Source organism: Asaia platycodi JCM 25414, assembly GCF_000614545.1.
Classification (GTDB): domain Bacteria; phylum Pseudomonadota; class Alphaproteobacteria; order Acetobacterales; family Acetobacteraceae; genus Asaia; species Asaia platycodi.
On sequence record NZ_BAKW01000004.1, the window covers coordinates 173,014 to 229,716 of the forward strand.

Genomic DNA, 56,703 nt, shown 5'->3' on the forward strand with positions numbered 1-56,703 from the left:
GCTGCTGCTGACCGCCGGACATGCCCCCTGCTGGCTCTTTCAGACGGTCACGCACTTCTTTCCACAGCGCCACGCGGGTCAGCACGTCTTCGACACGCGCATCCATCTCGGAGCGTGAAAGCTTTTCGTGCAGACGAACACCGAATGCGATGTTGTCATAGATCGACATCGGGAACGGCGTCGGCTTCTGGAAAACCATGCCGATGCGTGACCGCAGCCTGTTGAGATCCAGCGCAGGGTCGAGAATATTTGCGCCATCGAAAAGAACCGATCCCGTTGCCTTCTGGCCCGGATAGAGATCGTACATGCGGTTGAAAATGCGCAGAAGCGTGGATTTGCCACAGCCTGACGGGCCGATCATGGCGGTGACGTTCTGCTTGCGGAAATCCATGGTAATGGATTTGAGCGCCTGTTTCTCACCGTAATAGAAATCCAGCTCACGCACGGCGAGAGCGGCCTCTGGCGAGGCGGCGTTCTTCGACGAGAGAGAGATATCCTGCAGGGCTTCGCTCATGAGCGTAACGTCCTCTTGCTTATGACTGTTTGCTGCGGAAGCCGAACCGCACGATGATGTTGATGCTGAGAACGCCCATCGTGACCAGCAGCGCGCCGGTCCAGGCGAGGCGTACCCAGTCGTCATAGGACGCGCCAGCATATTGGTAGATGGCAATCGGTAGGCTCGCCATGGGTTTGTTGAGGCTGAAAGACCAGTTCTGATTGCCCAGAGAGGTGAACAGAAGCGGCGCGGTCTCGCCGCTGACGCGCGCCAGCGCCAGAAGGATGCCGGTCAGTACGCCCGGCAGGGCCGAACGCAGACAGAGAAACAGCACCACACGCCAATGCGGCGCGCCGAGTGCCGAACCCGCCTCGCGCATCGCAACAGGCACGAGGCGTAGCATGTCTTCGGTCGTGCGCACGATGATGGGCACGGCCAGAATGGCAAGCGCCACAGACCCGGCGAGACCGGAGAAATGACCAAATGGCGCGACGAGCACGAGATAGACGAACAGACCGATCAGGATTGACGGTGCCGAAAGCAGCACGTCGGAGACGAACCGGACCGACGTCGCAAATTTCGAGCCATTGCCGAATTCAGAGAGATAGATACCGCAGCCCAGACCGATGGGGGTCGCGATAATGAGTGCCACAGCCGTCTGGATGAGACTGCCAAGAATGGCATTGGCGAGACCGCCATTGCTGCCGGGCGGGCCCATCGGGTGGATCAGTGCCGCGATAGACAGACCGGCGAGGCCGTTCCAGAGTAGTGTCCACAGGATCGAGGCCAGAGCGAGCACGAGAAGACCCGTGGCTGCAAAGCTCATGGCCGTTGCCAGACGATCCATCACCAAACGTTGCGTGGCGCGCGGATCCTTGCGCCAGCCCTCTCCCATGGTCTTGCTCATGCTTTTTTCTCCCGCAGCAGCCAGCGTGCAATCGCAAGGTCGTGAAGGAAAGCAGCATCAGAATGAAGCCGAGCGCCAACAGGGAGGACAGTTTGAGGCTGCCTGCGGCGCTCTCTGGAAATTCGAGCGCGACCAACGAGGCTACCGTGTTGCGCGGGGCAAAGAGCGACCAGCCGATCGTATTGGCGTTGCCGATCACGAAGGTAACGGCCATGGTTTCACCAAGGGCACGGCCCATACCCAGCACCACGCCACCGATCATGCCGGCCCGCGACCAGGGAACGATGACCCGCCGCATGACCTCCCAGCGCGTGGCACCCAGCCCGTAGGCACTCTCCTTGAGCATGGGGGGCATGACAGCAAACACGTCACGCATGACTGCCGTGACAAAAGGCGTGATCATGACCGCCAGTACGATACCGCCCGTCAGAAGGCCGTAGCCGAACGGTGCACCGTGCACGAGCCAGCGAATGCCCGGCACATGGCCGAAATGATGACGAAAGAAGGGCTGCACATGCTGCGCCATGAAGGGCACGACAATGAAGAAACCCCACATGCCGAAAATGATGGACGGCACGGCAGCAAGAAGCTGCACGGCTGTGCCCACCACACCGGCCACCATCGGTGGCGCGATATTGGTCAGCCAGAAGGCGGCCCCGAAGGCCAGAGGCACACCGATCAGAACGGCGATCAGCGTCGAACCGATCGTACCGAAAACTGGCGCGAGCGCACCGTATTCGTTGGTGACCGGGTTCCAGATATCGCGAATGACGAAAGACGGACCGAAGGTGCTGAAGGCCTTGCTGCCACCGAATGCCATGGTGAGAACGAGCCCGCCAAGCGAAACAAGAACCAGCAGGGCGCAGGCAGCGACAAGCAGCCGAAAGAGGCGATCGCCCTTCCAGAATGGAATTTTACGGGCTTCCTGTATCGGTGCAGGCTGGGTCCGCGGAGCGGCAGCGCTAGTCATTCGGTCGGTACGTCCTGGCTCAGACAAGAAGTAAATCAGGTCAACAAGGCACCATGTGCCAGTCTGTCGTGTAGCTTCCCCGTCACGATGAGACAACAAGCCTCGCCAATCAGGTGACATGAATATTTCATGACACGATCAAAACTGTCGGCCTTCCGCCCAGCCGTGCAGGAAAAAATGCATCAACGGCCCAAGGGGCCAGCCTTTCACGTCCTGATGGAACTTCCGATAGGCGCTGCCGGACCAGGGCTTCGCGATCTGCCTGTCTCGCAACAGGGCGGGAGCGTTATCAAGATGCACAGGTAACGCGGACGCTGCTTTGGCCCAAGGCAGATAGAGATGAAGCATGCCGTCATAGCGCGACAGGTAATGCGTCTCGTCTTCGAGCAGGATATCGACGAGGTGGCGCCCCGGAAGATTGGGCGTGGCAGCGTAGCGCATGAGGGCAGCGCGATCATTCGGGTCGAGCAGGGAATTGGAGAGCTTCGCCCGTGCTCGGCGCTGCATCTCCTCAAACTCATGATTATGCCAGTGCAGATAGGAAAAACGTGTCAGGGCATAACCGGGGGCGAGGCGGGAGGACGGGTTGTGCTGGCCATTATCGACGACAGCAATGCTGCGCGCAGGCAGCAGGCCCTTGATGAACGCGGTGTCGAGTGCAAACCACCCAGGCTGCGAGGGGATATTGAAGAGCGAGCTGCCGATGCGCAACGCCCGTTTTTCGCCAAGATGAGACGCGAACTCCTCCAGGATACGGTCCCGGCTTGTCGAGAGTCCCTCATCGCCGATGACGACGAGGAACTCGTCGCAATCGACCGGCAGGGCAAAATCATAGACCTCGGTGTCGTCCCACAACCTGATCTGCTCGGCAAAATGCAGCCCCTTGCCGTGAAAATCAGACGGATCATCCCGGTCACGCCTTACCGTAGCGCCACACCGCTCTGCCTGTACCAGGAGATGCAGCGTAAGGGGGTCATGCGAACCGTTATCGAAAATTGTCAGGTTTTCAAAACCGAAAATTCGGCCGTAATACGAAAGCCACGCCATGAGCATAGGGCCTTCATCGCGCTGCATCATGACGATGCGTATTGTGGTCAGGGGCGTCATGAATGAAGCCTATGAGAGCAAGGTCGGGGCATTAATCTAGCCATAAAGACGGAACTGCTGCATTTCAGCATGCAACGACATAAAACGGTTTTCGATCCGATCGGCACGAAAGACAGAATATGCACGCTGCCCCAACCAACAGCCCGTTCATCGGTTATAGCGATGGTCTTCAAAAAGAAATCCTGATCGGATGGGCCGTGAACCGGCTTGATCCAAACACGCCAGCGCGCCTACATATTCTAATCGATGGACAGGAAATTGCTCAAATCCTGGCAGATCAATCGCGCAGTGACGTACAAACAGCTCTGAAAATGCCCCATGACAAGGTGGGGTTCACGTTTCCCATCCCCTCCAAATTCATGGATGGAAAAGAACATGACATTTCAATACGTCTGCCGGATCGTACCGCCTTACCTATAGCCGATGAAACTGTACCATCAGGAAAAACACTGGTTCACAAATTTACTATAGAATCCAGACCCGAATACACAAGTTGCGTTGATGGAATCAAGCAGGGCGCTCTCAAGGGCTGGATCCTGCAGAAAATGCCGGGCGAGAAAGAATGGCGTGGCGACTGCGTGGTTTCGGTCTCGGCCAATGGCGTTCTCGTGGCGCAGGTCAAAGCCGATCGTTATCGCGGCGACGTGGCGGCAGCCGTCGGTTGTAATCCGAATTGTGGCTTCGATATCCCTATCCCGCAACGCTTTCGTGGCTCGTCGCCCCGCAGCTTCTCTGTGAAGGTCCTGCCCGAGGGCGAGGAACTCATGGGGAGCCCGTTCACCAGCTCCATCGCCGATGATGCGCTCGAAACCCGCCTGCTCGATATCGCGGAAACCATCGACAAGCTGCATCGCGAGCTGACGAAGCTTCGCACGGAAATACGCAGCGCCATCCCTCAGGCAGGCTATAATCTCGGCAATTACGACCGCTGGGCGTCGCTCTATTACGCCGCATTGCGCGAGCGAACGGCGATGCTGCGCATCAAGGCGCCGATCGCAGAAGAAGCACTCGTCACCGTTCTCTGCCCGACATACAAACCGCTCAAAGCCGACTACGTGACGGCCATCAACTCGGTCATCAGCCAGACCTGGCGCAACTGGGAGCTCATCCTGATCGACGACGGGATGGTCTGCCCCCAGACCACAGCCTGATGCAGGATTTCGCAGCGAAGGACAGCCGCATCCGAGTTCTGCCGCTCAAGAAGAATCTCGGCATTTCGGGCGCTACCAATGAGGGGATGAAAGCGGCAAAAGGGCAATATACGGTCTTCTTCGACCATGACGACATGATGGTCGATGTCGCGCTCGAAACCATGATGCGCAAGATGCAGGAGACCGGCGCCCTTCTGCTTTATTCGGATGAAGACAAGGTCGATCAGGCCAATAACTGGCAATCACCCAACTTCAAGCCGGATTTCAACTACCGCTATCTGCTGGGCTGCAATTACATCTGTCATCTGACCATGATCCAGACCGCTACCATGCATGAGGTCGGGCTTTTGCGAGCAGAATATGACGGGGCTCAGGATCACGATTTCATTCTACGCGCCTGCGAGATCCTGCCCCATGAGAAGATCGCTCATGTGCCTGAGCTGCTCTATCACTGGCGCATGACTCCCAATTCGACGGCGGTGACGGTTGGCAACAAGAATTATGCCATAGCGGCCGGGGTGAAGGCCGTCTCGGATCATCTCACACGGCGCGGCTACAAGGCGGATGTTTCCTCCATCAACGGGCTGACGCTCTATCGCGTGGACTGGCGCCTGACCGACACCCCGTCTGTCTCGATCATCATCCCGTTCAAGGATCAGATCGACATCACCCAGCGCTGTGTCGAAGCGCTGCTGGAGCATACAGATTACGCCAACTTCGAAATCGTTCTGGTCGATAACTGGTCGGTCACGCCTCAAGCGCGAATCTTCATGGAAGAATTCGGCGCTCGCAAGAGTATCCGCTTTCTGACCATCGAAGAGCCCTTCAACTACTCACGCCTCAACAATATTGCGGCGCAGACCTGTCAGTCGGATTATCTGCTTTTTCTGAACAACGACGTTTTCGTCGAGCAGAAGAACTGGCTGCGCCTGATGATGAACGAAGCGCTTGCGGGCGATCGAGTGGCCGCTATAGGGGCAAGGCTGCTTTACCCCAACAGGACCATCCAGCATGCCGGTGTCGTCGTCGGCCCGACTGGCGTGGGCGCTCATGCCCATCGCGGCTGCGGTCCCGAGGATTATGGCTATATCGGGCGTATTCTTCTCAGCCATGAAGTAACCGCCGTGACAGCCGCCTGCATGCTGGTGCGCCGCGAGATATTCGAAGAAGTCGGGTGCTTCGATGAAGAGGGCCTGAAAATTGCCTATAACGATGTCGATCTTTGCCTCAGAATCCGCTCTGCCGGATACCGCATCATCTATTGCGCCGAAGCCGTAGCCGACCATCATGAGAGCCTGACACGCGGCTCTGACGATGTACCCGAGCAGGAGGCGCGCTTCTTCGAAGAGGGACAGGTCATGCAAAAACGCTGGGCCGGTCAGGCGATTTACGAACGCGACCCGGCCTATCCGCGCTTCTTCACGGTCGACCTGCAGCCGTTCTTCGATCTGGTCGACCCGCGGAGCACATAAAAAAGGGGGCCAAGCCCCCTTTTTTACACGCCTGGCGGCATATTTTTACGTGACTTGAACTCTTCGGCGATGCTGATCAGATAGATCACGAAACCGCCGAGAGAGAGCGCAAGCCCTACCCAGCCGACCGAGGTCCAGCCAAGCCCGGCCGAAATGGCCAGACCGCCCAGCCATGGCCCTACGGCATTCGCAATGTTGAACGCGCTCTGATTGAGGGCAGCTGCCAACCCCTCGGCCCCGACCGCGACGGTCAGCAAACGGGCCGATACGATGGTCGCTAAACCGCCACTTGCGCCGATCATGAAGACATTGATCGCAAGCGGGATGAATTTATGCGAAGCCTCAGGGAAGCCAGCCATCGCTGCAGCACCCATCAGCAATACGCCAGCAAGGGTCGGCATCATCTTGTGATCGGCCAGCCACGCGCAGACGAGCGTACCGATCGTCATGCCGACGCCGAAAACAGCCAGCATGATCGGCACATAGGATTCCGGCACCTTCGTCACATGAATCATGATCGAGGCGAGGTACGTGTAAACACAGAAGACGCTGCCGAAGCGACCGCGCCGATCGCGAGCGTCAACCAGACCTGCTTGATCTTGAGAGCCGTAAATTCGTTCAGGATGCTGGCATCCTTCTTTGGCGCGTCTTTCGGCGCGAAGAGAACGATCAACAGCGACGTGCAAAGCGCGAGAAACGCAATCAGAGCAAAGGCCCAGCGCCAGCCGATAAGCTGCCCGATCCCATTCGCCAGAGGAACGCCCCCGATTGTGGCAATCGTCAGGCCGAGGATGACACGCCCCACGGCCTGCGATCGCTTGTTGGGAGGCACAAGAGATGAGGCCAGAATGCTGGCAATACCGAAATAGGCCCCATGAGGCAGGCCGCTGATGAACCGGCAGGCGAGGAAGACCAAATAATTGGGCGCAATCGCGCTCAAACCGTTACCCAGCATGTAGAAAAGCATCATGCTGATCAGCATGGTACGTCGGCTGATACCGGCGCTGAACAGAGCGATGGTCGGCGCGCCTATGCACACACCTGCGGCATAGAGCACAATCGCATGACCCGCCTCGGGGTCGCTCACTCCGAATGTGTGGGCGATCATGGGCACAAGACTCATCGCGGCAAATTCTGCCGTGCCGATTGCAAAGGCGCCCAAGCCCAGACTAAAAAATATGATACGTATATCACGCACCGACCGAGCCAGATCGCCAGATCTCAAGCCGCTCATGCCAACCTCAGCCATTCTCTAAATTGTCATCTTGAATCAGGCGCGCCCATGGAAATCACCGCCAACCCCGAGACGATTGCTGCCCTTACCCTAGCTTCGGACCAATACGAAGAGGCTTTGGCGCAAAATGACGTCGCAACACTCGACGCCCTGTTCTGCGACGTCCCGAACGTGATCCGCCTCGGCGCTACCGAAAATCTGTTCGGCCCCGAGGAGATCGCCGTTTTCCGCCGCCATCGGACCGGAGGCGCCCCGCCACGCGAGCGCCTGAGACGAGAAATCGTCGCTCTGGGGGCTCATGCGGGCAGCGTCACGATCATCTTCAAAAATCTGCGAACGAACCAGACCGGCCGACAGAGCCAGACCTGGATTCGGCAAAACGACACCTGGCGCGTGTTGATTGCACATGTGTCTTTCCTTGTCTGAGCACGAAACCGACCCATATCATGGACGTTCCATCGTCATCGCTTTCTGCGAATGTCCGATAGCCAAATCGTAAGGGTGAAACCATGACAACGAAACATGCGATGCACACGACACAGAATGCTCTCAAGTCGAATGCAAAGACCGTCTCGATCGAGACACTGAATGCACGCCTCGCCGATCTAATCGATCTGGCACTGATCACCAAGCAGGCCCACTGGAACCTCAAGGGCCCGCAGTTCATCGGTGTTCACGAAATGCTCGATGGCTTCCGTGACAGCGTTGATAATCTGGTTGACGAAGTTGCAGAACGCGCCGTTCAGCTCGGCGGCACGGCCTATGGCACGACGCAGGATGTGACCAAGAAATCAGCCTGTGCGCCCTACCCGACCGATATCTACAAGATCGCCGACCACATCTCGGCGCTGATCGACCGCTATGCGACGGTCGCGAATAACGTGCGCGCTGCAATCGACATTACCGATGAAGCTGGTGACGCCGATACAGCCGATCTGTTTACCGAAGCCTCGCGTGCCCTCGACAAGCATCTCTGGTTCCTTGAGGCTCATACGCAGGAGCCGACCGGTCAGATGCGCGACGGCGACCACAGTGGCGCCCGTTAAACGCGACCTGCTTTGAAATAGCTTACAGGACGTGAAGATCTCTGCTTCCAATTGGAGGCAGAGATTTTTTTTTGACTTTTTATTCAGAAAACCTTTCCGAAAAAACGGAAAATTCTCCTGATTATTTCATTATTTAAAACACAATCCTGATCGTTGATGTATTTTAACGATTGAACGGAACTTTTATCGATAAAACCCAAAAAATGACGTAACTGTAAATTATGAGAGCGGTACTTTAACGACATAACCCTCCTAGCGCCCCAGGGCTGTCAACATGAGGGTGAAACATTATGGCCATTGTCACGATCGTTGGGAGCTCAGGCACTGCAATCCACGTTACTGTCACTGGTGGCAAGGCGCAGGATCTGGCGGAAGTCTATGCCCAGCAGATGTCAGATGCCTATGCGCGCGACAATCTTACGACGGTGCTTCTCTCGCCAGGCGTGCCATCCGAACACGATGCCAATGGTCAGATCTATGGTGGTTTTGTCACGACAGGCGGCAGCTACTCACCTACTGGCACCTATGATTTCCTCGGTGCGGGCGCCCTGAACGCCACACCTGGCATAAACACGACTTTGAGTGACCGCGTTACGATTGACGGATCGGGCGTCACGTCGACAGGCATTCTCTCCGTTCTGGGCGGAAGCACCGCCGGGCTGACCTACGAGGCGGGCGCCAGCAATGGCAGCTTTCTGGCAACAAGCGGCGACAATTTTTTCAATGGTGGCACCCAGAGCGCAAGCTGGACCATTCTCACAGCTGAAGGGAACGATACCGTTCTTGCCACGAATGGCACCAACACGATCAACGCTGGTGCGGGAAACAATGTCATCACGCTGCAGAAGGGCATTAATACCGTAATTTCGGAAGGGCAGGATACGATCACGGGTGTTGAGGGTGGCAGCAACACGATCACACTAGTTGCCGGCAAGTCGGTTGTGTCGCTTGGCAGCGGATCACTGGTGAATGACAATGCAACGATCGGTAGCCTGATAACCGTTGGCGACAACAGCACGGTGCAGGCAGGCCAAGGTTCGACTGTCATCTTCTCGGGCGCCAACGGCACGTTATCGGGCGCTCAGAACGACACGGTCTCCGCGCTGGGAAATCTGTCCGTGCTCTATGGCAGCAACCAGACGATCAGCGTCTCGGGCTCGCTGCAATTCATTGCAGGCACAGGCAATACCCATATTTCAGCCGCTCAGAGCACGCTCTGGGGGGCAAACGACCTCTCGGCGACAGTTACTGCTGGGAACTCCGCTCTATGGACCGGTAATCAGCTGGGTTCGAGCAGTAACGAGCTGATCGATGCGTCGTCGTCGCAAGGTACGTTCGACGCCTGGACCGGTGCTGGCAACCAGACCGTTATCGGCGGGCAGGCCACCAACCATTTTGTTTTCGGCACCGAATATAACGGAAACTCGGATGCCAGCTACGCGACAGTTACAGGCGGCAGCGGAGCAGCCAACACATTCGGTGTTCTCGCTGGCCACACAGCGGGTGATATCACGATCACAGATTTCGCCGCAGCCAGCGGAAACAAGTTCTTCATGTACAATTATAAGCCCGAAGATGCCGGGGCAGCCGTCAAGAGCCTGCTTGCAACCGCAACGGTTCAGGGCGGCAACACGGCGATCATGCTGGATAACAACATGAAAGTTACTTTCCTGGGCGTGACCGATCTGAACTCGTCCAATATCGTCATCAGCTAAAACCGTATCCGACCTGCACCATTGTGACAGGTCGAAGCGGGCTGCTCAGCGATTGACGAGCGCCATATTGCCTTCATTGTAGCGCGGGCCCGCAACATGTTCGGCGGTCAGCGCCTTATCGAGTTCGGCCACGTCATCGTCGCTCAGATGAACATCTAGCGCACCGAGATTCTCATCCAGATATCGCGTTCTCTTTGTGCCCGGTATCGGTACGATATCCGGTCCCTTGGCTAGCAGCCAGGCCAGAGCGATCTGCGCTGGCGTAGCTGGTGGCGCGCTGCCATGTCTCCGACGCAGGCAGCGGCTTCATGTTGGCATCGTAGCACGCCCCCATGAAACGCGGGTCCGTACGGCGAAAATCGGCCGCAGGATAGGATTCCGCGGGCTGCGCCGTCCCTGTCAGAAAGCCGCGGCCCAAAGGACTGAACGGCACAAAGCCGATTCCGAGCTCGCGAAGCACGGGCAGAATATCGGATTCTACATTACGTTCCCAAAGAATATTCGCTCTGGAGTGCCGTGACGGGATGCTCGGCATGAGCCTCTCGTATGGCGGTGACACCGGCCTCGGACAGGCCAAAATGCAAAACCTTGCCCTCTTCGATCAGGCGCCCGACCGTGCCTGCCACTTCAGCCATCGGCACGGCGGGATCGACACGATGCTGATAGAGTAGATCGATCCTGTCGGTTTGCAGACGCTGCAACGATGCCTCGACAACCTCTCGAATATGGGCGGGACGACTATCCACCCCATTCGCCTTGCCGTTTTCGATCCTGAAGCCGAATTTGGTTGCGATCTTGATGCGGCTGCGTCGTGAAGCGAGGGCGTGGCCCAGCAATATCTCATTGGCAAAAGGACCATAGACTTCGGCCGTATCGAACAAGGTGATGCCGCGTTCTATGGCACGGTCGAGCGTCGCAAGGCTCTCATGCTCGTCTGCGGCGCCATAGGACTGGCTCATGCCCATGCAGCCCAGCCCAAGTGCCGAAACCCTGAACCCCGACGATCCGAGAACCCGATAGTCCATCCGCTGCACGCTCCCTGCCTGTTTGATCTTGTAAAAGAGAAAGCCTGTCCGGGTCCTTGGTTGCGTTCAGGCGTGAGTATCGCTGCCAGGTCGGCGCAAGAGTCGCGTGAGATATCCCATCATCATGGTCTCGTCCGCAGAGAGCGCATGGGCGCCTGCCTCGCCTTCAAGCAGAGTCTCTGCCTTGCGTGCGAAAGCTTCGCGCAGACTACCATCGAGATAGCCGGTCAGGATCTGCGGGTGAATGTAGCATTTACGGCAGACCGAGGGCGTATTGCCGAGCTGCGCTGCCACCTGCTCGATCGTCCGCAACACGTTCTTCTTGGCCCGCGCTTGGTGTCGCTCTGCGCCAGGCTCGATAATGTGAGGGCAGCAAGATGGGTGGCGGCCCAGGTTCGAAAATCCTTCGCGGTGATATCTTCGCCGGTGATTTCCTGCAGATAGGCATTCACGTCATGGGAGTGGATGTCATGTCGCTCCCCTTCGTCATCGAGATACTGAAAAAGCTTCTGCCCCGGCAGATCCTGCAATCGTGCGAGCACGCGAACGAGACGCGGATCCTTGACCTCAAGATGCGCTTCGATTCCGTGCTTGCCTTTAAAGTCGAGTGCGATCTGGCCGCCCTTCAGCTTCACATGGCGATGCCTCAACGTCGTCAACCCGAAGCTGCGGTTCTCTCTGGCATAACTTTCATTACCGATGCGCGCCATGGTGCGCTCCATCAGCCGAACCACCGCTGCCAGTACACGCCTGCGGTCGAGCTGGGGATGGCGCAGATCCTGATCCACCCGATGACGGATTTCGGGCAGTTTTTCGCCAAAGACGAGCATACGCGCGAATTTGTCTTCATCACGCACGAGGCGCCAGCGCGGATGGTAGCGATATTGCAGTCGACCGCGCTTGTCCTTGCCAACTGCCTGAAGATGCCCTCGTGGATTGGCGCAGATCCAAACATCGCCATAGGCCGGTGGGATGGCGAGGGATTTGATACGCTTGAGCACCGCTTCATCCGTAATGCGCTCGCCCTGCGTATCGCGATAGAAAAAGCCCCGTCCTGCACGATGGCGCGTAACACCGGGTCTGCTGCGATCTACATAAACGAGCCGCGCCGCCTTCGCATGATCGCGGGCTTCCTGCTCGGCATTACGGGTCGTGTCTTCACTCATGAGGCGCTCTCCCAGTTGGGAGGGGGAGAGCGCGGGAGAGAGCCGTTGGTTGCACCCCCTTCCCCGGCAAGATTCAGTTGCCGGGCAGCCGGATCAGATAATCGAAAGCTGAAAGCGCACTTTTGGCCCCCTCGCTACAGCGATCACGATCTGCTTGTACGGTGTCGTCGTCGCATCGCCCGCAGCAAACACACCCGGCACAGAGGTGGCGCCATGATCATCCACCCTGATCTCACCGAAATCGTTCAATGCCAGCGTGTTGCGCAGCCATTCCGTGTTGGGCAACAGGCCGATCTGAACGAAAACACCTTCGAGGTCGATATGATGATCCTTGCCGTCTCCACCGCGATAGGTCAGGCCGTTCACCTTGGTGCCATCGCCTTCAATCGTCGACGTCAGGGCCTCGGTCAGCACGGTGACGTTGGGCAGCTCAGCAGCTTGTCCTGAAGCACCTTGTCCGCCTTCAGCTTCGAGCTGCGCTGAAGCAACGTGACATGGCCAACAATACCGGCCAGATCTATCGCCGCCTCGACACCGCTATTGCCACCACCGGCAACCGCGACGCGCTTGCCTTATAGAACGGGCCGTCGCAATGCGGGCAATAGGCTACACCCTTTGTGCGATATTGCTCCTCACCCGGCACGCCGAGCTGGCGCCAATGGGCACCCGTCGCAAGAATGACGGTGCGGCTATGCAGGATCGCCCCGCTTTCGAGCGCAACACCATGCAGCCCACCGGGCTTGGGGGTAGGGAATAATTCCTTGGCGCGCTGGCCGGAAATGATCTCGACGTCGTAAGAGCGCACATGCGCCTCGAGCTGGGCTGAGAGCTTCGGCCCTTCAGTCTCCTTGATGGAGATGAAATTCTCGATTCCCGCCGTGTCCATGACCTGTCCGCCGAAACGGTCAGCAACCAAAGCCGTGCGCAGTCCCTTACGCGCTGCATAGATCGCAGCAGAAGCACCCGCTGGACCACTACCGATAATCAACACGTCAAAAGCAGGCATGTCTTTCAGACGCTCGGCAGCACGACGCGGCGCATCGTCATCAAGCTTGGCCAGAATCTGTTCGACATCCATCCGGCCCGAGCCGAAGACCACGCCATTCAGATAAACCTGCGGCACGGTCATGATGTTCTTGGAGGCGACTTCTTCCTGAAAAAGCGCGCCATCGATGGTCGTCACCTGAATCGCCGGGTTGATAACGCTCATGGCGTTCAACGCCTGCACCACGTCAGGACAGTTCTGGCAGGAAAGCGAGACGAAAATCTCGAAGCGGAAATCCCCCGACAGACCCTGGATCTGCGTGGCGATCTCTGGCGATATCTTGGGCGGATGCCCGCCAGCCTGCAGCAAAGCCAGGACGAAGGACGTAAACTCGTGCCCCATGGGAATGGCGGCGAAGCTCACCCCCTGACGCAGATCGGCCCGGCGGATAACGAACGAAGGCCGACGCTCGCTGACGCCTTCGTCCGAGAAGGACAGTTTTTCGGAAAGGGCAGCCACTTCCTCCAAGAGGTCGCGCATTTCGCGCGCCTTGTCACTGCTGTCGAGAGAGGCTTCGAGCACGACCGGATGAGCCAGATTGGCCAGATAGGTCGTGAGCTGTGACTTGATGGCGTCCTGCAACATCAGGTTTATCCTGCTCTTTTCCGAAAAACTGCGCGGCTGAAACACGCTGATGGGTGTGACCCGGCGCTCTGCGCCGGGTCATGGCGACCTCAGATCTTGCCGATCAGGTCGAGCGACGGAGAAAGCGTGGCTTCGCCTTCTTTCCACTTCGCGGGGCAGACTTCGCCCGGATGCGAGGCAACATACTGCGCAGCACGGATCTTCTCGATCAGCTCTGCGGCCGAACGGCCAACGCCACCGGAGGTCACTTCGATGTACTGGATCTTGCCTTCCGGATCGATGAGGAAGGTGCCGCGGTCGGCCATGCCTGCTTCTTCGATCATGACGTCGAAGTTACGGCTGATGGTGCCCGTCGGGTCAGCCAGCATGACATACTTGATCTTGCCGATAGCCGGCGACGTGTCGTGCCATGCTTTGTGCGTGAAATGCTTGTCGGTCGAAACCGAATAGATCTCGACGCCAAGCTTCTTGAAGGTTTCGTAGTTCTCGGCGAGGTCTTCAAGCTCAGTCGGGCAGACGAAGGTAAAGTCCGCCGGATAAAAGAAGAAAACGGACCACTTTCCCTTGACGTCGGCGTCTGACACCTTGACGAACTTGCTTCGTGGTAAGCGTCGGTTTCGAAAGGCTTCACTGACGAATTGATGCGTGGCATGTCATATGCTCCTGGGTTGCACAGTTCTATTTGCTGACGGGGAGACTGTCCCACGGATACGAACGCTTCTGAAATCGTTTCTGTCAATGGCAGTTATCGGTAAAACCTTTTTCCTCTGACATAAGGATTGGTCCTATCTATGGGTATGACCTATATTCCTCTTTCAGGCCTCTCCCTGCGCGATATCGAGTATGTCGTGGCGGTTGACGATCTGCGCAATTTCTCACGCGCTGCCGAACGCTGCGGCGTCAGCCAGGCAGGGTTGTCGGAGCAGGTACGCAAGCTCGAATTGCTGCTTGACGTTACCCTGTTCGAACGGTCGCGCCGTCACGTAGCCCCTACGCCAGACGGCATCCGGCTGATCGCCATGGGTCGGGAGGTGCTCGCCTCGGCCCGCGCCATGATCGAGGCCGCGCGTGCGCGCACCGGCCCGCTCGAAGGCCTGCTGCGCATGGGAGTGATCGCCACTCTGGGCCCCTATTATGTGCCTAGCCTGCTGCCCCTGCTGCGTCGCGCCTATCCGGAACTGCGGTTGCAACTGACGGAGAGCCTGACCCAGAACATGCTGGCAAAGCTGCGCCAGAACGAACTCGATCTTGTTTTCGCCGCCCTGCCCATCTCGGGAGAAAGTTTCGAGACGGCGCCTCTCTTCGAAGAGCCGTTCATGGCCGTCTTTCCGCGCAACCACACTCTCGCCACGCAGACACGCCTGACAATGGAAGATCTGGCGAGCGACCATGATGAAAACGGGTTGCTCTTACTGGAAGACGGGCATTGTCTGCGCGATCAGGCACTGGCCGTCTGCGGCATGATGCCCATGCGCGATCAGCAGCGTCTGGCGACGAGTCTCGAAATGCTCTGGCACATGATCGGCGCTGGGGAAGGCTATTCGCTCATCCCGCAGCTCGCCCTAAGAAACCGCGCCGAGTGGGAGGATCTGGTCGTCATGCGGCCCATGACACCAGCCAGTCGCCAGATCGGACTCGTGTGGCGCAGCTCCGACCCGCGCGGTCCGGCCTTTCGTGATTTCGCGACCTTCCTTGCCAGCAAGATTCCGGATGGTTGCCTTCCCGTGACTGCCGCGTAAACGCATGACAGGAGCGGAAACGCTCCTGTCATTAACGCCCGGCTGCGTCAGAACAGCCAGCTCCAGAACCTTTATCCTTGAGATCGTTCTCGCAGCTCGAATATTGCGCTGCATAGACATTGGCGCGCGCGCCAACCTTGCGCGCTACCGTCATCAGCCAGCCCTTGCTGGCATAGGAACGTTTGCGATAACCGCCCCAGCCTCGTGATAGGCAAGATACTGCCTCATGCCATCGGTCACGGGTACCTTGGCCTGCTTTTTGGTGTTGGTGACATACCAGTTGATGAAATCGAGCGAATCGGCAAAATTTTCACGACTGGCGCTGGTATCGCTGGCCTTTTCGTAATCCTGCCAGATATCCGTCTTGGCCTGTGGGTAGCCATAAGCCGTGGTTATGTAACCCCAGGGTATGAACCAGAGAATATAGGTCCGCTTCGTGTGCAGGTTACTGTGAAAGCCCGATTCCTGATACATGATGGCCATGGGTACAGAGAAAGGGACATTCCATTTCTTCTCTTCGCGCAGGGCCGCATGATACCAGCTGCGTTTCTCGTGGAACACCGAGCATATATCGTCGGGATGAGCAGGCGGTGCCGGGGTACAGGCACTGAGAAGCAGCGCTGTCAGAGATGAAGACGTGACGATCTTTCCGACTGACACCTGAATTTTCGCCCCTCTCCCCCCCAAAGCCGATCCTGTCCGATCGGCTCCGATAGGGGGCGGCGGCGATACGGTGCGTCAGCCTTCGAGCATTACGTCCCCACCCCACTGGTCGCGGGGCACAAGCGTCAGATCGGCTGCACAGGTGCCGACCATATAGCGATCGGCGTCCCAGGACCAGATTTCGGGCGCGTTCAGTGGCTCGTCGCCCCCATAGGTCGGCAGCGAGAACGATAACCCTACCGAGCCTGTCTTGATTGCCTCATAGAGCTGTCCAATGTCGGATACATCATGTGCCGCAAGCCCTTTATTGCGATGAACCGGTTATTGATTTCCGGCTTGCAGGCAGAACCTTCCACTCCTCGGCGAGTTTCCCCCAGGCGTCCGGAGACTCGTCTCACTTTTTCGACAGAACCGGCGGAGGGCATTTCACCGTGACAAACACCTCGCAAACAGCGCATTCCGACGAACAGGAGAGGCAACGCCGCCTGAACCTGTTGCTCGACAGACTGCCTGACCGGCTGAAACGACTCACCCGCTGGCTGCTTGCCCCGTCTCGTGTCTGGGTCAGAATCCCTGCTGGAATCCTCTTCATGATCGGGGGATGTCTGGCGTTTCTGCCGATACTCGGCGTGTGGATGCTGCCGCTCGGCTTTTTTCTACTGGCGGAAGACGTTCCCTTCTTCCGCCGCCTGAGCGGACGCCTGTTGCTCTGGATCGAGCAGCGTCATCCTAAATGGATGGGCCTGGAAGACTGAGCGCCGGGCCGAAGCGCCGTGTCACTGCGAGGCAGAGTCGGGCTGCTGCGTCTTGCGGACACAGGCATCCTGTGTCTGCACCTTATCGGTGCATTGCGGCAAAGGCGGAGAACTTGGAACAGGCCAGAAAAGACGAATGCCAAGCGAAATCAGCACCAGCACGAGAGCTACCAGCGCCCAAGGCATGATCGAAGGCAGTTTCTTCGGGGGCTCCGGGTCGGGAACCCCCTCCTGCATCATCCGATGAAGATCGGTCACCCCGCTCAGCCCTTTTTCAGAACGGCCTGCATTTCTTCCCATTCGCGCTTGCTCAGCCCTGAATCGGGCTGGGTAACCGCCTCACCGGCGATCTGACGACGCAGCACGTCGATCATCCCGGCCGAGAAGGTGAAGGCGCCCAGACGGTATTCCTCGAAAGCAGCCGCCGTGATCGGCACCCAGGCACGCAGCACGTCGAGCATTGCCTCGGCATAGACGCGAATTTCATACTGCGCATGGCTGTCGGCGCGCAGGCTCAGGAAGTGCAGCAGGTTATGGAGATCGATCTTCCAGTACCACTGCGTGTAGGTGTTGAGCGTCAGATTCATACGGGCGAGTTCGCGCGCCAGACCCAGGCCTTCCGGGTCGAGCATGGTCTCGTAATTCTCGTAGCAGCGGGAGGCATCCTGGCGCAGCAGGTCGAGCACTTCAGCCGCCTTTTCCGGCGACAGGGCTTCTGCTCTTCCCTGGCGGTTCGAAACGCTCTGGGCCGAAACCTGACCAGGCTCCGGCAGATAGAATTCACGGTCGAGAATCGAGTAGCGGGCCGAATATTCGTTCACGCTCGCCATGCGATGGCGAATCCACTGACGCGCCACGAAGACAGGCAGTTTCACATGGAACTTGATCTCGCACATTTCAAACGGCGTCGAATGGCGATGACGCATGAGATAGCGGATCAGCCCGGTATCTTCGGAAACCTTCTTGGTGCCACGACCATAGGAAACGCGGGCGGCCTGAACCACGGCGCCGTCATCGCCCATGTAATCGACGACGCGGACGAATCCGTGGTCGAGCAGCTCGATAGGGGTGAAGAGAAGCGCCTCAAGCGCAGGCACAGTGGGCCGGCTCGTCTGGGAGGGCGCAAGGCGGGAGGCGTCGATCTCGGCGCGTTGTTCTGGTGTCAGCGGCATGAGCCGAGGCTTAACACAAGACGCCGGGCCATGACACCGTTCGATGCTGTCACAACGCAGTTTGCGCGGCTTACCCCCGCGCCTTTGGCACCGCATATAGCCCCTTGCCGCCAGGGGCCGGAGCGCCTATATGCGTCGATGCCGGAGGGCTTGCCCTTGGCTATGGCGATAAACGGTAAGTGGAATAATCGTTACGGACCCGGGGGCAGTGCCCGGCGTCTCCACCATCCTTTCCTTCTGGAAAGTCAGGGGACGAAACAGGCTCGACGTGCGTGGTAAAGACTTATCTTTTGCTCGGTATTGTACCACCGTTATCGGGCTAAATCACAAGTGCCAATGATAACACAAAGGTGCTCGCTGTCGCTGCATAAGCGATAAGCGCGGTTCGGGAGGGCACCGGGCAACAGAAGCCCTCCCACTTTATCCCCATCCCACGCTCGCTGCCCTTGCCATGAGGCATGAAACGTCGCATCCCTGAGCGATCGTTTTTCGAAAAATGGATGGGTTGGAATGAGCGACGATCAGGCGACGGCATGAACCACGAATTGCCAGAAAGCCTGCTGCCCTATGATGAATGGGTGGAAGACGCCTATCGCGAGGTCATGCTACGGGCACTGGATTATGCCAGCACCGAAGGGCTGCCGGGCGAGCATCATTTCTATCTCACTTTTCTGACCGATTATCCGGGCGTGATCATTCCCGATCGTCTGCGTGCGCAATACCCGCATGAAATGACGATCGTGCTCCAGCACCAGTTCTGGGATCTGAAGGTTGACCGCGAGGCGCTGACTGTCTCTGTCGGGCTTTCCTTCGGCGGGATCGGCAGCGTGCTCGTGATTCCGTTCGCGGCGATCACCGCTTTTGCCGATCCGCATATCCGCATGGCGCTTCGCTTCACGGTTGCCCCGAGCGAGATGGCGACCGAGGTGGAAGAACCAGAGGCCGAAACGCCGGAAGACTCTGTCCATCCGGCATCGGGCGAGGAAGGTCAGGTCGTGAGCCTCGACGCCTTCCGCAAACGCCCTCACTGATTGCGTTTCCCACGAGCCGACATGTTTGCGTCGGCTCGTTCAGGATCTCAGGCAGCGCTGACAAGCGAGAAAACGAGCTTGCGGATTTCCGCCTTGACCGCGTCCTGCCCCTCCCCTGTCACTATCTGCGGTGCCAGCTTGAGCACGTGAAGCAGCACCATGCCCCGTGCTGCTGCTGTCTCTCGCGCCTCGGGGCAGGTTTTTTCCAATACAGTGACCACACGCGCCAGAAACTGCTCGCGCCACGCCTGGCCTGACTGTTCGGCATCCGGTCGCGCAGCAAGAAGCAACGTCGTGTAATCGCGCTCCTTACGCTTATCGAGCCAGGCGCCGAGCAGCTGGTCTGCCACCGCGTCGCAATCCCCCGGCCTCGCCTGCACACAGATCTCGTCGAGCCGCGACAGGCGGTCGTGAATGAAGCGCTCGAGCAGGGTGAGAGACAGGCTCTCCTTGGTTGGAAAGAAACGATAGAGCGAACCGATCGCCGTACCGGAGCGTGACGCGATCTCGGTCATGGTCGCCCCGGCGACACCCTTTTCAACGAATAACGCCCCGGCCGCATCGAGAATACGTGCCACGCGCTCACGCCCGCGCTGCCTTTTGGGCGCGATAGCATTTGACTTATGCGAGGATTCCCTCGCATAAGTAGAGGGTGACGTGCTCATAAGCGGAAGGTGCTCCCATGCTTGCTCTTGACCCCAAAACGACTGCCCTCGTTCTGATCGACCTCCAGAAAGGCATTCTGAGTATGCCTGTCACCCCCTATTCCGGCAAAGACGTGCTGGAAAAGAACAAGGTGCTGGCACAGAGCGCCCGCGATGCCGGTGTGCCGGTCGTGCTCGTTCATGTCGGCTTGGCTCCCGATTTTGCCGACGCACCGCCGCAGAATGTCGATGCTCCTCTCTCCTCCGCCGCGCCGCTTCCCGCTGATTGGAGCGAATTCGCCCCTGATCTGCAACAGCAAGGCGATCTGGTCGTTCTCAAGCATCAGTGGGGCGCCTTTACCGGAACGGATCTCGATCTTCAGCTGCGTCGCCGTGGCATCAGGACGGTGGTTCTTGCGGGTATCGCCACGAATTTCGGCGTTGAATCAACTGCGTCATGGCTGGGAACTCGGCTATGATCTTGTGGTTCCCGAAGATGGCTGTACCTCCCTCGACAAGGAACTGCATAAAATGGCGTTCGAGCGTGTCTTTCCGCGTCTGTGCCGCGTGACCCGGACTGACGAGATCAGCTTTTCCGCGTGAAGATTTCGGCGTGATCGTCAAACTGCGCACTCTCGCCGGACTGGGCGCTCTCTCCGCCCTTCTGGCGGGCGGCCTCACTCTGGCAGGGTTCCCCGCTGCCTTTCTGGTCGGCCCGATGATTGCGGCCATTCTTTTCGCGGTTTCGGGAGCCAGTATCCCGTTGGACCGGCGACTGCCCCCGCTGGCACAAGCCGTGATCGGGCAACTCATGGCGCACAGCCTGACGATGAAAGTGCTGCATGAAGTCGTGGCCCAATGGGCCATTTTTCTGGGCGGCGTCTTTTCGGTCATCATTCTCAGTTTCACGCTTGGCTGGGTTCTGGCGCGGCTTCGGGTCATGCCGGGCAACGTGGCGCTCTGGGGCGCCTCACCTGGCGCTGCCACTGCCATGACACTGCTTTGCGAAAGTTACGGGGCCGATCAGCGTCTCGTTGCCTTCATGGTCTATCTGCGTGTCCTGCTGGTCACGCTGGCGACGTCCATCGTGTCGCATCTTGTCGTGTCGGTTCATGGCCCCGTTCCCGCCGCTGCTGCACAGAACCTTCCTTGGTGGCCATGCCTCGTGGTGCTTGCTGCAACAGCCCTGATCGCGCCACTGATACGCCTCGGTGCGGCGCCCCTTCTCCTGAGTCTTGCGGGTGGCTGATCTGCCAGGCCGGATTCGGGCTGCATTACAGGCTTCCCCTCTGGCTTCTGGCGCCGAGCTATGTGGTGATCGGCTGGATGATCGGGCGTCGCTTCACCCGCGACGTGTTGCATCATGTCTGGCGTGCCCTGCCCGCTGTGACGCTCTCGACCTGCGTGCTCATTCTCGGTTGCGCGCTGCTCTCATGGCCTCTGGCCCATATCGCCCATGTCGATCTGCTGAGTGCCTATCTGGCCACCAGCCCTGGTGGAGCCGACTCAATCGCCATCATCGCCGCATCGACTCCGATCAATGTGCCCTTCGTCATGGCGATGCAGATTGCACGCTTCATGGTGCTGATTGTGGTGGCGCCGGGTATCGCGACCTTTCTCACGCGCTTCCTGCCCGGTGACAAGCAGCCAGACGCTAGTCAGGCAGGGCGCAACCCTGATAGTGCTTGATCCGCTTCTGTTTGATGAGCCCTGTCAGCGAAGGTTCGGTCCTCATGCGTTTTACCGTCGATCGCCTCGACCATATCGTTCTCACGGTTCGTGACCGTGCGCTCTCCGCCAACTGGTATCAGCGCGTTCTGGGCATGGAAATCGAGGAATACGGCCGCAATAATCGCGTCTCGCTGAGCTTTGGCGGCCAGAAGATCAATCTTCGCCCTGCCGACTCAGAAGGCTGGACCACCGCCGAGCGCGCTGCGCCGGGTGTGAGCGATCTGTGCTTCACCACAGCCATCGACTCAGAAAACATCCAGCGTCATCTGGAGAAATGCGGTGTGGTCGTTATCGAGGGGCCGGTCATCCGCATCGGCGCTCTAGGGCCGATCACCTCGGTCTATATTCACGATCCTGACCAGAATCTGATCGAGATCGCGTCCTATCAGGGATAGGGCGAGAGCGGAGCCAGGCTCCGCTCTCTCGTCAAACTCACCAGTTCTTGCTGATCAGCCAGAATTCTTCCGAAGTCAGCGTGACAAGACCGCCACCGGGCAACGAGGTCTCGGCGGCGGCGGCGGCGAGGGCTTCGATGCGCTCGACCATGACGGTCTTGCGCACATGGGTTTCGGATTGCTCCTTGACCTGCCCCAGAGCGATCAGGCAGATTTGGCGGCTTTGGCGACGCGGGCGGCGTCGAGCGCGGCGTAAGACATGGCGTATCTCCTGTAAGATTGGCCTGCCCTGTCTAATCCATTCCGCCCGTCACTTCACCCCCCGGAATACGGGAGGCGAGAAGCGTCACTTTGCCTGATCGGCGACGAAATCGAAGGTGACGGTTACAGGCAGCCCAACCCATTGCCCCGACGCCCAAGGCCCCTGCCCGACACCGAACAAGGCACGCGAGAAGGCAGCCTGCCCCTGTGCATGGGCTTTGTTACCCTCAATATGCAGCGTGAAATCAAGTGTGACCGGATGGCTGAGATCACGCAGCGTCAGCGTGCCGATGGCCTGATAATGCTCGCCTGCAACCTGATGCAGGCTGGTCGAGACGAAATGCGCCTTGGGGAAATGCGCGATGTCGAACCAGTCGCTCCCCGGCAGAGCCGTGTCGCGCTGGGTGTCACCTGTCTTCGCGCTGGCGAGATCGATGCTCAACTCGATATGCGCCTTTTCCGGCTGGGCGGGATCAAGCGTGATAAGCGGTTCATAGCGGCTGAAAACGCCCTTGAAGGCCGATCCGGTCTGAGTGCCCGAAAACCCAAGCTGGCTATGGTCTTTCTCGACTTGCCAATCCGCCGCATGCGCGGTGGTATGACAGGCAAATGCGCCGAGCAGAACGCATACAGGTGTGAGAACCTTGAGGGCAGGCATCATTTCAACGGTCCTTGATTCTGTTCTTGCGGAATGAAGGCAGCATTCTCAGCAGCACGGCATCGCGTAGAACGAAATGGTGCCGCAATGCCGCAAGGATGTGCAACGCCAGCACCCCGATCAGGAAATACGCCCCATAGGCGTGCAGCGTGGTGAACACGGCCTCGACCGGAGCTTTATCCTGAAGATGGGACAGAACAGGCAGATCGGGCCAGGGGATAACCCCGAACAGGACGGTCGGTATGGCAAAGACCGAACTCGATACCAGCGCCCAGCCGCTCAGAGGCAGGAAAAACATTTCGCCGTAGAGCAGGGCATGACCGAGCCTTGCGAGACGGATTTCGCGCAACCCCATACTTGCGGGCAAGGCTGGCGGGCGGTGAAGGAGACGCCAGACCAGACGGAGCAGGGCCGCGAGCAGGATGGTGATCCCGATCGATTTATGAAGCTGAAACAGGCGGAACATGGTTCCCGGATCGAGCGATCCATGAACCATGATCAGACCGATAGCCAGCAGGGCCAGTATGCCGAGTGCCATGATCCAGTGCAGGATCATGGCCACGGCGCCGTAACGTTGCGTCGTGATCGACATTTGCGGTGCCTGACTCAGCGCCGGATTACGACTGGCGCTCGAAAGCCCCTGCGATATGCAGGGTCACGCTGTCGCCAACCAGCGGCACGTAGCGGCTGACGCCGAAAGCCGAGCGCATGATAACGGCATTGCCCTCGAAACCGACGGTTTCTTTCTTGTCGAGCGGGTTCACACCGCTGCCGATCAGACGGGCCTTGATCGTGACGGGGTGCGTCACGCCGTGCAGTGTCAGATCGCCGATGATATTGGCGGTTTTCGCCCCCGTCTTGACCACTTTGGTGGACACGAAATGAGCGGTCGGGAATTTATCGGCGTCGAACCAGTCACCGCCCTTGAGTTCGCCATCGAGCTTGGCAACCGTCGTCTGCACCGAGTTGATCGGCAGGGTAACGTCGAGCTTCGCGGCCTCAATATGCGCCGGGTCAAGCGTCAGCGTGCCTGAGGCCTGCGAGAAGAAACCCGAAAAATCGCTGAAGCCCATATGCAGCAGCGAGAAGCTGATCTGCGTGTGATAGGGCTCTACCGCGTAGCTGCCAGACTGAACCGCCTTGGGGTCAGGCGTACCGCCCTGCTGGGCATGAGCCTGCGGCACGGCGGCGGCAGAAAGAGCGGTGATGAGGGCGGCACTCGCGAGAAGGGTCTTGTGCATGAAAAGCGGTCCTGTTTTCAGATTTTCAGATAAGGTTCAGAGCGCGTGATCAGAGCGAAAGCGCTGCGATTTCAGCACGCGCGGCGCTCATCGCGGTCTCGCGGGCATCGCCCCCTCGGCTGAGCCCTTCAGCGCGGATCCAGGTAAGATCCGTCAGACCCACAAACCCGAAAACGGCAGCAAGATAGGGTTCCTGGTGGTCCATCGACGCGGCGGGGTGACCGGGGCTGTACTGCCCGCCACGCGTCGAGACCAGAATAGCCTTCTTGCCTTCGGGCAGCAGCCCGACCGGCCCCTGCTCGCCATAACGGAAGGTCTTCCCTGCCACCATGATACGATCGACCCAGTTCTTGAGCTGGGCAGGCACCGTGAAGTTGTACATGGGCACGCCGATCACGATGACGTCGGCAGCAAGCAGCTCGTCGATATGCGCGTTGCCGCGTGCCAGATCGGCCTGAAGCGTCTCATCTGTCACCTCGGCGCCGAAACGTGCAGCTACATGACCCGAACCGAGTTCAGGAATCGGGTGAGCAGCGAGATCATGATAGGTGATCTCGGCCTCGGGATGGGCTTTTTTCAGATGAGCGATGGTCTCTGCCGAAAGCGCACGGCTCGCCGAATTGTCACCCAGAATGCTCGAATCGAGATGGAGAATCTTCATGAGGGCTTTGCCTTTTCCTATCGGATAAACGGTGCAGCGCACCCGGCGAACCGGGGGCGGCCGCTTTGTCTTCGTAACCGTCCCACATTGTGACCCATCTCGACAGTCAATATATTCCGATGGATAGTATCGCTTTGCACGATAGGTGAAGGCTCAATGCTCGACAGGATCTCACTCGACCAGCTGCGCGTTTTCATAGCGGCTGCCGATGAGGGCAGCTTCTCTGCTGCAGCAAGACGCTTCAGGCGTTCTCAACCCGCCATCAGCGAAATGATCGCGACCCTGGAATCGCAGATCGGCGTCCAGCTTTTCGACCGTATCGGACGCTATCCCCAACTGACCAAGGCAGGCGAGACCCTTCTGGCCGATGCACGCGGCATCGTCATGAATGTCGATCATATGAAAGCCCGCGCCTATGGCATGTCTTCAGGCATTGAGCCCGAACTTTCTGTGGTGGTCGATGTGTTCTTTCCCATGGACCGCATGACGCGTGTGGCGCGCGGGTTTCGCGAGACCTTTCCGCACACGCCACTACGCCTTTTCGTCGAGGCACTGGGCGGTGTGTTTCAGCCCGTCCTGGATGGTCGCGCCCAGATTGCCATTGCCGGACCGCTGCCGGATGTGCCGCCGTCATGCTCGACCGAAGCACTGGGCGAGATCCGGTTCATGATGGTGGCTTCTGCCGAGCACCCGCTGGCCCGCCATGACGGACCGATACCGCGTGACGAACTGGCACGCCACGTGCAGCTCGTGCTGACCGACCGCACCGACCTTTCGGCGGGGCGCGAGCGCGGCGTCCTCTCTCCCTTCACCTGGCGTCTGGCCGATCTCTACGCAAGCATCATTTTCTGCTTGGCGGGCTCGGTTGGGGCGGGATGCCGGTCCACAGCATCGCCGCCGATCTGGAAGCGGGCAGACTGGTTGAACTAACGATCGACGGCTTCTCGCCGGGCGGGGCAAACATGCCCATGAGCGTGGTCTATTCCACGGCAGAGCCGCCGGGCCCTGCCGGGCGCTGGTTGATCGACCACCTCAAGCTCTGCCCGAAACATCAGGCTGCGGGCGAAGGCGAAGAAAGCGAGGCCGAGAACCGCACAGCGGAACCAGCACTCGTCAAGGAAAGCGCCTGTCACCGCCCTCTCATCGTCTGAACCTTGCCACCTGCACGCTTGTTCCTCTTGCGGGTCAGGCGCGTGCGGCGCAGCTTGCACCGGGCCGCCATGATTTGCGCTGGCATTTTCCGACCGATCTGGCCTAAACGAAGCCGCCCATGCAGATATCCGATTTCGACTTCGATCTTCCGCGCGACAATATCGCTCTGGAACCCGCCCGCCCGCGTGACAGTGCCGTCTGTTGCGCGTTGCCTCGGGGCAGGCTCTCGCCGAGCATCGCATCGCCGATCTGCCCTCGCTGCTCGAACCGGGCGATCTCCTGATCGCCAATGACACGGCGGTCATTCGCGCTCAGCTGGCAGCACAGCGCGGCGAGGCAAAAATCGGCATCACGCTCGACCGTATTCTGAGCGATGGCAGCTGGCATGCTTTGGCGAAAAATGCCCGCAAGCTGCGCCCCGGTGACACGCTGCGTTTCGGCGCCGATCCGGTCACGGCAGAAGTGGTCGAGAATGAAGCGATGGCGCCATTTCCATGCGGTTTTCGACAGAAGGCACGGCCTTCGACGATTTTTTGAAGCGTGTCGGCGCGCTGGCCCTGCCCCCTTATATCGACCGTCCCACCGGTCCAACCGCTCAGGATGACAGCGATTACGCGACCATTTTCGAGCGTTATAAAGGCGCGGTCGCAGCCCCGACTGCGGGGCTTCATTTCACCCCAGGGCTTCTGGCCGCGCTCGATGCGCGCGGCGTGACGCGCCATACGCTCACACTGCATGTCGGCGCAGGGACGTTCCTGCCTGTACGTGACGATATCGCCAGTCACAAGATGCATGCGGAATGGGGGCGTATCGACACCCGTACCGCGCAGCTCATCAATGACACGCGGGCCAGTGGCAGAAAAATCATCGCGGTCGGCACAACCAGCTTGCGTCTGCTGGAAAGTGCAGCGGATGAAAACGGTATCGTGCGCCCGTGGGAAGGCGAGACAGCATCTTCATCAAGCCAGGCTATCGTTTTCGCGCTGTCGACAGGCTGATGACCAATTTCCATCTGCCACGCTCGACGCTCTTCATGCTCGTCTGCGCGCTGGCTGGCACAGACACGATGCGTGCGGCCTATGCCCACGCCATTGCCGAGAAATTCCGCTTCTATTCCTACGGAGATGCCTGCTTGCTGGACCGCGCGCCATGACCGAACACGCCACGAAAATGCAGTGGAAGGCGCAGGCCTGCTGCGGTCAGGCACGCGCGGGCCATCTGCATACCGCTCATGGCACGATCCCGACCCCGACCTTCATGCCGGTAGGCACGGTGGGCACGGTCAAGGCCATGACCATGGATGCCGTGCGCTCGACAGGTGCAGGCATCATTCTGGGCAATACCTATCATCTGATGCTCCGCCCCGGCGCCGAGCGCGTACGCAAGATGGGCGGTCTGCACCGCATGATGGACTGGTCCGGCCCGATCCTGACCGATTCCGGCGGCTTTCAGGTCATGTCGCTCGGGGCGCTGCGCAAGCTCGACCAGGATGGCGTGACCTTCAACTCTCATATCGACGGCTCCAAGCACCGTCTGACGCCTGAAAGCAGCACGGATATCCAGCATGCGCTCGATGCCACCATCACCATGTGCTTCGATGAATGCCCGGCTCTGCCCGCCACACCCGAACGTCTGGAATCCTCCATGGAGCTTTCCATGCGCTGGGCGGCGCGCTCACGTGAGGCCTTCGTGCAACGTCCCGGCTATGGGCAGTTCGGCATCGTTCAGGGCGGCACCGAGCGCGATCTGCGCGCGTTCGGCCCAGGCCCTGACCGATATCGGTTTTGAGGCTATGCCATTGGGGGGCTAGCAGTGGGTGAAGGTCAGGAGCTGATGTTCTCGACACTCGACTTCACCACCCCTCTCCTGCCGCAGGACCATGCGCGCTATCTGATGGGCGTCGGCACGCCCGACGACCTGCTGGGCGGCATAGAACGCGGCGTGGACATGTTCGATTGCGTCATGCCTACCCGTGCAGGCCGCACGGCGCGCGCCTATACCGAGCGCGGCACGCTCAATATGCGCAATGCGCGCCATGCCGAAGACAACCGCCCGATCAGCCGGATTGCGATTGCCTCGCCTGTTCGCGCCACAGCCGCGCCTATCTGCATCATCTCTTCCGCGCCAATGAGATCCTCGGGCCGATGCTGCTGACCTGGCATAATCTTGCCTATTATCAGCGTCTCATGCGCCAGATCCGTGCGGCCATTGTCGATGGCACCTTGCCGCAGAGGGCCATCGCCCTGCGCGCGGACTGGGCGGCAGGAGACTGGAGCCAGGACGAGTTCCCGCAGCCTGACTGGCCATCTGTGCCATGACGCCTCACACATCATGACGACAAGCATCGAAGACCGCATTGCCGACCATGCGCGGCATCTCGGCTTCGATGCGATCGGGTTCTGCGATGCTTCCTTGCCTGATGCGGCCCGCGCGCGCCTGCGTCAATTCGTGGAAGACGGGCGACATGGGACGATGAGCTGGATGGAACAGCGTATCGACCAGCGCGGCAACCCAAAGGCACTCTGGCCGGAAGTCCGCAGCGTGATTTCGCTGGGGCTTTCCTACGCGCCTGAAGCCGACCCTGCCGAAACGCTCGACCAGCCCGATACCGGCACGATTTCGGTCTACGCCCGCCATCGTGACTATCATGACGTGCTGAAAGGGATGCTCAAGCATCTGGCTCAGTTCGTGGTGCGTCAGGATGTCGGCGGTGATGGCACGCAGGTAAAGGTTTTCGTCGATACCGCCCCGGTGCTGGAAAAACCCCTGGCGGAACAGGCTCAGCTCGGCTGGCAGGGTAAACACACCAATCTGGTCTCGCGCGATCACGGGTCATGGCTGCTGCTTGGCGAGATCTATACCACCCTCGCCCTCTCCCCTACGCCACCGCGCGCCGGATCCTGCGGTAGCTGCACACGCTGCCTCACGGCCTGCCCGACCGAAGCTTTTCCCGCACCCTATCAGCTCGATGCGCGGCGGTGCATTGCCTACCTCACCATCGAATATGACGGGCCCATTCCTGTCGAATTCCGCCGGGCGATGGGCAATCGCATCTATGGCTGCGATGATTGCCTGAATGCCTGCCCGTGGAACCGCTTTGCCGCAACGTCGCGCCATTTGAAGCTGCAACCCCGCGCCGATCTGATGGCGCCAAAGCTCGACGATCTGGCCCGGCTGGACGATGCCGGTTTTCGCAGGTTCTTCAGCGGCTCGCCCATCAAGCGCATCGGGCGCAACCGCTTTGTGCGTAATGTGCTGATCGCCCTTGGAAATTCCGGAGATCGCACGCATCTCCCGCTGGTTGCGCATCTGGCGCAGGATGAGAGTCCGATCGTCGCTGATGCTGCCTTGTGGGCACAATCCGAATTGCAGGGAGCGGCATCGAATGAGTGATCTCGTCAAACGCAGCTTCACCCTCTCGCGCCATCGCACCAGTATCGCGCTGGAGCCCGAATTCTGGGCCGTGCTGGAAGAAATGAGCGAGAGCCACTCCCTCGCTTCCCTGATCGCGCGTATTGACGCGACCCGCCCGCCTGAACGCCCCCTGGCATCGGCGCTGCGCGTGGCTTGCCTGCTTTCTCTGCAGGGTAGTTGACGACCATCCCGAAACCAGCGTCCCTCAGAATGAGAGACGCGGTGCCACCCTCTTTACCAACACGAGCCACTCAGCCTTTTCTGCGACTGACCATCAACACGCCCAGCCCCGTCACGATGAAGTACGCCAGAACCGTGCTGACAAGCATCATCGTCAAAACGATGATGCTGGCCTGGCTCAGGCCCAGACCGAGAGCGTCATTGAGATAAAAGACGGGCGACAGGATCTTCCACGAGCGTCCCGACCAGGCGAAGTAGTGATGGGTCGCATTGCCAAGAGCGAGATAGATGAGAAGAGCGACTGGCAGGGTGATCAGCGCTTTCATTTGACCTCCAGCGTCCCGTAAAGGCGCATCCCGCTCAGATAGGCGAGGGGTTGCGCGAGGAGAAACTCGCGCAGGCGATAGAAATCATGTGTGTCAGGCAGGGTGATGCATCCCTCGCTGATCCCCCAGAAACCGACCGGATGTAGCCGGAAAGCCCCTCGCCTGATGCCGTCTATCGAGGTCTGATCGTCTATGACGCCATCGTCACGATAGAGCGCGAACCAGTCCCGACGCCTTGTGCCTGCAAAAAGATCGCTGACCTGATCCCTGACACCCCCCAGACGCCCCCCACACTGCCGATCGAGGATATGATAAAGCCCCGCTGGAAGAGGGCCGTTATTTTTATTATTGGCCGCGGCAGGGTGATTGGTGAAGCCGCCCGACCCTGAATAGGCGGGGAAGAAACCGAACCCTGCGCAGGTGAGAACCGAGAAATCCTTCTCGTTCAGGTAAAAGACGCAATGCGCAGGCAATCGACCTGTCTCCGTTATCAAAACCAGACTTGTTCAATACAATGATCTTCTCTCTTTTCATGATTTCCGCTGAAAGACCATCGCGTCACCGCCCTGCACGCGTGTTTGTCAGCCGCACCGATGCCGTCGCATCGGGTACCGCGACCACGCGCTCATCCTCATTGTTTCTGCGCCATGTCAACGAACAGCCTCTCACATGATCGCGAGCAAGCCTCTAGCCAATGATGATCGTTCTCGATATTTAACGACATCATCATAAGGCTCACATTTGTGACGCAAGGGCTTCATCGATCCATGACGTCTCGCCCGACCTGCACCGCCAGTTTCCCTGACAGCCTCAAGGCCTTTATCGAGGCAGAGCTTGTACGCGGGCATTATGCCAGTGAAAGCGCCCTGCTGGAGGCCGGACTTACCTTGCTACAGGAAAGAACCCTTGCCACGGCCAGGCGCGACGGCCTCGCCTTTCCCCTTGCGGGCGGCGCGTGCGGGGCGTTGATACGAGCGCTCGACTGGGCACAGAACAGGGTCGGCCCGGCACGGAACTGGTCTGACGCGCATCGTGCGACGATTACCAACATCGTCAATTCCCCGGTCGCCAAGCTGCTGCTCTGGGGGCCGGAGCTGACGCTGTTCTATAACGATGCCTTCAGTCTGATTGCGGGCGACCGTCACCCCGGCACGCTCGGTTCCAGGCTGGAAGAAGCGTTTCCGGAATTCAGCGACTGGCGCGAAGCAGTTCTGGCATGCGGGATGCGGGGAGAGACATCGTCTTTCACCAATCGGGCGATCAGACTGGTACGCAGGGATCATGTCGAGACACTGATCCTCGATTGCTATTTCACCCCTGTCTATGAAACGGGCGATACGCCCGGTGGCGTGCTCTGCACCATCGTCAACAACACCGAGCGCGCCCATGCCGAAGCGCGGCTGGCCGCCAGCGAGGCCGAGTTGCGTCGTGTCACCAATGCGACGCCCATGCTCGTTTCGTATGTCGACCGGGCGCATGTCTATCGCTTTGCCAATGCGGCGTATGAAGCGTGGCTGGGTCTGCCTCTGAAGCGTATCGTCAATCGCCCGGTGATCGAAGTACTGGGCGCGCGCGTCTATGAGGACCGACGCCCCGATCTGGAGCGCGCGCTCTCGGGAGAATCGATCACGGCAGAGACCCTCCTGCCACAAAATGACGGCACAGAGCGTCACACCGAGTTTCGCTACGTGCCGCATATCGACAACGATGGCCTGGTGCATGGCGTGCATATTCTCGGCATCGATATCGAAGACCGGACGCGGCGTATCGCTGAGGTTGCAGCGAGCGACCTGCGCTTTCGCACAGCCATGCAAGCCGTTCATGGCGTGCTCTGGACCAATAGCGCCGATGGCCGCATGACTGGCGAGCAGCCCGGCTGGGCGGCACTGACGGGTCAGAGCTATGAGGCCTATCAGGGCTTCGGCTGGGCCAATGCCGTTCATCCCGACGACGCAGCGGCGACCGTAGTCGCGTGGAATGCCTCGGTCATGGCGCGCAGCATGTTCGTACATGAGCACCGCGTCCTGAGCCGAGACGGCGTCTGGCGCAATTTTGCCATTCGTGCCCTGCCGATCCTGAATGAGAAGAACATCATCACAGAATGGGTCGGGGTGCATACCGACATCACCCATCAACGCGCTGCCGAGGCCACGCTGCGCGAGCGTGCCGACGATCTGGCCCGTCAGGTGCGCCATCGCCAGCGCGCCGAAGAACAGCTTCGCAAGCTCAATGAGACGCTCGAAAACCGCGTAATCGAAGAGATTACCGAGCGACGTGCTGCCGAAACGCGTCTGGCCCAGGCGCAGAAAATGGAGTCGATCGGCAAGCTGACCGGCGGCGTCGCGCATGATTTCAACAATCTGCTTCAGGTCATCAGCGGCAATCTGCAATTGCTGGGCAAGAACGTGGCAGGCAATGCTCGCGCCGAGCGTCATGTTGCCAGCGCCATGGGTGGCGTACAGCGCGGCTCGCGTCTGGCCAGCCAGTTGCTGGCTTTCGGGCGCCGCCAGGCCCTCGAACCCAAGATCGTCAATGTGACCCGCTTTGTGCGCGGCATGGATGACATGCTGCGCCGCGCCATAGGCGAAGGCATCGAGATCGAGACCGTTGTCTCGGCCGGTCTGTGGAACACCTTCATCGATCCGGCACAGATCGAGAACGCGCTTCTCAATCTCGCCATCAATGCGCGTGACGCGATGGATGGCCACGGCAAGCTCACGATCGAGCTGGGCAATGCCCAGCTCGACGACTCCTATGTGCGCCAGCATGATGACGTGAAAGCCGGTCAGTATGTGCTGCTCGCGGTCTCGGATACCGGCACGGGGATGACGCCGGACATTCTGTCGAAAGTGTTCGAACCTTTTTTCTCGACCAAGGCCGAGGGCAAGGGGTCGGCTCGGGCTGTCGATGGTCTATGGCTTCGTCAAACAGTCTAACGGCCATATCAACATCTATTCGGAACCCGGTGAGGTACGACGATCAAACTCTACCTGCCTCGCGCCATGGACGCCGAGGATGTGGAGATCGATCTGCACATGACCCCCGTCACAGGTGGTACCGAGACGGTGCTCGTAGTGGAAGACGACGACGAAGTGCGCGCTACCGTGGTCGAGATGCTGTCAGATCTCGGCTATCAGGTGCTCAAGGCCACGGATGCCGCCAATGCGCTGGTCGTGATCGAGAGCGGCATGCCCATCGACATCCTGTTTACAGACGTGGTGATGCCCGGCACGCTCAAAAGCCCCGAACTGGCCCGCCGCGCGAAGGAGCGCCTGCCCGATATCGCGGTGCTGTTCACCTCCGGCTATACCGAGAACTCCATCGTTCATGGCGGCAGGCTTGATGCTGGAGTGGAGTTGCTTTCCAAACCCTACACGCGCGACGCTCTGGCCCGGAAATTTCGCCATGTGCTGTCCAATCGCAAGCAGCGCCAGCAATCCGCTGCGTCTTCCGCGCCATCACCTCGCGTGCCCGCCCCCTCCCCCTCGGTCGAGAGCGTCTCGCCTGCGACAGTTCCATCACGCTCGCTCTGCCTGACCATCCTTCTGGTCGAGGATGACCGCCTGATCCGTCAGGCCACCTCGGAAATGCTCAAGGAATCGGGTTATCTGACGATCGAAGCCGCAGATTACGACGAGGCTCTGATCGTGCTTCAGACCATGCCGGTCGATGTGCTGCTGACCGACGTGAACCTGCCCGGCCTCTCGGGCAAGGATCTGGCGGGACAGGCGCGCAGCCTGAAACCCGATGTCGGGGTGGTTTTCGCCACAGGTGACAGCCATTCGGTTCAGGCGATCCCTCCGTCACGATTCTGCCCAAACCCTACGACCTGACCCAGCTGAGCGCAGCCATTGCGCGAAGCCTGCCGCGTCTTGCTTCTGAGGCTGAAAATATCGAAGCCTCACTGATGCCCCCCGGCAAGCCAGCGACCGTTTGAACTCCTGCCGCGCCTCATGCTACCGATAGGCATGGCATTCTGGGGCAAGATGTTCGGCGGTGTAGCCGGTTTCGCTGTAGGCGGACCGATGGGCGCCTCATGGGGGCGGCACTCGGTCACGCGGCGGATCGTGGATCGCTGCTCGAAACGCCAGCCGGTGGCTGGCATGAACACTGGCGCACCAAGGGTCAGCCCGACCCGAATGGGGCGGCCTTCATGGCGGCGGCCAAGATGTCGACCCTGCTCGGCAAGACCGACCAGCTTTACGCTATCGGTCTGGTGGCCTTTGTGCCAAGATGGCCAAGATCGACGGCCCCGTGAACAAGGCCGAAATCTCGACTTTCAAATCCCTTTTCCAGTTTCCGGCCGATAACAGCCGTGAAGTCGGCATGTTGTTCGACCGCGCACGCGACCGCACGGATGATTTCGAGATGTATGCGCGCGAACTCGGCAAGGGCTTTGCCAAAGATCGCGCCCCGCTCGAAAACCTGCTGATGGCGCTGTTCGTCATTGCGCGCGCCGATCTGCCAGCGGGTGCTGCGCTGCATCCTGCTGAAACAGCCTTCCTCAAAAAGGTTCACGCAGCCTTCGGCCTGCCACCCGGTGCCTGGGACCGCGCGGAAACGGGACGCTCCGGCTCTGCCAGCAACGAAAACGACGCCTATGTCGAGCTCGGCCTCGCCCGCTCGGCGAGCGATCTGGAAGTGCGCACGCGCTGGCGTGTATTGATCAGGGAGCACCATCCTGATGTGCTGGGGCAGAAAAATCTCAGCCCCGAAGCCATGGCCAAGGCCGCCGATCGCGTGGCGCGAATCAACGCCGCCTGGGACCGGATCAAGCGCGATCGCAAGCTCTGAGCCCTCTTACAGACTGACATGATTTGATATCTATCTGAGAATAATTCTCAGATAGTGTCAGCACCCAACGCCTCCCCCTTCTCTGCCCCCTGCGGGCGGTCGAAACGGAATGCACCGGTCATGCTGGTTTTTGTGTTGCTCTTCTGCCTGTCCTGCGCCGCTTTCACCATTTCCTCTGTCGCGGGCGGCGGCGCTGGTCTGGTCATCATGCCGGTTCTGGGCATGATTCTTGCCACCGCGAAAATACCAGCGGCGCTTTCCATCGGCACGATGTGCAGCACGGTGGGCAGGATTGCGACCTTCCGGCGCGCCATAGACTGGCGTGTGGTGCTGTATTTCCTGCCAGCCGCCCTGCCTGCTGCGGCCTTGGGCGTCTACTGCCTGCGGCTCATGCCCCCGGTCTATCTCGAATTGCTGCTCGGCCTGTTTCTGAGCGGCAACGTGGTGCTGCTGCTTCGCCCGGCAGCGCCGATTGCCCTTGATGAGGGGGCCTGGAAGCGCCTGCCAGCTATCGGCTTCGCTGCCGGATTCATTTCCGGTTTTACCGGGGCGACTGGGCTGCTGTTCAATCGCTTCTATCAAAAGCTCGGCCTGCATAAAGAAGCCATTATTGCAACACGCGCAGCCAATGAGGTTCTGCTTCACGCGCTCAAACTGGTGCTCTACGCACAATTCGGACTGTTCGACCGCTCTGTACTGATTGCCGGACTTTGTGTGGGAGGTTCAGCCATAGCCGCGCTCAAGGTCACAAAGCTTGTTCTGCCTCTCCTGAGCCACGCCCAGTTTTGCCGCCTTGGCCATGCCGCATCGGCTCGCCGGGGTTTTCATGCTCGTCACAGCTGCCGGGCAGATCGTGCAGAAAGATGCCATGTCGCTGCATCTCGGGCGGTTCCATGGAGAAACGGAACTTGCCATGACCTGGCGCAGCCATCGTCTGGCACTGGAAATAGAGCGGCCGCTGGAACTTGAAGTAAAGCACCGCTTCGCTGCTTCTATCGACCCGAATACAGGGCTGGCCAGCGAGCACCTGACTGTGCTGCATCTGGCGGCCGATCGGGGTGTTTTTGTCACGCATCGGGTATTCGGGCCGGACCATGACCAGAAGCGTAACTACTGGCGCCGACACCAGAATGCGTGACACCCAGCCCGCCCTCGAAGAGGCGGGCTGGAGAAAGCTCAGCGCGCGCCGAGCTTGAAGATGGTGGTGTAGTCGAATTTCTGACCCGGGCGGAGTTCCGTCGTCGGGAAAGAAGGATGATTGGGGCTATCGGGATAATGCTCGGCCTCAATGGCCAGAGCATCGGTCTGGCGATAGGCACGATGCGAGATGCCGACATATTTCCCGGTCAGGGAATTCGACGTGTAGACCTGAGCCCCAGGCTGATTGGTCGACACATCCAGCGTACGGCCTGAAGCCGGATCGTAGACCGAGACGGCGGGGCGCGGTGCCTTCCCATAGGCGCCGTCGACAACCCAGTTATGGTCGTAGCCACGCGCATAGACCATCTGAGCAAAATCGCTGCGCAGACGATCGCCAATGCGCGTCGGCTTGCGGAAATCGAGCGGCGTGCCTTCGACAGGTGCCAGCTCACCCGTCGGAATCGACGTCGAATCGGTCGGTGTATAGCGCTCGGCGCTGACCTGAAGAATTTCGTTCTCGATCGAGCCCGAGCCTTCGCCATTGAGATTCCAATAGCTGTGATTGGTCAGATTGAGCACGGTCGGCGCATCGGTCGTGGCCTGATAATGCAGGCTGAGCGCATTGTTCTCATCGAGCGTATAGGTGATGTCGGTGGTCAATGTGCCGGGGAAACCCTGATCGCCATTCGGGCTGACCAGACGCAGCGTGACCGAAGCCCCCTTGGCGGTCTTCTTGGTGTCGACCAGCGTCCAGACATGCTTGTCGAAACCGACCTTGCCCCCATGCAGCGCGTTAGGCGGATCGGTAAGATCGGTATGATAGCTCTTGCCATTGATCGTGAAGGTGCCGTGCGCCAGACGATTGGCATAACGCCCGATCATCGCACCGAAAAACAGCCCCCCTTCTGCCGAATCCTTCGTATAGCCGTCGAGCGTACCAAAGCCGAGAACCAGATCCTGTACATGCCCGGCGCGATCTGGCGCCTCGACGGACTGGATGATGCCGCCATAGGTGATGACCCGCACGGTCATGGCATGGTCGTTGGTAAGAGTGATGATTTTCACGTCCTGCCCGGCAGGGGTCTTGCCCCAGGGCTGAACCGTTACAGCGGGCGCTGCCTGCGCCGCACCATCAACCATACCGGCAAGCGCCGCCAGACAAACGGCGCTCTTCACAATTGCTCTCATGGACCAGGTGCTTCCATCTGTTGATTTGACGCCACACTGGTCAGGGAAATGATCTGTGTCAAACTACTTAAAATCCATCTCCGCCAACCGCAGCCACCCTCAAACGCTATGCTGCCAGCATCAGTTTTTATCTACAGTCTGGCGTCTGGCGGACATCATGCTAGAAAACCACAATGCTGCGTCTCCCGAGAGACAGCGCCGATCTCTTCTCCCGACGCGGGGAAGATGTCATGCTGCGTCTCTGGTTACGCTTTAAAGTTAACGAGAACGGGGCTGTTCTGCAGCCTGCAACAAAATGATCGTGGGCTTGAGCGCGAATTCTGGTGCAGCCAAGCGCGCTGACACGACTTGGGGACTGCGATGACCGCACCGCTAGGTGATTCCGATAACCGGCCTGAAACCGGATCTGCCGTCGAGAGCCGGACGCAACGGCGTGGGCAGCGCAAGGGTAGCCGTCTTTTCGTCGGACTGACCGCTCTGCTTTCCCTCAGCGCCTGCGCCAGCTGGCGTAATCCGCCGCCGAAAGACCCCGAGGCGCTCGCGGATTACAAGGAAGCGAACGATCCCTACGAGCCGGTCAACCGCAAGATGTATAATGTCCAGATGTGGGCCTATCATCATGCACTGCGTCCGGTCGGCAAAGCCTGGGCCTGGGCCGTTCCCAAGCCGATCCGTAACTCGATCGATAACCTGAACCAGACTTGGTATATGCCAACCGTCTTCTTCAGCGATGTCGGCGCTGGCAAGCCGCGTCGTGCAGGCGACGATTTCATGCGCTATGTCATCAACATGACCATTGGCGCGGCCGGATTCATCGATGTCGCGACGTCGCTCGGCTACCCGCATCATGACAGCGATCCGGGCCTGACGCTCGCCACCTGGGGCGTCCCCAGCGGCCCGTACATGTTCCTGCCTGGCCTTGGCCCGAACACGCTGCGTGACGCAGGTGGCTACGCGATCGCCCAGGGCCTGTCGCCGATCAACTACGTGCCGCGTGGCTATGGGCTTCTGACCTTCAACTGGGCGTATAACATCGCTGGCGTTCTGGGTGGTTTCTCCTCCCATATTGACGAGATCGATCAGGTCGAGCAGGATTCGCTCGATCCCTATGCGTTCATCCGCAGCGCCTGGCAGCAGAATCGACAGAGCCAGGTCGATGCCATACGTAACGACCACCGGGCGACCGTGCCGGACTGGTACAATTGAGGACCTCCCGACATGCTCAAAACCTGCCTTTCCCTCTCCCGCCGTGCCGCCCTCGGTCTCATGACCACGGCTCTCGTTTCTGTTGCCGCATTGAGCACTCCTGCTCATGCTGAAGACGCCCAGGGCTTCGTCACCGCTTTCGGTGGCAAGCTGATCGGCATCATCAACAGCGACAAATCCCTGACCGAGAAGCGTCAGGAAGTGCTGCCGCTGCTTCAGGACAATGTCGACATCGCGACGATCGGCAAATTCTGCCTCGGCCGTTACTGGCGCTCGGCGACGCCTGAGCAGCAGGCGGAATACCTGAAGCTGTTCCACCAGGTTCTGGTCAACGCGGTTACCGACAAGATCGGTGATTACAAGGGCGTCAGCTTTCGCGTGACCGGCGCCACCAACACGCCGAATGGCGAGCTCGTCAGCGCACAGATCATGCGCCCCGGCCAGCCCACGGCGGATATGGGACTGCTGATCGCCAAGGATGGCGGCATGAAAATTGTCGACATGATTGGCGAAGGCACGAGCCTGCGCCTGACCCAGCGTCAGGATTACAGCTCTTATCTCGCCCGCAATGGCGGCAATGTCGCTACGCTGATCAGCGCGCTGGAGCGTCAGCTCTCGCATCGTCACTGACGATACCGCCTTCCTTCCCGGCACAGTTCCACGGCCGGAAGGAAGGCTTTTTTCCAAGAATTACTTTTTTATCTTCAGGACGAGGCTTTCAGCCTGTTCAGGAGCCGACGCTCAACGACAGAGGCCAGAGGCATCTGATCGTTCCCGTCCCTGTCGCCCTCACGCGACGAGCTTCCGATCCCCCTCGCCAGTCACGGTCCGCATCCAAGGCGGCTTTGCACCCCTCCAGCCGGACAGGATCGGCAAATGTTTAAGACGTTACCGTCCTGCTCTGTCGACCCGATACACCGAAACATCGTCCACTCAGCCTGAGACGCCACAGGCCTACCCGCATGGTTGATGCTGATGGTGTTTTTGCATCTACCCCTACACGCGCAGCTCGGGTCACGCTGCGCCCAACCGGATGAGAGGAACACGAAACGATCCACCTCCATCATGGCGCTGGCAACAGCCAAAGATAACCTGCCCGGATCTGAGCCTGCACAAGACGGGGCCCGCGAGCTGACCGATCCGGTGCAGCTCGGTGCAGTCTCATCTCTTGACGGAGTCGGGAGTTCGATCCTGCCGGATCTCATAGACGAGCATCAGATAGCCATCGCGTTCGAAGCTCTCGACATGATGCATGCCGATACTGCCCAGAACGATACGTGAAGGCATATTGTCCTCACGGGTTACCCCCACCACGCGCTCGATACCGGCATCGAGCGCGAAGCGCAGGGCTGCACCAGCTGCCTCGCGGGCGATACCACGCCCGGCCGCCTCAGGCACAAGCGCGAAGCGCAAGCCCAGCCCGCGCCCATCGGGCCGCTCGTGCAGGCCGGTAATCCCGACAAAACGATCATTTTCGCGGATCGTGAAAATGCCGATGCTTCGCTTTGCCCAGAAAGACAGATCATCGGCCATTTCGTCTTCGACCTGCCGGAGTGAGCGCACACCCCCCAGCATACGCCCGAAAGAAGCGCCGTTGGTCTTGAGACGGATCATGTCCTGCATGTCGCGCCACGTCACAGGCTGCAGAACGAGGCGCTGGGTGCGGATCTGACGGCCCAGCGTCACGATCCGGTTTCCGACATGACATCGACAGGAGAGATGTCAGAGAAACGCCACTCCGACATCCTCATCCCTTAGCGCGCGATGACGATACTTGATGCGGCTCGGCTCGGTTGAATCCGGGCCAAGGCGACGACGCTTGTCTTCTTCATAATCCTGGAAGTTACCCTCGAACCATTCGACGTGGCTATCGCCTTCAAAAGCGAGGATATGCGTGGCCAGACGATCGAGGAACCAGCGATCATGCGAGATGACCACGGCGCAACCAGCGAATTCGGCCAGAGCATCTTCAAGGGCGCGCAGCGTATCGACGTCGAGATCGTTGGTCGGTTCGTCGAGCAGAATGACATTGCTGTCTTTCTTGAGCATCTTGGCCAGATGCACGCGGTTGCGCTCACCACCGGAAAGCACGCCGACGCGCTTCTGCTGGTCAGACCCCTTGAAGTTGAACGCCCCGACATAGGCGCGCGACGGTACGGAACGTTTGCCGAGATGGATGACATCCGTACCGCCCGAGATTTCTTCCCAGACCGTCTTGCTGTCATCGAGCGAGTCGCGCGACTGATCGACATAACCGAGCTTGACTGTCTCGCCGACCTTTAGGGCGCCACCATCAGGCGCGTCCTGGCCGGTGATCATCTTGAACAGGGTGGATTTACCGGCGCCGTTCGGCCCGATCACGCCCACGATGCCACCCGGCGGCAGCTTGAAGTTCAGGCCATCGATCAACAGGCGATCACCGAAGCCCTTCGAAAGGTTCTCGGCCTCGATCACCGTGCCGCCCAGACGGGGGCCGGGGGTGATGACGATATCGGCCGTGCCACCGGCACGCTCCTGACTGGCGGCCAGCATTTCCTCGTACTTGGTGATACGGGCCTTGCTCTTGGCCTGACGGGCCTTGGGCGAGGCGCTGATCCAGTCCTGCTCGGCAGCAAGGGCGCGCTGGCGCGAGCTCTCTTCCTTTTCTTCCTGCGCAAGGCGCTTGCGCTTCTGTGTCAGCCAGGAGGAGTAGTTGCCTTCGAACGGATAGCCACGGCCACGCTCGATTTCGAGAATCCAGTTGGTGACGTTGTCGAGGAAGTAACGATCATGGGTAATGACCATGACAGTGCCTGATAGTCGCGCAGGGTCTTTTCGAGCCAGGCCACACTCTCGGCATCGAGATGGTTGGTCGGTTCGTCAAGCAGCAGCAGATCGGGCTTTTCGAGCAACAGACGGCACAGCGCCACGCGACGACGCTCGCCACCCGAGAGCATGGTGACAGGACTGTCGGCAGGCGGGCAGCGCAGGGCTTCGAGCGCGATCTCGAGCTTGCGGTCCAGCTCCCAGCCGTCGCCAGCGTCGATCTTTTCCTGCAATTCGGCCTGTTCGGCCAGAAGCGCAGTCATCTCGTCATCTGTCATCGGCTCTGCGAAAGCCATCGAGATCTCGTTGAAACGATCGACAGCACGCTTGAGATCGCCGAAGCCGAGCGCCACGTTCTCACCGACGGTCAGTGTCTCTTCAAGCTTCGGCTCCTGCTCCAGATAACCGATGCGTGCGCCTTCGGCGCCCCAGGCCTCGCCGCCATATTCCTTTTCAATACCGGCCATGATCTTGAGAAGGGTCGATTTACCGGCGCCGTTGACACCGAGCACACCGATCTTGACGCCGGGAAGGAAGGAGAGAGTGATGCCCTTGAAGACTTCGCGCCCCCCGGGATAGGCCTTCGTCAGGTCCTTCATGACATAGACATACTGGTAGGCGGCCATGACGGATCTCCTGATGAAATGGTCGGTCGGAAAAGACGAGAACGCGGCTCGAATGCGCTCCATGATGGAGCGGAACCCCTGCGCCCGGCAGGACTCGAACCCGCAACCAAGCCGTTATGAGCGGCCTGCTCTAACCAATTGAGCTACAGGCGCACAGGTAAGGCTGGAAATCGCGCAATTCAGGGTTTTTTGCAAGACGACGCAGCAAAGAAATCCGTGTGCGGCTCAATTTAGCGATGATAGGAGGACGCGATACGCACTTATCTGCTGCGCATAACCCCTGCCAGAGAAAAAGTGACGCGTATGTCATGAACGAAGGAGCAGAACCCATGAGCCCAGCTATCGCGCCTTCCGCTCCCAACCCTGCCCCGCACCCGCGCGTTGCCATACGCTATTGCACGCAATGCAACTGGATGCTGCGATCGGCCTGGATTGCGCAGGAACTCCTGTCGAGCTTTGGCACCGATCTTGGCGAAATAGCGCTCATCCCCGACACAGGCGGACATTTCAGCATCACCGTCAACGATGTTCTGATATGGGAGCGCAAACGCGATGGGGGTTTTCCGGGGCCAAAAGATATCAAACAGCGCCTGCGTGACATCATCGCGCCCGAACGCGATCTTGGTCATGTCGATCGTTAGGGGGACGTTCGGAAAGAACAGCCCGCACCTAGCACCGTGACAATTATCACAACATGACCGGTACATAACGTTACGGCATCTGGGCAGGACAGAAATGAACGGCTAAGATCGCGCCATAATTTCAACCCCACCAGGAAATGAAGTGATGGACGTCACCAAGATCTCCCCCGGCAAGTCCGTTCCCGATGACATCAATGTCGTGATCGAAATTCCGCAGGGTTCTTCTGTCAAATACGAAGTCGACAAGGAAAGCGGCGCGGTATTCGTTGATCGTTTTCTGTTCACGCCGATGAATTACCCGGCGGCTTACGGCTTTATCCCGAACACGCTGGCTGCCGATGGCGATCCGGCCGACGCTCTCGTTCTGGCCCCCGGCCCGATCGTTCCGGGGGCCGTCATTCGCGCCCGTCCGATCGGGATGCTGAAAATGGAAGATGAGAGCGGCCAGGATGAAAAGATCATCTGCGTGCCTCACGACAAGATCCATACGCAATATACCGACGTCAAGACGATCAACGACCTGCCGGAAATCACGCTGAAGGCGATCGGTCATTTCTTCGAGCGTTACAAGGATCTTGAGCCCAACAAATGGGTGAAAGTCTCGGGCTGGGCAGGCCCCGAAGAAGCGAAGAAGCCATCCTCGCTTCTCTTGAGGCCGCCAAGTAAAGCAGCCAAGCTGTAATAAACAGTGACCGGAAAGACACAGCGTCTCTCCGGTTTCTTCCCTCACAGGGCTGTGAGTGGAATTCGGCACTTGGTCCCGTTGCCAAATATAAATCTTATGTAATAAAAGGGTCATGTTGGGATAAGGAATGAACCCTGCTCTCATCGTGCAACGGAACTTTGCGTTTTCCATACGACTGGCGGACTGCCCTCATGTCTCTTCCCCGTATCTCATTCAAGGCGCTGGGTGTGGTCACCACAGCTCTCGCCACGTTCTCCGCCATCCCGGTAGCCCAGGCGCAGTCGCCTTTGGCTGGTGGCGCCCCGAACGGCACCGGGCTTGCGCCTTCCGTGCGTGTTTCGAGCCCGATCGGCACGTATAACCTGCAGAATTCCTCAGTTCCGCCTTTGCCTCACCCCGAAGCAATCTTCGACGACCCATGGGGCTGGAACACCTGGCTGCGTCAGCACGGCGTCGCGATTCTGCTCGATACGACGAACGAATTTGCCGGTGCGATCACGAGCCGACCAAAGGTCTGGGCCTGCGTCAGGGAAGCAGCAATGCCGGACAGTACGGCTTCGAAAACGACATCGACTGGGAAAAGCTCGCCGGTATCCGTGGCTTCTCGACCCATGCTGTTATTGTCGGTCGTTACGGCATCCCTGCCAGCCGCATGTTCGGTGACAATCTGAACCCCAGCCAGGAAATCTATGGCGGTGGTGGCAATGTGGTTGTCCATCTCGTCTACATCTATGGCGAAGAGACCCTGTTCAACGGCCATCTCGACATCGCAGCCGGTCGTATCCCGCTGCTAACCGATTTCTCGTCGAACCCGCTATACTGCAACTTCATGAACAACGCTTTCTGCGGCAATCCGAAAGCGTCATCCGATAATACCAGCCATTCGTCCTATCCGGACTCGAACTGGGCGGCCCGTGTGCGTGTTCGTCCTTCGCAGTACACCTATATCCAGGCCGGTGTTTACTTCAACACGATGGGCATCTACGGCGTCCAGCAGATGCGTACCGGCTTCAAGTGGAATGGTGCCGACATCAACGGAGAGGCTGCACCAGTCGAGTTTGGTTGGGAACCGATCTTTGGTAAAGACAAGCTTCCCGGTCACTACAAGCTGGGTGGCATTGTCGACACGGCCCCGCATCCTGACGTGCTCTACGACCGCAACGATAATTACTGGGCTGTGACGGGCCAGGCCCGCAAAGTGCATAACAACTCGTGGTCGGCTTATGCTCTCGCCGATCAGATGATCATGCGCCATAAAGGCAATGGTCCCGATGCAGGCATCACCCTGCTTGGCGTCTTCTACAATAACTCACCCGTCACCCAGACCCGTGAGCGTCAGTACTCCCTCGGTGTTCTCGACCGTGGCTTCTGGAAGTCCCGCCCGCTCGATGCCTGGGGTGTGAATTTCAGCTATTTCCAGGTCTCGAAGAAGGTCAAGACAGCGCAGGAGATCCAGCAGAGCCTGGGTTATCAGACCCTGCTCAACGGTGCCTTCTTCCCGCAGACCAACGGGATGGTGATCGAAGCCATGTATCAGATCCATGTCTGGCGCGGCGTCACCTTCGCTCCTGACTTCCAGTATTTCATCCGTCCCGGCGCACAGCCTGGCCTGAAGGATGCTGCAACACTGGGCTTCAAATCCCATATCGAAATCTTCTGATCTGCTCCCTGCCCCGGCATGCCGGGGCAGAAATGCCGATTTTACCTGCGTGCCCTGATGGCTTCCCTCACTTGATGATGGAAGCGATCAGGCGTCGTAGTTTGCGAGATAGCCATCAAGCGACAGTTCGGCTTCGGCAAAATGGCGTGCTTCACGCCTGAGCCTGCCAGCAAGGCTGCAATCTTCGAGAATTTCGAGAATGGAGTCAGCAATACGAACCGGCTCCAGGAACGGTGCCAGCAAGCCGTTGCACCGATCGGTAATGAATTCCTCAACCGATGCCGTTTGGCTGCCTACAATCGCACATCCCGTAGCCATGGCCTCACGCAGGGACCAGGACGCAACAAACGGATAGGTCAGGTAGACATGCGCATCCGAGCGCTTGAGCGCCGTTCGAAACACCTCATAATCGACTTTTCCCATGAAATGGACGCGATCGAGATCAAGCTTCGACGCCACCTCATTGAGGAAAACATTGCGCCAGCTCCCTGCCTCAACCGGAGGCGGCGCTCCATAGCTTGTGCCATCGCCGCCGATCAGCACCACACGGGCATCGGGACGTTCAGCCAGAATCCGGGGCAACGCACGCATGAAGCTGTGAAAGCCGCGATAGGCTCCAGATTGCGCGCCACGAAAGTGATCAGCTTGTCCTGCGGACGGATGATATGCGGCCCGATAGCGACATCACGTTCGAAAATTGCAGGCTCCGGTGCACAGAGATCCAGATTGACGCCTTCACGCAGAAGACTGATGCGGTTTTGCGCCAGTCGGGGTAGGTACTTTTCTGGAAGAGCGTCGGCGTCTGGCCATACTGATTGAGGTTCAGCGCCAGCAGATTGATTCCGTTTTTAACGCGGACATTGGGAAAGAGGTCCGGTCGCGGCGGGAATTCCGGGTCGAAATCGACGTCATTACGGTCGGTATGATAGAAAAACTCGAAATAACCGAGAATAGGCGTTGTCGGATAAACATCGACAATATTCAGCAACTCACCCCATCCGTGATGCCCGATAATGATGTCAGGTATGTAGCCTAGCCCCTTGAGCGTCCGGGCTGCGCGTGCGACCGCTTCGGCCCTGCTCAACCCCATCTCCAGTTCGCGCAAGGAAGGATGGGTATGGGGTGAAACTGCCCGTTCCTGGCGATAGAGAACCCGCCTTACACCGGGCAGCGCCCCCTCATTCGCCTCCGAAATGAAGACGATCTCATGCTCGCCCTGCTCATGCAGATGCCGGACCAGATGGAGAAACTGGCCGGGAAAATTCTGATGCACGAACAGGAAACGCAAGGGAGATCAGCTTTCAGATGGTCGAAGCACCGAGAAACAGGTGTCTCAGTGCCCAAATCTTGCGTCCGGTTCCGGGATTTGCCAAATCGGCCCCGGAAGCGCTGTCGAACGCGCGGTTATGCTGCCGACGACGAAGCATCGGCAGCAACGTAATTGCCTCTCAGGCTTCTGAAGATTTCCGACGGGAAGGAGCTTTCTTGGCGGCCTTGCTCGCGGCGGCGCTGCCTGCCTCGGTAGCGGCAATACGCGGGAGGATCTCGAGGCGGAATGCCTCAAGCGGTGCCAGGGATTCGGCCTCTAACGTCTCGCCACCGGAAACCGGACCAAGACGCGTGCCATCGGTAAAGGTAGCGTGCACAACCAGTTCGAATTTTTCTTCCGCGCCGTTCTTGAGACGGATGCAAAGGCCGAGAATTGGCAGGGCCATACCGCGCGAGCCGCAATACTGACCGGCCTCAGCCCATGGAGAGAGCCACCCCTTGCCCAGCACAGCCTGATATTCGATATCTTCAGGGGCAACGAGGCTCTGCGGGGCAATGCCGAAACCCTCGATCCAGTTCTGACTGTCGGGTTCACCCATCCATTCGCCGATTGACGCCAAGACGTCGCCGCGGCGCTGAACATGAGCGGCCACTTCCGGCTTGAAATCGGGATGAACTGCCTGAGCAGGTGCTGCGCCTGCGCGGGGGCCACAGCACCTTGCGCCGCCGCAGGAGCGACAGGCTCACCGGAAAGACGAGCGACCTGAATGCCCGGCGCAGGCAGGGTGCTATCGGGCGCCTGATAGGTCGTGACGAGGATTTGGGCAGGACCGCGCGACACACGTACCAGAGCAGCCCCTGCGCCTGCGCCATGACTGGCGCTGATCACACCGTCGTCATCGATCGTGGTGATTGACACGATGCCGGCGGGCATGTTCGGCGCCTGCGTTACGGTTACGGCGGGGTAGCCATTGACGCATTGCGACGCATATTCGGCGGGCAGAAAAACACAGTACAATCCCGCGTCAAATGTCATCAGAGACCCATGGACCTTGAGCTGAACTACCTGATCCTGCCCGGGAGAACTCGTCGAGTTAGACATCTATACTTACCCATCACTCAATTGAACTTGTAGAAAAGATGCAGGTAGACCGAAGCTGGTCACATCTCGTTAAGAAATTTCGCAAGCTATATCATCTGGTATGGAACTCTTAAAGTCGTATCCTTCAATGTGATAAGTGTAGCAAGAAATTACTCAATAATGACACTGGCATACCGAGTGGCACCACTGCACCCCTCCCGGTTTTCTGGATACGTTCGGACTGCGCGCCCAGATCAAAACTGACGGCTTTCAGTCCGGCACTCCACAAATTGGAAAGAGCAAAACACCAGGTCTCCGGCCAGACAGAAGGAATAAGACCAAGATCGCAGTCAAAGGAGTTGATGACCCGCATGGCTTCGTCTTCTCTATACTCGCCAGAAACCATCGCATGGCCGGTCGCTATAAGCCGTTCATCATCAATCGTATAACCCGCAATGACATAGTCGAGCGGCAGACTGCGCCGCGCTGCGTCTTCAGCCAGTTGCAGCACGATATCGAAGCCTTTTTCCTTGCCGATCGCGCCGGGCACACAGATTCGGCGGCGCCGGTCATCCCGCAGTCGGGCTGGCTTGATCGGGGGGTAGTCAGTCTCTTCAAGCGACTGAATGGCCACCTCAAGGCCAGGAAAATGGCGTCGCATGCGACGCTGAAGGTCATGCGACCCGGCAATAACCGTATGCGCCTCATGCAACACCTTGCCCGAACGGGCCACGAGCTCCGATACCGAAAGATCGCCGTCAATCAACGAGCCTTGCTGCGCGACACAGCTTTCGCATCCGGCAATCGAGGGTTCACCGCAATAGTGCTGGTTAGGACCGACCAGACAGATGCGCGGGCAGAACCAGATATAGTCGTGTAACACGACATCCCATTTCAGCTCGAGCGCCGCCGCCAGGTCTTCCATACCCGGGGCATGCCCTAGTAGATGATGCCATTCGATGCGCGCCGCTTTCATACGTCGCAGGATCGTGACGAAATCGAGCCACTCATGCGGCAAACCGAAAACCAGATTCGTTACATCCCCACCACAATCCTCGATGCGACAGCCCGTCTGGTGCGGGCGAAGAACAAGAACCTGAGCGCCGGACTTTTCCGCTTCCGCACGTCGCTGCTGCACTACACGTTCGACGCCGCCACCGGAATCGTGGGTCACAATGATCAGGCACGAACTCGCTGTCTTACGGCGAGCGATCATACGCACAAGACCGACATTGCGTCGCACAAGGGCGAGCGGATCAGCCTTGATGAATGCAGCGACATCTCGATCGTAGCCAGGATGAAGCAGATTGAGCATGTGAAGATTACGCTCAAGCAGCAGGCTTCGGGTGCGCCCAAACGAGACCGAACCCACGTGGCGTACGAAGAGATCGGTAGCGGCCACATGGCGCCAGCCCAGCGCGGTCGCCCGGCAACAAAAATCGTTTTCTTCGCCATAGCCCTGGGCGAAGATTTCTGTGTTGAGCAGGCCAACCTGGCGCAGGCAGTCGCCTCGTATCGCCATGCAGAAACCGTTTCCCGTTGGCAGATCAATCAATCCCGTAGGGGGAAGGGAGGCGAAGATCCGATCTGTCGCCCGACCGGTTGCCGAATCAGGTGTCGGGTTGGGTCTGCTGACCGAAGGATAGGAAAGGATGGTGGCATCGTTCGAAAATGGTGTAGCGGTCCCGATTTTCTCATCACGGTCGAGCCAGGCGCGCAGACGACTGACTCCGTTTCGAGGCAGGAGTGCATCGCTATTGAGCAGAATGACGTCCCGACCTCTTGCGTGTTTGAGCCCTGCATTCGCACTCGCCGTGAAGCCACGATTTTTGTCATGCCGAATGAGCGTGATCGACCCATTCTGCGCCATCATGTCGAGATAAGCTGTCAAGGCAGTCTCGGGCGACGCGTCATCGACAACCAGACATTCCAGGTCACCGTGGTCATCCAGAAGAACAGCCTCGATACAGGCTTTGGTCAGAAGCGCATCCCGATAGGCCGGAATAACGATCAGGCATCCTGGTAGACGCGACGCGGTCTGCGGTTTCGCGAGCGACTTCTTCCGTCCCGGGCGCGCAGGAATACGCCCTTGATCGAGCAGATCCATGACCACAGGGCCGATCGGACTCCCGGTGAGGGGGGTGCCGTAGCGATCGGCAAGCGCGATCTCCACTCTCGGCAACTCAGAAAGCGGAATATCGAAATGCCGCGGTCGGGCGAGAGGCTTTTCGAGCCGCGCCTCATGCTCGATCTGTGTGGCAATCAGGTCGAACCGTTTATCACCGGCGTCAATGGAAACATGCGGGGTGAAATCGGGATCTGCCGGATACCAGAGCCAGCCTTCGAGCCGATGGTTGCGTATGGTGGCGAAGCCCTGGACCGTTCTGATCGCCTCCAGTAAAATCGGCGACCCGTAGAGCGCTTCATCACCCATCGTGACCGTCAGGCTCCGGGCAGTTTTCCAGCTTTCTGGCAGGACATGAGGAAGCTGCACATCCTCTGCAACGACCTGACCGTCCAGCTCGATCCTGACGGGTCCCGGCGCCTCCCCCTGCACGATCCCTTCATTACTGGTGGCACACCAGCCGGGACGTCCCGATCTTGCCGTAAAGAACAGGATCCAGGGCCGGACCTCGTGGGCTGGCGCATAATGCCCGAGCATTTTCCCGAAAACTTTTACCGCTTCTTCAAGCCGGTCCATATGAGACAAGGCAATAGCCCGGCCCACATGTGCCTTGCGCATGATGAAACGCTCAGTGATCCACGTCAGGGCTTCATGAGCATGACCCCAGCGCTCGGCAGAGAGAAGGGCCATGCCATAGGCAAACATTACATTGGGGTCGTGACGCGCCATGCGCGCCGCGCGCCCAAGCCAATAGAGCGCCAGAACCTGATCACCGACCTGAACGGCATCCGTGCCACGGCGATAAGCCTCTTGCGCTCTGGCATCGTGCCATCTCTGCCACTCAGCACGGTCTTTTGCCGTGACGACATGGCCATAGCCGGATTCGACCGGGGGTGGCCGTCTCGCCTGTGGCCGCGGTCGTTCAGACACGCCCAGTCAGACGTCGTTCGAGTTTCGCGAGTTCTGCGTCCGCATCGGAAACCCCTTGCGCCTGGGCGCGCTCCAGCCAGATCCGGGCTTCCACAGGATTGACCTCACCTGCCAGGCCTCGCTTCAGATAGCGACCGAGCATCAACTGCCCCAGAGCATGACCGCGTTCTGCAGCCGAACGGAAGCAGCGCTGCGCCTCGTGCCGGTCAACTGCAACGTCATGGCCGCCCCCCAGCATTGCACCGGCAGCGAACATGGCTTCGATACTCCCGAGAGCAGCGGCATCGCGATACAAAACGAGCGCACCGGCGTGATCCTTCCCTCCGGGCGCCCGACCGGAAACCAGAATCTGCGCGAGCAGGATCATGGCCTCAGTCATGCGCGCGCCGGCAGCCTTGCCAAGCCAGTCCATTGCGAGGCCGATATCCTCTTTCAGGCCACGCCCCTCCAGATACATCCGTCCAAGCCAGTACTGCGCATTCACAACGCCATCCGCAGCACGCTGCATCCAGTAAGCCGCCCTTGCCTCGTCGCGCTCAGTGCCGACCCCTTCGGCGTAACAGACGCCGACATTGAACGCGCCTACCAGATCACCGTTTTCGGCGGCCTGAAGGAATCGCTTCTGCATGGCCTGCCGGCCCTCTTCGGACCCGACGCCGGTCAGCGCCAGATTACCAAGATCGGCGTCGGCGACGCGGTCGCCGCATTCTGCCGAGACGCGAAACCATTTGGCGGCTTCATCGGGGTCCCGGTGCACGCCGGTGCCGGTCAGATAAAGCAGACCAAGCCCTCTTGCCGCTGGGCCGTGGCCCAGCTCTGCCGCCACCTGATACCACATGGCGGCTTCGAGATAATTCGGGGCCATCTCCTCGCCCCGGACATGAAGATCACCAAGAAGGGCAGCCGCCTCGGCGTCTTTTCCCAAAGCTGCTCGACGAAGCCAGGTCTCCGCCCTGTCGAGACGGCGCGCGACGCCCTTGCCCTGAAGCAGATAGAGCGCAAACCGAGTCTGGGCCTGGACGATGCCGCGCTCGGCCGCTTTTTCGAAATAACGGGCGGCAGCGGCAAAATCCTGCGCCTGGCCAATCCCCTGCTCGTTGATCCAGCCAAGAAAGTAGTATGCCGTCGCGAGACCAGCATCGGCTGCAAGTACCAGCTGGGCTGTACCGCGCTCAAGATCTTCTGCTGATTGCGGATCGGTGTGGAGCGCCATGCCAAGACCAAGATGACCTTGAGCGGAATTGGCGGCAGCCGCTTTTTCGTACCAGTCGCGTGCCTGAGCAAGATCGCGCAGCTCGTCTGGCCCATTGGTCAGGACGTAGCCGAGCAGAGCCTGGGCGTCAGGCTGTCCCGCCTCAGCTGCGAGACGACTCCAATGAGCGGATTTCACAAGATCGGGAACACGCGGCCGCTCCTTGCCATCACGCAGGATGGCAGGGCGATTTTCGTCGAAGTCCTCTGGGAAACCAACGAGATAGAGCGTGGCAAGAGTCACTCTCGCCTGAACATGGCCAGCTTCTGCCGCCTTGCGTATCCAGCGCGTTCCGTCCTCGAGGCTTGGCGGCGTCCCCCAACCTCGAGATAGGCCTTGCCTGTGCGGTACTGAGCCTCAACATTGCCTTGCTGAGCCAGCTGACCCAGGGCCGTGAAGCCCTGAACCAGGTTTTCGCCGGACTCGATCTGGTCAATCGCCTGTTTGAGTCTGGCATCACGCGAGACTATCGATGCCAGACGTGTCTTCAGAGCCAACCCACTCTCCTTTTCGGCAAAACCGCCACGCTCAAGACGGCTCGCGCATCCCGTTGGTTGCTGCGGGAATGAACTTGCTGAAGAAATACTGCATCATCGTGCGCTTGCCGACCTGGATATCCGCCGTGACGGGCATACCCGGCGTCGGATGGAAAAAGCTTGGCACGCCATGAAGCGTGTAGCGGTCGATGCGGAGTCTCACGCGGTAAAAGCCGCTCTGTGACGGATCGTCATCGCCTGAAGGAGGCTGACCCGAAGCTGCACTCTTCATATCGCCCGGGGTAAAGGAATCGGCGCTGATCAGACGCACCGTGCCTTCTGCTCCCCCATATTGCGTATAGGGAAAGGTCGAGAATTTCAGCAGGGCATGATCGCCCAGCTTTACAAAACCGGCATCGTTACCACGCAGCACCGCTTCCATTTCCAGAGCAGCGCCGGTCGGAACGATCGCCATCAGCATCTGTGCCGGAGAGATGATCGAGCCTACCGACAGCTTGGCAATATTGAGTACCACACCGTCATCGGGTGCCTTGAGCAGTACAAGCTTGTTGCGTAACGCAGCCTTGTCGTATTCGCCCACCGATTCATCGACGTGATGCTGCACTTCGGTCAGCTGCGTGTAGACCTGCGCCTTCCAGTTCTGGACATAGGCGTCACGCTCAGCCTGAGTTGCAGCGAGTTTCGCCCGCGTCGAGGCCGCAGTCTGCTGTGCCTCGATCTGGGCACGCTCGGCATCCATCAACTCGCTCTGCGCCCCGAGGGTCGAGAGCTTGCTGCCAACCTGATCGGCCTGAAGACGGCGGCGCATCTGCAAAACCTCATTGGCCACGCGGCCACGGCTTTGATGCATCGCCGCGCTCGCCAGCGCACCGGTAATCTGACTCTGTAGCGCCGCAATTTCTTGGTCGAACTGGGCAATCTTGGCAGTGTATTCAGCCTTGCGACGCTCATAAGCGGCTGCTTCGCGGACCGAATAACTATCGCTCAGATCTGGGGTATAAGGCTTGCCATCAGCCTCGGCATGCAGGCGCGCCAGCGTCGCCTGATAGGAATCGCGCTGCGCCTTCAGATTGACGATATCGGCCTTTGAGAGCGTCGGGTCGAGATGGGCCAGAACCTGACCTTTCTTGACATACTGCCCGAGCTCGACGTCGATCGACCGGATGATCGACATTTCGAGCGGCTGGATGATCAGATCACGATCGACAGCCACCAGCCTGCCCGGCGTACTGACCACCTTGTTGAGCGGAAAGACGGAAGCCGCCGTCAGCCCGGCCAGAAACATTGCCCCGACGATCCAGATAATGTAGCGCGCCGATGCCGTGGGCGGCATGTTGACCATCGCGGCACTGGGCGAGTGGAACTCGAGCAGGGCGAGCGGCATGCCCTGCTGGGCAAACGGGTCATCTGCCGGACGAGGCACGTGAGGCTGGATTTCACGGCCTTCGTCTTTCCCGCTCTCGGGAACAATATCCTTATTGCTCACGGCTTATTCCTCATCCATCAGCATGGGATCGTCATTCTGGTCGGTCTGATCGTTCTGTCCACCGCGTGCGCGATGCTCATGGCGGTTCTGCTGCATCCAGAGCATGCGATAGATCTCGCATCGTTCGAGCAACACGCCATGCGGGGCCACATCGACCACCTTGCCTTTGTCCATCACGCAGATCTGATGACAATCGACCAGCGATGACAGACGGTGAGACACGATCACCATCGTGCGGCCCTTGCCGATGCGCTGCAAATTGGCGTTAACCAGCGCTTCGCTCTCTGGGTCGAGAGCAGAGGTCGCCTCGTCGAGGATCATGAGCTTCGGATCGCTGATCACGGCGCGGGCAATGGCAAGACGCTGCCTCTGACCACCTGAGATGTTGGTCGACCCCTCCTCGATCGGCGTATCATAGCCTGCAGGCATACGATCGATGAATTCTTCGGCCCCCGCCAGACGGGCGGCACGAATGACGTCATCCATCGTATAGCCGGGACGTCCGGCGGTGATGTTGTCTCGCACCGAGCCACGGAACAGAAAGTTATCCTGAAGCACCACGCCGAAAGAACGACGCAGATGGCTCAGATTGATTTCACGCAACTCGACGCCATCGAGACGCAGATAACCGGTGTAATTGCGGCTCACGCCTTGGAGCAGGCGCGTGACAGTCGATTTGCCCGAGCCAGAACGGCCGACCAGCCCGAGCATGGTGCCTGCCGGAATTTCAAAATTGACGTCGTTAAGCGCCTTGATCGTCGTGCCTGGATAGCTGAAATCGACTTGGGAAAACGACAGCGCGCCCTTGATGGGGGGACGAAGCCCGGAAGTGAGCGCCTTGGTTTCGGTCGGCTGGTTCAGCACCAGCCCGGCCTCGCCGAGCGAGGTCATGACCTCGTTAACGTCTTCCAGAATCTTGGCCAATCCGACCAGAGGTGCCGCCACACGACCGCCCAGCATCATGAAGGCCATGAGCGCGCCGGCTGAATGCTGCTCGACCCTGACAGAATGAGATAGGCGCCGACGAGAATGATCCCGCGATTGATGAACATATCGAGCGGCATGACGAGCGTGCTGGGCCAGTTCTGCATGCGTCCGGCAGCCAGCTTCCAGCGAATGACCTCAGCGGTCGTCTCATCCCATTTCTCGCGACGCGTCGGCTCCAGAGCCAGCGTCTTGACAGTACGGATACCAGCGATGGTCTCATAGAGAATGGAGGAACGCTCCATCTCGGCATTGATCATCTTGTTATAGACGCGCGTCATGGGTGGCAGGAAAATGACGATGATCAGACCGATAAGACCCGCGCACGCCACGGTAAGCCATGCCAGCGTGGAGCTCATCAGGAACAGGATCGGCAGGATCACGATCAGCGTGAACATATCCAAAAAGGTGGACATGAGCTTGCCGGTCAGAAAGTCGCGCACCTTGTAGATGGCCATGTAACGGCCAAGAATACGTCCCGTCTGCTCGCGCTCATAGAACTCAAGCGGTAGCGCGAGAAGACGATTGAAGGCGTGAAGCGAAATACGCGTATCGACACGCGTCGTCATGACAAGCGTGAGTTCGCGACGCCCATACATCAGCAGAGTTTCGTAAAAGCTCAGAATAGCAACGATGGCCGTGATCGACACAAGTGTCGACATCGAATGGTAGTTCACCACGCGATCAATGACCTGCATCACGATAAGCGCAGGGAAGATCTGCAGGATCGACAGAACCATCGACGCGAAAAGAATGTCACGCAGCGACTGCTTTTCGCGCATGACGACCCGGGCGAACCACATCAGATCGAAAGGCGCGTCTGCCTCGGAGAGATCCTTACGCCGCTTTACCAGCAGGATATCGCCCGTCCAGACCTGCGAGAGACGCAACTCATCGACCGCAACTGGAATACTGCCCTCGTCACCAAGCGGGTCACGCAGCCAGACGATATTCTTTTCGGGATCGGCGCGCACCATGAGAGCCGCAGAGCCATCGCGGAACATCAGGACGATTGGCGGCGTATTCTGCATGCGTACGAGGAAGCGCCACTTGATGCGCATTCCCTTCGCGACAGCACCGTTTTCATTCAGCCAGCGCGCCAGAGAAGCCGGAGACGGAGATGCCTCACCGGGTTCTGCGGCGAAATCACGGATATCGAGATCCAGCCCATGATATTTTGCTGCCGCCATCGCGGCGCGCAGTCGGATATAGACGGGGTTCTGGTTTTCGCTGTCCGCAGCGAGGCCATCACGTTGCTTCACGAAGCTTCCTCTTGTGTTTCACTTAGCCGCTCAGACTCCAGGCCGCCCGAATAGCGCAAAAACCCCTCCCCGTGTCGAGCAGGAATTTCCGGTTTTATCTCAAGTCATAGAAATTGCTGAACTACGCACCTGATCTCTTCATATTCCGTAACCGATATTGTGTAAATTCCTGACCAGGCCTTATAAAAATACATAACATCTAAAATTCGTAACGCGCTCTGACCAGAACATCCTGTTCCAGCATTTGGCGGACACGAATTTTCCGGTCCGGCGCACAGGAGACGACAACAAAGGAGAACAGCGGGCAGCGTCCGCGCACGCGATCGAGAAAAAGCTGATGCAGCGCGGCTATCAGGGGATTCTGGCCCTGACAGCATGCACAGGAGGCCGGATGCCGGCTCCATGAAGAAAGGGCGTCGGTTACGTCACGACTCATGAGCCATGTCGACGCAATGCTCCGTCCACAGAGATCAGAGTCAAGGCGCAACAGGCGCCCTTGCCAGCGTCATAAGGCATCGGGGGACAATGCCCCTCTATGCTTTCCCGAATCACAACAGGAATGCGCCCGGTTCCCGGCATGGCTTTTCCTTCCTGTGAGAGAGTAGCGCGGAGTATAGCAATCGAATGCTACTCTGGACATAACAGGGCGCCTCTGAAAAAAGCAGGCTGCCGCAGCTTTTTTGCGGCGGTGCCCCGATCGTGCCTGATCCTGACGACGAGACCAATTGCCATCATGACACGCCCCCATCTGCTCGATGCCCTGCGCGACCATGTTCTGCTTTGTGACGGAGGCATGGGTTCGCGCATTCAGATGCTCGATCTGGAAGTGGAACGCGATTACTGGGGGCAGGAGAACTGCACCGAGATTCTCACTCTTTCACGCCCTGAACTGATCCGCGAGATCCATCGCGGCTATTTCGAAGTCGGCGCCGACATGGTCGAGACAAACACGTTCGGCGGCTCCATCGTGACCCTCGCCGAATTCGGTCTGCAAGACCGGGCACGCGAGATCAACCGTCGTTCGGCTGAACTGGCGCGGGAGGCAGCAGAAACCTTCAGCGACGGGCGTCATCGCTATGTCGTGGGCTCAATCGGGCCGGGCACCAAGCTGCCCAGCCTTGCCAATATCG

General features: G+C 59.1%; 49 protein-coding genes, 1 tRNA gene, 1 other RNA gene and 16 pseudogenes (2 of these 67 cut by a window edge). 31 read left to right on the plus strand and 36 right to left on the minus strand.

Going from position 1 to position 56,703, the window contains the following annotated elements; genetic code table 11:
- The 4 genes and pseudogenes from pstB to JCM25414_RS05305 all read right to left on the minus strand — a co-directional run.
- A pseudogene (pstB, locus tag JCM25414_RS17385) lies at window positions 1-514 on the minus strand (phosphate ABC transporter ATP-binding protein PstB) (it extends 294 nt beyond the left edge of the window).
- A 19-nt stretch (window positions 515-533) separates the two neighbouring features.
- The gene (pstA, locus tag JCM25414_RS05295) at window positions 534-1,403 is read right to left on the minus strand and encodes a phosphate ABC transporter permease PstA (protein ID WP_025840960.1); all 870 of its coding nucleotides are present in this window, start codon (window positions 1,401-1,403) and stop codon (window positions 534-536) included.
- Window positions 1,400-2,373: pseudogene (pstC, locus tag JCM25414_RS17390) on the minus strand (phosphate ABC transporter permease subunit PstC). The gene pstA and the pseudogene pstC overlap by 4 nt, the downstream one beginning before the upstream one ends.
- 138 nt (window positions 2,374-2,511) lie before the next feature.
- The gene (locus JCM25414_RS05305; RefSeq protein ID WP_025840961.1) at window positions 2,512-3,480 is read right to left on the minus strand and encodes a glycosyltransferase family 2 protein; all 969 of its coding nucleotides are present in this window, start codon (window positions 3,478-3,480) and stop codon (window positions 2,512-2,514) included.
- 545 nt (window positions 3,481-4,025) lie between these two features.
- Between JCM25414_RS05305 and JCM25414_RS24555 the strand changes: the two genes are divergently transcribed.
- Entirely contained in the window at window positions 4,026-4,631 is a 606-nt protein-coding gene (locus tag JCM25414_RS24555; protein ID WP_242403361.1) for a hypothetical protein, read from the plus strand.
- The gene (locus JCM25414_RS24560) at window positions 4,631-6,103 is read left to right on the plus strand and encodes a glycosyltransferase family 2 protein (RefSeq protein WP_242403362.1); all 1,473 of its coding nucleotides are present in this window, start codon (window positions 4,631-4,633) and stop codon (window positions 6,101-6,103) included. Before JCM25414_RS24555 ends, JCM25414_RS24560 begins: the two co-directional genes overlap by 1 nt.
- 23 nt (window positions 6,104-6,126) lie before the next feature.
- Here JCM25414_RS24560 and JCM25414_RS24565 read toward each other — a convergent pair whose 3' ends face one another.
- Window positions 6,127-6,618 (minus strand): MFS transporter, encoded by a 492-nt coding sequence (locus tag JCM25414_RS24565; RefSeq protein WP_242403363.1) that lies wholly within the window; start codon window positions 6,616-6,618, stop codon window positions 6,127-6,129.
- On the minus strand, window positions 6,615-7,337 hold the full coding sequence (locus tag JCM25414_RS24570; protein ID WP_242403364.1) for an MFS transporter: 723 nt from the start codon (window positions 7,335-7,337) through the stop codon (window positions 6,615-6,617). Before JCM25414_RS24570 ends, JCM25414_RS24565 begins: the two co-directional genes overlap by 4 nt.
- A 48-nt stretch (window positions 7,338-7,385) precedes the next feature.
- Between JCM25414_RS24570 and JCM25414_RS17405 the strand changes: the two genes are divergently transcribed.
- The 3 genes from JCM25414_RS17405 to JCM25414_RS05330 all read left to right on the plus strand — a co-directional run bounded on the left by JCM25414_RS17405 (window position 7,386) and on the right by JCM25414_RS05330 (window position 10,098).
- Entirely contained in the window at window positions 7,386-7,763 is a 378-nt protein-coding gene (locus JCM25414_RS17405) for an AtzH-like domain-containing protein (protein ID WP_035442669.1), read from the plus strand.
- 83 nt (window positions 7,764-7,846) lie between these two features.
- Complete coding sequence (gene dps, locus JCM25414_RS05325; protein ID WP_025840962.1) at window positions 7,847-8,383, plus strand: DNA starvation/stationary phase protection protein Dps; 537 nt, start codon at window positions 7,847-7,849, stop codon at window positions 8,381-8,383.
- Between the two features lie 290 nt (window positions 8,384-8,673).
- Entirely contained in the window at window positions 8,674-10,098 is a 1,425-nt protein-coding gene (locus JCM25414_RS05330; protein WP_025840963.1) for a beta strand repeat-containing protein, read from the plus strand.
- Window positions 10,099-10,143: 45 nt separating this feature from the next.
- Here the strand turns inward: JCM25414_RS05330 and JCM25414_RS25800 are convergent, their stop codons facing one another.
- From JCM25414_RS25800 to ahpC, 8 genes and pseudogenes are all read right to left on the minus strand, one after another.
- The gene (locus tag JCM25414_RS25800; RefSeq protein ID WP_369346003.1) at window positions 10,144-10,350 is read right to left on the minus strand and encodes an aldo/keto reductase; all 207 of its coding nucleotides are present in this window, start codon (window positions 10,348-10,350) and stop codon (window positions 10,144-10,146) included.
- Window positions 10,271-11,123 (minus strand): annotated as a pseudogene (locus JCM25414_RS26490) (aldo/keto reductase). Before JCM25414_RS26490 ends, JCM25414_RS25800 begins: the two are co-directional and overlap by 80 nt.
- Window positions 11,124-11,189: 66 nt before the next feature.
- A complete protein-coding gene (locus JCM25414_RS24580; RefSeq protein WP_242403366.1) occupies window positions 11,190-11,417 on the minus strand; it encodes a hypothetical protein in 228 nt (75 codons plus the stop codon).
- Window positions 11,351-12,289 (minus strand): DNA topoisomerase IB, encoded by a 939-nt coding sequence (locus JCM25414_RS17415; RefSeq protein ID WP_242403367.1) that lies wholly within the window; start codon window positions 12,287-12,289, stop codon window positions 11,351-11,353. The genes JCM25414_RS24580 and JCM25414_RS17415 overlap by 67 nt, the downstream gene beginning before the upstream one ends.
- A 93-nt stretch (window positions 12,290-12,382) precedes the next feature.
- The gene (locus JCM25414_RS25810; protein ID WP_277911035.1) at window positions 12,383-12,703 is read right to left on the minus strand and encodes an FAD-dependent oxidoreductase; all 321 of its coding nucleotides are present in this window, start codon (window positions 12,701-12,703) and stop codon (window positions 12,383-12,385) included.
- The gene (locus tag JCM25414_RS25815) at window positions 12,697-12,810 is read right to left on the minus strand and encodes a hypothetical protein (RefSeq protein ID WP_369346004.1); all 114 of its coding nucleotides are present in this window, start codon (window positions 12,808-12,810) and stop codon (window positions 12,697-12,699) included. The genes JCM25414_RS25810 and JCM25414_RS25815 overlap by 7 nt, the downstream gene beginning before the upstream one ends.
- Window positions 12,802-13,919 (minus strand): annotated as a pseudogene (locus JCM25414_RS17420) (FAD-dependent oxidoreductase); the annotation flags it as partial. The pseudogene JCM25414_RS17420 and the gene JCM25414_RS25815, both read right to left, overlap by 9 nt.
- An 89-nt stretch (window positions 13,920-14,008) precedes the next feature.
- Window positions 14,009-14,571 (minus strand): annotated as a pseudogene (gene ahpC / locus JCM25414_RS17425) (alkyl hydroperoxide reductase subunit C).
- A 145-nt stretch (window positions 14,572-14,716) separates the two neighbouring features.
- On the opposite strand from ahpC, the gene JCM25414_RS05355 reads away from it, so the two are divergent.
- Window positions 14,717-15,658, plus strand: a complete 942-nt coding sequence (locus tag JCM25414_RS05355; RefSeq protein ID WP_025840964.1) for a hydrogen peroxide-inducible genes activator — start codon at window positions 14,717-14,719, stop codon at window positions 15,656-15,658.
- Between the two features lie 31 nt (window positions 15,659-15,689).
- Here the strand turns inward: JCM25414_RS05355 and JCM25414_RS17430 are convergent.
- Window positions 15,690-16,318, minus strand: a pseudogene (locus JCM25414_RS17430) (transglycosylase SLT domain-containing protein).
- Window positions 16,319-16,752: 434 nt separating this feature from the next.
- On the opposite strand from JCM25414_RS17430, the gene JCM25414_RS05365 reads away from it, so the two are divergent.
- Window positions 16,753-17,076, plus strand: a complete 324-nt coding sequence (locus JCM25414_RS05365; protein ID WP_025840965.1) for a hypothetical protein — start codon at window positions 16,753-16,755, stop codon at window positions 17,074-17,076.
- Between the two features lie 21 nt (window positions 17,077-17,097).
- Here the strand turns inward: JCM25414_RS05365 and JCM25414_RS05370 are convergent, their stop codons facing one another.
- The gene (locus JCM25414_RS05370; RefSeq protein WP_025840966.1) at window positions 17,098-17,334 is read right to left on the minus strand and encodes a hypothetical protein; all 237 of its coding nucleotides are present in this window, start codon (window positions 17,332-17,334) and stop codon (window positions 17,098-17,100) included.
- A 5-nt stretch (window positions 17,335-17,339) separates the two neighbouring features.
- Window positions 17,340-18,248, minus strand: a complete 909-nt coding sequence (thyX, locus tag JCM25414_RS05375) for an FAD-dependent thymidylate synthase (protein WP_025840967.1) — start codon at window positions 18,246-18,248, stop codon at window positions 17,340-17,342.
- A gap of 100 nt (window positions 18,249-18,348) precedes the next feature.
- On the opposite strand from thyX, the gene ssrA reads away from it, so the two are divergent.
- Window positions 18,349-18,668, plus strand: a transfer-messenger RNA (tmRNA) gene (gene ssrA / locus JCM25414_RS22315).
- Window positions 18,669-18,748: 80 nt separating this feature from the next.
- On the plus strand, window positions 18,749-19,279 hold the full coding sequence (locus tag JCM25414_RS05380) for an SspB family protein (RefSeq protein WP_025840968.1): 531 nt from the start codon (window positions 18,749-18,751) through the stop codon (window positions 19,277-19,279).
- 47 nt (window positions 19,280-19,326) lie between these two features.
- Here JCM25414_RS05380 and JCM25414_RS05385 read toward each other — a convergent pair whose 3' ends face one another.
- On the minus strand, window positions 19,327-19,857 hold the full coding sequence (locus JCM25414_RS05385; RefSeq protein WP_051535699.1) for a TetR/AcrR family transcriptional regulator: 531 nt from the start codon (window positions 19,855-19,857) through the stop codon (window positions 19,327-19,329).
- A 104-nt stretch (window positions 19,858-19,961) separates the two neighbouring features.
- On the opposite strand from JCM25414_RS05385, the pseudogene JCM25414_RS17435 reads away from it, so the two are divergent.
- The 4 genes and pseudogenes from JCM25414_RS17435 (at window position 19,962) to JCM25414_RS05400 (ending at window position 22,049) form a co-directional block, all read left to right on the plus strand.
- Window positions 19,962-20,526, plus strand: a pseudogene (locus JCM25414_RS17435) (hydrolase).
- 10 nt (window positions 20,527-20,536) lie between these two features.
- Window positions 20,537-21,172 (plus strand): AbrB family transcriptional regulator, encoded by a 636-nt coding sequence (locus JCM25414_RS25820; RefSeq protein WP_051535700.1) that lies wholly within the window; start codon window positions 20,537-20,539, stop codon window positions 21,170-21,172.
- Window positions 21,082-21,612: an AbrB family transcriptional regulator gene (locus JCM25414_RS25825; protein WP_148300956.1), complete on the plus strand. Its 531-nt coding sequence runs from the start codon at window positions 21,082-21,084 to the stop codon at window positions 21,610-21,612. The genes JCM25414_RS25820 and JCM25414_RS25825 overlap by 91 nt, the downstream gene beginning before the upstream one ends.
- A 44-nt stretch (window positions 21,613-21,656) precedes the next feature.
- Window positions 21,657-22,049 carry a VOC family protein gene (locus JCM25414_RS05400; RefSeq protein ID WP_025840970.1) on the plus strand — a complete coding sequence of 131 codons (393 nt, stop codon included), beginning with the start codon at window positions 21,657-21,659 and terminating at the stop codon, window positions 22,047-22,049.
- A 37-nt stretch (window positions 22,050-22,086) separates the two neighbouring features.
- On the opposite strand, the pseudogene JCM25414_RS17445 reads toward JCM25414_RS05400, so the two are convergent.
- The 5 genes and pseudogenes from JCM25414_RS17445 to JCM25414_RS05425 form a co-directional block, all read right to left on the minus strand.
- A pseudogene (locus JCM25414_RS17445) lies at window positions 22,087-22,310 on the minus strand (hypothetical protein).
- Between the two features lie 85 nt (window positions 22,311-22,395).
- The gene (locus tag JCM25414_RS05410; protein ID WP_025840971.1) at window positions 22,396-22,971 is read right to left on the minus strand and encodes a YceI family protein; all 576 of its coding nucleotides are present in this window, start codon (window positions 22,969-22,971) and stop codon (window positions 22,396-22,398) included.
- Between the two features lies 1 nt (window position 22,972).
- Window positions 22,973-23,560, minus strand: a complete 588-nt coding sequence (locus tag JCM25414_RS05415; protein ID WP_035442672.1) for a cytochrome b — start codon at window positions 23,558-23,560, stop codon at window positions 22,973-22,975.
- Between the two features lie 25 nt (window positions 23,561-23,585).
- Entirely contained in the window at window positions 23,586-24,209 is a 624-nt protein-coding gene (locus JCM25414_RS05420) for a YceI family protein (RefSeq protein WP_025840973.1), read from the minus strand.
- A 49-nt stretch (window positions 24,210-24,258) separates the two neighbouring features.
- Window positions 24,259-24,870 carry an FMN-dependent NADH-azoreductase gene (locus JCM25414_RS05425; protein WP_025840974.1) on the minus strand — a complete coding sequence of 204 codons (612 nt, stop codon included), beginning with the start codon at window positions 24,868-24,870 and terminating at the stop codon, window positions 24,259-24,261.
- A gap of 156 nt (window positions 24,871-25,026) precedes the next feature.
- Between JCM25414_RS05425 and JCM25414_RS17450 the strand changes: the two genes are divergently transcribed.
- From JCM25414_RS17450 to JCM25414_RS05450, 6 genes and pseudogenes are all read left to right on the plus strand, one after another.
- The gene (locus JCM25414_RS17450; protein ID WP_199897594.1) at window positions 25,027-25,800 is read left to right on the plus strand and encodes a LysR family transcriptional regulator; all 774 of its coding nucleotides are present in this window, start codon (window positions 25,027-25,029) and stop codon (window positions 25,798-25,800) included.
- 32 nt (window positions 25,801-25,832) lie between these two features.
- Complete coding sequence (locus tag JCM25414_RS23645) at window positions 25,833-26,021, plus strand: hypothetical protein (RefSeq protein WP_199897595.1); 189 nt, start codon at window positions 25,833-25,835, stop codon at window positions 26,019-26,021.
- Window positions 26,022-26,140: 119 nt separating this feature from the next.
- Window positions 26,141-27,175, plus strand: a pseudogene (gene queA, locus JCM25414_RS17455) (tRNA preQ1(34) S-adenosylmethionine ribosyltransferase-isomerase QueA).
- 17 nt (window positions 27,176-27,192) lie between these two features.
- A pseudogene (gene tgt / locus JCM25414_RS17460) lies at window positions 27,193-28,340 on the plus strand (tRNA guanosine(34) transglycosylase Tgt).
- A gap of 13 nt (window positions 28,341-28,353) precedes the next feature.
- Window positions 28,354-29,415, plus strand: a complete 1,062-nt coding sequence (queG, locus tag JCM25414_RS05445; protein ID WP_025840975.1) for a tRNA epoxyqueuosine(34) reductase QueG — start codon at window positions 28,354-28,356, stop codon at window positions 29,413-29,415.
- Window positions 29,408-29,617, plus strand: coding sequence for a ribbon-helix-helix domain-containing protein (locus tag JCM25414_RS05450; protein WP_025840976.1), 210 nt, complete (start codon window positions 29,408-29,410; stop codon window positions 29,615-29,617). The genes queG and JCM25414_RS05450 overlap by 8 nt, the downstream gene beginning before the upstream one ends.
- Window positions 29,618-29,687: 70 nt before the next feature.
- Here the strand turns inward: JCM25414_RS05450 and JCM25414_RS05455 are convergent, their stop codons facing one another.
- On the minus strand, window positions 29,688-29,942 hold the full coding sequence (locus JCM25414_RS05455) for a hypothetical protein (protein WP_025840977.1): 255 nt from the start codon (window positions 29,940-29,942) through the stop codon (window positions 29,688-29,690).
- Window positions 29,939-30,415, minus strand: a complete 477-nt coding sequence (locus JCM25414_RS05460) for a DUF2778 domain-containing protein (protein WP_025840978.1) — start codon at window positions 30,413-30,415, stop codon at window positions 29,939-29,941. Before JCM25414_RS05460 ends, JCM25414_RS05455 begins: the two co-directional genes overlap by 4 nt.
- Before the next feature lie 294 nt (window positions 30,416-30,709).
- Here JCM25414_RS05460 and JCM25414_RS24595 point away from each other — a divergent pair, with 294 nt between their 5' ends.
- From JCM25414_RS24595 to JCM25414_RS22875, 5 genes and pseudogenes are all read left to right on the plus strand, one after another.
- A complete protein-coding gene (locus JCM25414_RS24595) occupies window positions 30,710-32,878 on the plus strand; it encodes a PAS domain-containing protein (RefSeq protein WP_242403369.1) in 2,169 nt (722 codons plus the stop codon).
- A 66-nt stretch (window positions 32,879-32,944) separates the two neighbouring features.
- The gene (locus JCM25414_RS24600) at window positions 32,945-33,775 is read left to right on the plus strand and encodes a response regulator (protein ID WP_242403370.1); all 831 of its coding nucleotides are present in this window, start codon (window positions 32,945-32,947) and stop codon (window positions 33,773-33,775) included.
- A gap of 135 nt (window positions 33,776-33,910) precedes the next feature.
- A pseudogene (locus JCM25414_RS17470) lies at window positions 33,911-34,736 on the plus strand (TerB family tellurite resistance protein).
- Window positions 34,737-34,856: 120 nt separating this feature from the next.
- Window positions 34,857-35,705, plus strand: a complete 849-nt coding sequence (locus JCM25414_RS17475; protein ID WP_051535702.1) for a sulfite exporter TauE/SafE family protein — start codon at window positions 34,857-34,859, stop codon at window positions 35,703-35,705.
- Window positions 35,650-35,874 (plus strand): hypothetical protein, encoded by a 225-nt coding sequence (locus tag JCM25414_RS22875; RefSeq protein WP_148300957.1) that lies wholly within the window; start codon window positions 35,650-35,652, stop codon window positions 35,872-35,874. Before JCM25414_RS17475 ends, JCM25414_RS22875 begins: the two co-directional genes overlap by 56 nt.
- Window positions 35,875-35,912: 38 nt before the next feature.
- On the opposite strand, the gene JCM25414_RS05485 is transcribed toward JCM25414_RS22875, so the two are convergent.
- On the minus strand, window positions 35,913-37,064 hold the full coding sequence (locus tag JCM25414_RS05485) for an aldose epimerase family protein (RefSeq protein WP_051535703.1): 1,152 nt from the start codon (window positions 37,062-37,064) through the stop codon (window positions 35,913-35,915).
- 360 nt (window positions 37,065-37,424) lie between these two features.
- Between JCM25414_RS05485 and JCM25414_RS05490 the strand changes: the two genes are divergently transcribed.
- Together JCM25414_RS05490 and JCM25414_RS05495 are read left to right on the plus strand one after the other, a co-directional pair.
- Entirely contained in the window at window positions 37,425-38,270 is an 846-nt protein-coding gene (locus JCM25414_RS05490) for an MlaA family lipoprotein (protein ID WP_081775806.1), read from the plus strand.
- A gap of 12 nt (window positions 38,271-38,282) precedes the next feature.
- A complete protein-coding gene (locus JCM25414_RS05495) occupies window positions 38,283-38,900 on the plus strand; it encodes an MlaC/ttg2D family ABC transporter substrate-binding protein (RefSeq protein ID WP_025840981.1) in 618 nt (205 codons plus the stop codon).
- A gap of 531 nt (window positions 38,901-39,431) precedes the next feature.
- Here the strand turns inward: JCM25414_RS05495 and JCM25414_RS05500 are convergent.
- The 3 genes and pseudogenes from JCM25414_RS05500 to JCM25414_RS05510 form a co-directional block, all read right to left on the minus strand.
- Window positions 39,432-39,956, minus strand: coding sequence for a GNAT family N-acetyltransferase (locus tag JCM25414_RS05500; RefSeq protein ID WP_025840982.1), 525 nt, complete (start codon window positions 39,954-39,956; stop codon window positions 39,432-39,434).
- 36 nt (window positions 39,957-39,992) lie between these two features.
- A pseudogene (ettA, locus tag JCM25414_RS17480) lies at window positions 39,993-41,701 on the minus strand (energy-dependent translational throttle protein EttA).
- Window positions 41,702-41,780: 79 nt separating this feature from the next.
- Window positions 41,781-41,854 (minus strand) — tRNA-Ile (locus JCM25414_RS05510).
- A 176-nt stretch (window positions 41,855-42,030) separates the two neighbouring features.
- On the opposite strand from JCM25414_RS05510, the gene JCM25414_RS05515 reads away from it, so the two are divergent.
- The 4 genes and pseudogenes from JCM25414_RS05515 to JCM25414_RS17485 all read left to right on the plus strand — a co-directional run bounded on the left by JCM25414_RS05515 (window position 42,031) and on the right by JCM25414_RS17485 (window position 44,687).
- Window positions 42,031-42,342: a SelT/SelW/SelH family protein gene (locus JCM25414_RS05515; RefSeq protein WP_051535711.1), complete on the plus strand. Its 312-nt coding sequence runs from the start codon at window positions 42,031-42,033 to the stop codon at window positions 42,340-42,342.
- A gap of 145 nt (window positions 42,343-42,487) precedes the next feature.
- Window positions 42,488-43,008 (plus strand): annotated as a pseudogene (gene ppa, locus JCM25414_RS05520) (inorganic diphosphatase).
- A gap of 210 nt (window positions 43,009-43,218) precedes the next feature.
- On the plus strand, window positions 43,219-43,698 hold the full coding sequence (locus JCM25414_RS24605) for a hypothetical protein (RefSeq protein ID WP_242403384.1): 480 nt from the start codon (window positions 43,219-43,221) through the stop codon (window positions 43,696-43,698).
- Window positions 43,596-44,687 carry a carbohydrate porin gene (locus JCM25414_RS17485; RefSeq protein WP_242403383.1) on the plus strand — a complete coding sequence of 364 codons (1,092 nt, stop codon included), beginning with the start codon at window positions 43,596-43,598 and terminating at the stop codon, window positions 44,685-44,687. Before JCM25414_RS24605 ends, JCM25414_RS17485 begins: the two co-directional genes overlap by 103 nt.
- 87 nt (window positions 44,688-44,774) lie before the next feature.
- Here the strand turns inward: JCM25414_RS17485 and JCM25414_RS17490 are convergent.
- The 7 genes and pseudogenes from JCM25414_RS17490 to JCM25414_RS17505 form a co-directional block, all read right to left on the minus strand.
- Window positions 44,775-45,975 (minus strand): annotated as a pseudogene (locus tag JCM25414_RS17490) (glycosyltransferase).
- A 160-nt stretch (window positions 45,976-46,135) separates the two neighbouring features.
- Complete coding sequence (locus tag JCM25414_RS24610; RefSeq protein ID WP_242403371.1) at window positions 46,136-46,555, minus strand: hypothetical protein; 420 nt, start codon at window positions 46,553-46,555, stop codon at window positions 46,136-46,138.
- A 627-nt stretch (window positions 46,556-47,182) separates the two neighbouring features.
- Window positions 47,183-50,092 (minus strand): glycosyltransferase, encoded by a 2,910-nt coding sequence (locus JCM25414_RS05540; RefSeq protein WP_025840985.1) that lies wholly within the window; start codon window positions 50,090-50,092, stop codon window positions 47,183-47,185.
- The gene (locus JCM25414_RS17500; RefSeq protein WP_242403372.1) at window positions 50,085-51,587 is read right to left on the minus strand and encodes an SEL1-like repeat protein; all 1,503 of its coding nucleotides are present in this window, start codon (window positions 51,585-51,587) and stop codon (window positions 50,085-50,087) included. The genes JCM25414_RS05540 and JCM25414_RS17500 overlap by 8 nt, the downstream gene beginning before the upstream one ends.
- Window positions 51,584-51,841, minus strand: coding sequence for a hypothetical protein (locus tag JCM25414_RS24615; protein ID WP_242403373.1), 258 nt, complete (start codon window positions 51,839-51,841; stop codon window positions 51,584-51,586). Before JCM25414_RS24615 ends, JCM25414_RS17500 begins: the two co-directional genes overlap by 4 nt.
- A gap of 31 nt (window positions 51,842-51,872) precedes the next feature.
- Window positions 51,873-53,327, minus strand: a complete 1,455-nt coding sequence (locus tag JCM25414_RS05550) for an HlyD family type I secretion periplasmic adaptor subunit (protein WP_025840986.1) — start codon at window positions 53,325-53,327, stop codon at window positions 51,873-51,875.
- Between the two features lie 3 nt (window positions 53,328-53,330).
- Window positions 53,331-55,501, minus strand: a pseudogene (locus JCM25414_RS17505) (peptidase domain-containing ABC transporter).
- 805 nt (window positions 55,502-56,306) lie between these two features.
- Here JCM25414_RS17505 and metH point away from each other — a divergent pair.
- Window positions 56,307-56,703, plus strand: a pseudogene (gene metH / locus JCM25414_RS17510) (methionine synthase) (it continues 3,106 nt past the right edge of the window).

What these genes read in the sequence shown, in the direction of transcription:
- pstA (WP_025840960.1), bottom strand. Translation starts at nt 1,403, where the DNA reads ATGAGCAAGACCATGGGAGAGGGCTGGCGCAAGGATCCGCGCGCCACG.
- JCM25414_RS05305 (WP_025840961.1), bottom strand. Translation starts at nt 3,480, where the DNA reads ATGACGCCCCTGACCACAATACGCATCGTCATGATGCAGCGCGATGAA.
- JCM25414_RS24555 (WP_242403361.1), top strand. Translation starts at nt 4,026, where the DNA reads ATGCCGGGCGAGAAAGAATGGCGTGGCGACTGCGTGGTTTCGGTCTCG.
- JCM25414_RS24560 (WP_242403362.1), top strand. Translation starts at nt 4,631, where the DNA reads ATGCAGGATTTCGCAGCGAAGGACAGCCGCATCCGAGTTCTGCCGCTC.
- JCM25414_RS24565 (WP_242403363.1), bottom strand. Translation starts at nt 6,618, where the DNA reads ATGATTCATGTGACGAAGGTGCCGGAATCCTATGTGCCGATCATGCTG.
- JCM25414_RS24570 (WP_242403364.1), bottom strand. Translation starts at nt 7,337, where the DNA reads ATGAGCGGCTTGAGATCTGGCGATCTGGCTCGGTCGGTGCGTGATATA.
- JCM25414_RS17405 (WP_035442669.1), top strand. Translation starts at nt 7,386, where the DNA reads ATGGAAATCACCGCCAACCCCGAGACGATTGCTGCCCTTACCCTAGCT.
- dps (WP_025840962.1), top strand. Translation starts at nt 7,847, where the DNA reads ATGACAACGAAACATGCGATGCACACGACACAGAATGCTCTCAAGTCG.
- JCM25414_RS05330 (WP_025840963.1), top strand. Translation starts at nt 8,674, where the DNA reads ATGGCCATTGTCACGATCGTTGGGAGCTCAGGCACTGCAATCCACGTT.
- JCM25414_RS17415 (WP_242403367.1), bottom strand. Translation starts at nt 12,289, where the DNA reads ATGAGTGAAGACACGACCCGTAATGCCGAGCAGGAAGCCCGCGATCAT.
- JCM25414_RS05355 (WP_025840964.1), top strand. Translation starts at nt 14,717, where the DNA reads ATGACCTATATTCCTCTTTCAGGCCTCTCCCTGCGCGATATCGAGTAT.
- thyX (WP_025840967.1), bottom strand. Translation starts at nt 18,248, where the DNA reads ATGCCGCTGACACCAGAACAACGCGCCGAGATCGACGCCTCCCGCCTT.
- JCM25414_RS05380 (WP_025840968.1), top strand. Translation starts at nt 18,749, where the DNA reads ATGGGTTGGAATGAGCGACGATCAGGCGACGGCATGAACCACGAATTG.
- JCM25414_RS25825 (WP_148300956.1), top strand. Translation starts at nt 21,082, where the DNA reads ATGCCTCGTGGTGCTTGCTGCAACAGCCCTGATCGCGCCACTGATACG.
- JCM25414_RS05400 (WP_025840970.1), top strand. Translation starts at nt 21,657, where the DNA reads ATGCGTTTTACCGTCGATCGCCTCGACCATATCGTTCTCACGGTTCGT.
- JCM25414_RS05410 (WP_025840971.1), bottom strand. Translation starts at nt 22,971, where the DNA reads ATGATGCCTGCCCTCAAGGTTCTCACACCTGTATGCGTTCTGCTCGGC.
- JCM25414_RS05415 (WP_035442672.1), bottom strand. Translation starts at nt 23,560, where the DNA reads ATGTCGATCACGACGCAACGTTACGGCGCCGTGGCCATGATCCTGCAC.
- JCM25414_RS05420 (WP_025840973.1), bottom strand. Translation starts at nt 24,209, where the DNA reads ATGCACAAGACCCTTCTCGCGAGTGCCGCCCTCATCACCGCTCTTTCT.
- JCM25414_RS05425 (WP_025840974.1), bottom strand. Translation starts at nt 24,870, where the DNA reads ATGAAGATTCTCCATCTCGATTCGAGCATTCTGGGTGACAATTCGGCG.
- JCM25414_RS17450 (WP_199897594.1), top strand. Translation starts at nt 25,027, where the DNA reads ATGCTCGACAGGATCTCACTCGACCAGCTGCGCGTTTTCATAGCGGCT.
- JCM25414_RS23645 (WP_199897595.1), top strand. Translation starts at nt 25,833, where the DNA reads ATGCCCATGAGCGTGGTCTATTCCACGGCAGAGCCGCCGGGCCCTGCC.
- queG (WP_025840975.1), top strand. Translation starts at nt 28,354, where the DNA reads ATGACGACAAGCATCGAAGACCGCATTGCCGACCATGCGCGGCATCTC.
- JCM25414_RS05450 (WP_025840976.1), top strand. Translation starts at nt 29,408, where the DNA reads ATGAGTGATCTCGTCAAACGCAGCTTCACCCTCTCGCGCCATCGCACC.
- JCM25414_RS05455 (WP_025840977.1), bottom strand. Translation starts at nt 29,942, where the DNA reads ATGAAAGCGCTGATCACCCTGCCAGTCGCTCTTCTCATCTATCTCGCT.
- JCM25414_RS24595 (WP_242403369.1), top strand. Translation starts at nt 30,710, where the DNA reads ATGACGTCTCGCCCGACCTGCACCGCCAGTTTCCCTGACAGCCTCAAG.
- JCM25414_RS24600 (WP_242403370.1), top strand. Translation starts at nt 32,945, where the DNA reads ATGGACGCCGAGGATGTGGAGATCGATCTGCACATGACCCCCGTCACA.
- JCM25414_RS17475 (WP_051535702.1), top strand. Translation starts at nt 34,857, where the DNA reads ATGCTGGTTTTTGTGTTGCTCTTCTGCCTGTCCTGCGCCGCTTTCACC.
- JCM25414_RS22875 (WP_148300957.1), top strand. Translation starts at nt 35,650, where the DNA reads ATGACCTGGCGCAGCCATCGTCTGGCACTGGAAATAGAGCGGCCGCTG.
- JCM25414_RS05485 (WP_051535703.1), bottom strand. Translation starts at nt 37,064, where the DNA reads ATGAGAGCAATTGTGAAGAGCGCCGTTTGTCTGGCGGCGCTTGCCGGT.
- JCM25414_RS05490 (WP_081775806.1), top strand. Translation starts at nt 37,425, where the DNA reads ATGACCGCACCGCTAGGTGATTCCGATAACCGGCCTGAAACCGGATCT.
- JCM25414_RS05495 (WP_025840981.1), top strand. Translation starts at nt 38,283, where the DNA reads ATGCTCAAAACCTGCCTTTCCCTCTCCCGCCGTGCCGCCCTCGGTCTC.
- JCM25414_RS05515 (WP_051535711.1), top strand. Translation starts at nt 42,031, where the DNA reads ATGAGCCCAGCTATCGCGCCTTCCGCTCCCAACCCTGCCCCGCACCCG.
- JCM25414_RS24605 (WP_242403384.1), top strand. Translation starts at nt 43,219, where the DNA reads ATGTCTCTTCCCCGTATCTCATTCAAGGCGCTGGGTGTGGTCACCACA.
- JCM25414_RS24610 (WP_242403371.1), bottom strand. Translation starts at nt 46,555, where the DNA reads ATGGGTGAACCCGACAGTCAGAACTGGATCGAGGGTTTCGGCATTGCC.